Origin of the sequence: Sphingomonas sp. PvP056, from assembly GCF_040549155.1 — a bacterium.
Taxonomy (GTDB): Bacteria; Pseudomonadota; Alphaproteobacteria; order Sphingomonadales; family Sphingomonadaceae; genus Sphingomonas.
The window spans coordinates 226,798-284,468 of the sequence record NZ_JBEPST010000003.1; the positions used below are offsets into that span (position 1 = coordinate 226,798).

Annotated in this window: 50 protein-coding genes (2 of these 50 only partly in view); 20 read left to right on the forward strand and 30 right to left on the reverse strand. The window is 64.7% G+C overall.

The features are described 5' to 3' along the window. Positions 1-88, forward strand: the end of a protein-coding gene (locus ABIC17_RS08660; RefSeq protein WP_354280983.1) for a TonB-dependent siderophore receptor. Its footprint begins 2,078 nt before the window's first position; only the last 88 of its 2,166 coding nucleotides appear in the window; the start codon falls outside the window, past its left edge; it ends in the stop codon at positions 86-88. A 50-nt stretch (positions 89-138) separates the two neighbouring features. Here the strand turns inward: ABIC17_RS08660 and ABIC17_RS08665 are convergent, their stop codons facing one another. Continuing rightward, positions 139-3,690 carry a hydantoinase B/oxoprolinase family protein gene (locus tag ABIC17_RS08665; protein ID WP_354280985.1) on the reverse strand — a complete coding sequence of 1,184 codons (3,552 nt, stop codon included), beginning with the start codon at positions 3,688-3,690 and terminating at the stop codon, positions 139-141. Positions 3,691-3,811: 121 nt separating this feature from the next. Between ABIC17_RS08665 and ABIC17_RS08670 the strand changes: the two genes are divergently transcribed. From ABIC17_RS08670 to mazG, 4 genes are read left to right on the forward strand one after another with little or no spacing between them, the layout of a single operon-like run. After that, positions 3,812-4,471, forward strand: coding sequence for a DUF969 domain-containing protein (locus ABIC17_RS08670; RefSeq protein ID WP_354280987.1), 660 nt, complete (start codon positions 3,812-3,814; stop codon positions 4,469-4,471). Beyond that, complete coding sequence (locus ABIC17_RS08675; protein WP_354280989.1) at positions 4,468-5,376, forward strand: 5-oxoproline transporter, DUF979 family subunit; 909 nt, start codon at positions 4,468-4,470, stop codon at positions 5,374-5,376. The genes ABIC17_RS08670 and ABIC17_RS08675 overlap by 4 nt, the downstream gene beginning before the upstream one ends. Continuing rightward, positions 5,373-6,368 carry a DUF2891 domain-containing protein gene (locus ABIC17_RS08680; RefSeq protein ID WP_354280991.1) on the forward strand — a complete coding sequence of 332 codons (996 nt, stop codon included), beginning with the start codon at positions 5,373-5,375 and terminating at the stop codon, positions 6,366-6,368. The genes ABIC17_RS08675 and ABIC17_RS08680 overlap by 4 nt, the downstream gene beginning before the upstream one ends. Before the next feature lie 54 nt (positions 6,369-6,422). Then, positions 6,423-7,169 carry a nucleoside triphosphate pyrophosphohydrolase gene (gene mazG, locus ABIC17_RS08685; RefSeq protein ID WP_354280992.1) on the forward strand — a complete coding sequence of 249 codons (747 nt, stop codon included), beginning with the start codon at positions 6,423-6,425 and terminating at the stop codon, positions 7,167-7,169. A gap of 167 nt (positions 7,170-7,336) precedes the next feature. On the opposite strand, the gene hflX is transcribed toward mazG, so the two are convergent. From hflX to dusB, 7 genes are all read right to left on the reverse strand, one after another. Next, positions 7,337-8,629 (reverse strand): GTPase HflX, encoded by a 1,293-nt coding sequence (gene hflX, locus ABIC17_RS08690; RefSeq protein WP_354280994.1) that lies wholly within the window; start codon positions 8,627-8,629, stop codon positions 7,337-7,339. A gap of 9 nt (positions 8,630-8,638) precedes the next feature. Continuing rightward, positions 8,639-9,166 (reverse strand): RNA chaperone Hfq, encoded by a 528-nt coding sequence (gene hfq / locus ABIC17_RS08695; protein WP_354281654.1) that lies wholly within the window; start codon positions 9,164-9,166, stop codon positions 8,639-8,641. 66 nt (positions 9,167-9,232) lie between these two features. Next, a complete protein-coding gene (ntrX, locus tag ABIC17_RS08700; RefSeq protein ID WP_354280996.1) occupies positions 9,233-10,606 on the reverse strand; it encodes a nitrogen assimilation response regulator NtrX in 1,374 nt (457 codons plus the stop codon). Positions 10,607-10,609: 3 nt separating this feature from the next. After that, positions 10,610-12,847: a sensor histidine kinase NtrY-like gene (locus tag ABIC17_RS08705; protein ID WP_502958432.1), complete on the reverse strand. Its 2,238-nt coding sequence runs from the start codon at positions 12,845-12,847 to the stop codon at positions 10,610-10,612. A 96-nt stretch (positions 12,848-12,943) separates the two neighbouring features. After that, positions 12,944-14,371, reverse strand: a complete 1,428-nt coding sequence (ntrC, locus tag ABIC17_RS08710; protein ID WP_354281000.1) for a nitrogen regulation protein NR(I) — start codon at positions 14,369-14,371, stop codon at positions 12,944-12,946. Continuing rightward, a complete protein-coding gene (locus tag ABIC17_RS08715; RefSeq protein ID WP_354281655.1) occupies positions 14,368-15,459 on the reverse strand; it encodes a two-component system sensor histidine kinase NtrB in 1,092 nt (363 codons plus the stop codon). Before ABIC17_RS08715 ends, ntrC begins: the two co-directional genes overlap by 4 nt. Next, entirely contained in the window at positions 15,435-16,439 is a 1,005-nt protein-coding gene (gene dusB / locus ABIC17_RS08720) for a tRNA dihydrouridine synthase DusB (protein WP_354281002.1), read from the reverse strand. Before dusB ends, ABIC17_RS08715 begins: the two co-directional genes overlap by 25 nt. A gap of 114 nt (positions 16,440-16,553) precedes the next feature. Here dusB and ABIC17_RS08725 point away from each other — a divergent pair, with 114 nt between their 5' ends. From ABIC17_RS08725 to ABIC17_RS08735, 3 genes are read left to right on the forward strand one after another with little or no spacing between them, the layout of a single operon-like run. Beyond that, on the forward strand, positions 16,554-17,720 hold the full coding sequence (locus tag ABIC17_RS08725; RefSeq protein ID WP_354281004.1) for a bifunctional 2-C-methyl-D-erythritol 4-phosphate cytidylyltransferase/2-C-methyl-D-erythritol 2,4-cyclodiphosphate synthase: 1,167 nt from the start codon (positions 16,554-16,556) through the stop codon (positions 17,718-17,720). Further along, positions 17,717-18,250 (forward strand): hypothetical protein, encoded by a 534-nt coding sequence (locus ABIC17_RS08730; RefSeq protein WP_354281006.1) that lies wholly within the window; start codon positions 17,717-17,719, stop codon positions 18,248-18,250. Before ABIC17_RS08725 ends, ABIC17_RS08730 begins: the two co-directional genes overlap by 4 nt. 2 nt (positions 18,251-18,252) lie before the next feature. After that, positions 18,253-18,783, forward strand: a complete 531-nt coding sequence (locus tag ABIC17_RS08735; RefSeq protein ID WP_502958433.1) for a CinA family protein — start codon at positions 18,253-18,255, stop codon at positions 18,781-18,783. On the opposite strand, the gene ABIC17_RS08740 is transcribed toward ABIC17_RS08735, so the two are convergent. Continuing rightward, complete coding sequence (locus tag ABIC17_RS08740) at positions 18,714-19,202, reverse strand: type II toxin-antitoxin system RatA family toxin (RefSeq protein WP_354281010.1); 489 nt, start codon at positions 19,200-19,202, stop codon at positions 18,714-18,716. The two genes, ABIC17_RS08735 and ABIC17_RS08740, sit on opposite strands and share 70 nt — an antisense overlap. Position 19,203: 1 nt before the next feature. Next, positions 19,204-20,151, reverse strand: a complete 948-nt coding sequence (gene lipA, locus ABIC17_RS08745; RefSeq protein WP_354281012.1) for a lipoyl synthase — start codon at positions 20,149-20,151, stop codon at positions 19,204-19,206. Between the two features lie 65 nt (positions 20,152-20,216). On the opposite strand from lipA, the gene ABIC17_RS08750 reads away from it, so the two are divergent. Both ABIC17_RS08750 and ABIC17_RS08755 read left to right on the forward strand, forming a co-directional pair. Continuing rightward, on the forward strand, positions 20,217-20,846 hold the full coding sequence (locus tag ABIC17_RS08750) for a carbonic anhydrase (protein WP_354281014.1): 630 nt from the start codon (positions 20,217-20,219) through the stop codon (positions 20,844-20,846). Between the two features lie 91 nt (positions 20,847-20,937). Continuing rightward, on the forward strand, positions 20,938-21,390 hold the full coding sequence (locus ABIC17_RS08755; protein ID WP_354281016.1) for a hypothetical protein: 453 nt from the start codon (positions 20,938-20,940) through the stop codon (positions 21,388-21,390). Positions 21,391-21,606: 216 nt separating this feature from the next. Here the strand turns inward: ABIC17_RS08755 and ABIC17_RS08760 are convergent, their stop codons facing one another. Continuing rightward, positions 21,607-22,380, reverse strand: coding sequence for a polyphosphate kinase 2 family protein (locus tag ABIC17_RS08760; RefSeq protein WP_354281018.1), 774 nt, complete (start codon positions 22,378-22,380; stop codon positions 21,607-21,609). Positions 22,381-22,454: 74 nt separating this feature from the next. Next, positions 22,455-24,263 carry an aspartate--tRNA ligase gene (aspS, locus tag ABIC17_RS08765; protein WP_354281020.1) on the reverse strand — a complete coding sequence of 603 codons (1,809 nt, stop codon included), beginning with the start codon at positions 24,261-24,263 and terminating at the stop codon, positions 22,455-22,457. A 151-nt stretch (positions 24,264-24,414) separates the two neighbouring features. Between aspS and rnd the strand changes: the two genes are divergently transcribed. Further along, positions 24,415-25,590, forward strand: a complete 1,176-nt coding sequence (rnd, locus tag ABIC17_RS08770) for a ribonuclease D (RefSeq protein ID WP_354281022.1) — start codon at positions 24,415-24,417, stop codon at positions 25,588-25,590. Between the two features lie 7 nt (positions 25,591-25,597). On the opposite strand, the gene ABIC17_RS08775 is transcribed toward rnd, so the two are convergent. The 6 genes from ABIC17_RS08775 to ABIC17_RS08800 all read right to left on the reverse strand — a co-directional run bounded on the left by ABIC17_RS08775 (position 25,598) and on the right by ABIC17_RS08800 (position 34,118). After that, positions 25,598-27,112: a glycosyltransferase family 39 protein gene (locus ABIC17_RS08775; protein ID WP_354281024.1), complete on the reverse strand. Its 1,515-nt coding sequence runs from the start codon at positions 27,110-27,112 to the stop codon at positions 25,598-25,600. Positions 27,113-27,183: 71 nt separating this feature from the next. Continuing rightward, entirely contained in the window at positions 27,184-28,365 is a 1,182-nt protein-coding gene (locus tag ABIC17_RS08780; RefSeq protein ID WP_354281657.1) for a glycosyltransferase, read from the reverse strand. 107 nt (positions 28,366-28,472) lie between these two features. After that, positions 28,473-30,005, reverse strand: a complete 1,533-nt coding sequence (locus ABIC17_RS08785; protein ID WP_502958434.1) for a Ppx/GppA phosphatase family protein — start codon at positions 30,003-30,005, stop codon at positions 28,473-28,475. Positions 30,006-30,011: 6 nt separating this feature from the next. Beyond that, complete coding sequence (locus ABIC17_RS08790) at positions 30,012-32,189, reverse strand: RNA degradosome polyphosphate kinase (RefSeq protein WP_354281026.1); 2,178 nt, start codon at positions 32,187-32,189, stop codon at positions 30,012-30,014. Continuing rightward, a complete protein-coding gene (locus tag ABIC17_RS08795; protein WP_354281660.1) occupies positions 32,186-32,809 on the reverse strand; it encodes an HdaA/DnaA family protein in 624 nt (207 codons plus the stop codon). The genes ABIC17_RS08790 and ABIC17_RS08795 overlap by 4 nt, the downstream gene beginning before the upstream one ends. 43 nt (positions 32,810-32,852) lie before the next feature. Continuing rightward, a complete protein-coding gene (locus ABIC17_RS08800; RefSeq protein ID WP_354281027.1) occupies positions 32,853-34,118 on the reverse strand; it encodes a heavy-metal-associated domain-containing protein in 1,266 nt (421 codons plus the stop codon). A 62-nt stretch (positions 34,119-34,180) separates the two neighbouring features. Here ABIC17_RS08800 and purM point away from each other — a divergent pair, with 62 nt between their 5' ends. From purM to ABIC17_RS08820, 4 genes are all read left to right on the forward strand, one after another. Beyond that, a complete protein-coding gene (purM, locus tag ABIC17_RS08805) occupies positions 34,181-35,290 on the forward strand; it encodes a phosphoribosylformylglycinamidine cyclo-ligase (protein ID WP_354281029.1) in 1,110 nt (369 codons plus the stop codon). 144 nt (positions 35,291-35,434) lie between these two features. Next, positions 35,435-36,010, forward strand: a complete 576-nt coding sequence (gene purN / locus ABIC17_RS08810; protein ID WP_354281031.1) for a phosphoribosylglycinamide formyltransferase — start codon at positions 35,435-35,437, stop codon at positions 36,008-36,010. Beyond that, a complete protein-coding gene (locus ABIC17_RS08815) occupies positions 36,007-36,384 on the forward strand; it encodes an MmcQ/YjbR family DNA-binding protein (protein WP_354281032.1) in 378 nt (125 codons plus the stop codon). The genes purN and ABIC17_RS08815 overlap by 4 nt, the downstream gene beginning before the upstream one ends. Further along, positions 36,381-37,004 carry a hypothetical protein gene (locus ABIC17_RS08820; protein WP_354281034.1) on the forward strand — a complete coding sequence of 208 codons (624 nt, stop codon included), beginning with the start codon at positions 36,381-36,383 and terminating at the stop codon, positions 37,002-37,004. The genes ABIC17_RS08815 and ABIC17_RS08820 overlap by 4 nt, the downstream gene beginning before the upstream one ends. A 72-nt stretch (positions 37,005-37,076) precedes the next feature. Here ABIC17_RS08820 and ABIC17_RS08825 read toward each other — a convergent pair whose 3' ends face one another. The 9 genes from ABIC17_RS08825 to ABIC17_RS08865 form a co-directional block, all read right to left on the reverse strand. Next, positions 37,077-38,657, reverse strand: coding sequence for a long-chain fatty acid--CoA ligase (locus tag ABIC17_RS08825; protein ID WP_354281036.1), 1,581 nt, complete (start codon positions 38,655-38,657; stop codon positions 37,077-37,079). Between the two features lie 32 nt (positions 38,658-38,689). After that, a complete protein-coding gene (gene dnaE, locus ABIC17_RS08830; RefSeq protein WP_354281038.1) occupies positions 38,690-42,286 on the reverse strand; it encodes a DNA polymerase III subunit alpha in 3,597 nt (1,198 codons plus the stop codon). A gap of 147 nt (positions 42,287-42,433) precedes the next feature. Then, entirely contained in the window at positions 42,434-43,033 is a 600-nt protein-coding gene (locus ABIC17_RS08835; protein WP_354281039.1) for an FRG domain-containing protein, read from the reverse strand. A gap of 15 nt (positions 43,034-43,048) precedes the next feature. Beyond that, positions 43,049-43,552: a hypothetical protein gene (locus ABIC17_RS08840; RefSeq protein WP_354281041.1), complete on the reverse strand. Its 504-nt coding sequence runs from the start codon at positions 43,550-43,552 to the stop codon at positions 43,049-43,051. 11 nt (positions 43,553-43,563) lie between these two features. Beyond that, complete coding sequence (locus tag ABIC17_RS08845; protein ID WP_354281043.1) at positions 43,564-44,043, reverse strand: glutathione peroxidase; 480 nt, start codon at positions 44,041-44,043, stop codon at positions 43,564-43,566. Then, positions 44,040-44,738 carry a GNAT family N-acetyltransferase gene (locus ABIC17_RS08850; protein ID WP_354281044.1) on the reverse strand — a complete coding sequence of 233 codons (699 nt, stop codon included), beginning with the start codon at positions 44,736-44,738 and terminating at the stop codon, positions 44,040-44,042. The genes ABIC17_RS08845 and ABIC17_RS08850 overlap by 4 nt, the downstream gene beginning before the upstream one ends. Then, a complete protein-coding gene (locus ABIC17_RS08855; RefSeq protein WP_354281046.1) occupies positions 44,735-45,409 on the reverse strand; it encodes an ABC transporter ATP-binding protein in 675 nt (224 codons plus the stop codon). Before ABIC17_RS08855 ends, ABIC17_RS08850 begins: the two co-directional genes overlap by 4 nt. After that, positions 45,402-46,652, reverse strand: coding sequence for a lipoprotein-releasing ABC transporter permease subunit (locus ABIC17_RS08860; RefSeq protein WP_354281048.1), 1,251 nt, complete (start codon positions 46,650-46,652; stop codon positions 45,402-45,404). Before ABIC17_RS08860 ends, ABIC17_RS08855 begins: the two co-directional genes overlap by 8 nt. Before the next feature lie 590 nt (positions 46,653-47,242). Continuing rightward, positions 47,243-49,702, reverse strand: coding sequence for a TonB-dependent receptor (locus ABIC17_RS08865; protein WP_354281050.1), 2,460 nt, complete (start codon positions 49,700-49,702; stop codon positions 47,243-47,245). 260 nt (positions 49,703-49,962) lie between these two features. Here ABIC17_RS08865 and ABIC17_RS08870 point away from each other — a divergent pair, with 260 nt between their 5' ends. Beyond that, complete coding sequence (locus tag ABIC17_RS08870) at positions 49,963-50,433, forward strand: Hsp20 family protein (RefSeq protein ID WP_354281052.1); 471 nt, start codon at positions 49,963-49,965, stop codon at positions 50,431-50,433. A 41-nt stretch (positions 50,434-50,474) separates the two neighbouring features. Here the strand turns inward: ABIC17_RS08870 and ABIC17_RS08875 are convergent, their stop codons facing one another. The 3 genes from ABIC17_RS08875 to secG form a co-directional block, all read right to left on the reverse strand. Further along, a complete protein-coding gene (locus ABIC17_RS08875) occupies positions 50,475-53,258 on the reverse strand; it encodes a DUF3857 domain-containing protein (RefSeq protein WP_354281054.1) in 2,784 nt (927 codons plus the stop codon). A gap of 133 nt (positions 53,259-53,391) precedes the next feature. Next, positions 53,392-55,026: a CTP synthase gene (gene pyrG / locus ABIC17_RS08880; protein WP_354281056.1), complete on the reverse strand. Its 1,635-nt coding sequence runs from the start codon at positions 55,024-55,026 to the stop codon at positions 53,392-53,394. A gap of 109 nt (positions 55,027-55,135) precedes the next feature. Then, complete coding sequence (gene secG / locus ABIC17_RS08885) at positions 55,136-55,540, reverse strand: preprotein translocase subunit SecG (RefSeq protein WP_354281057.1); 405 nt, start codon at positions 55,538-55,540, stop codon at positions 55,136-55,138. A gap of 350 nt (positions 55,541-55,890) precedes the next feature. Here secG and ABIC17_RS08890 point away from each other — a divergent pair, with 350 nt between their 5' ends. From ABIC17_RS08890 to zwf, 4 genes are all read left to right on the forward strand, one after another. Then, a complete protein-coding gene (locus ABIC17_RS08890; protein ID WP_354281059.1) occupies positions 55,891-56,214 on the forward strand; it encodes a MarR family transcriptional regulator in 324 nt (107 codons plus the stop codon). Beyond that, positions 56,147-56,527 carry an SH3 domain-containing protein gene (locus tag ABIC17_RS08895; protein ID WP_354281061.1) on the forward strand — a complete coding sequence of 127 codons (381 nt, stop codon included), beginning with the start codon at positions 56,147-56,149 and terminating at the stop codon, positions 56,525-56,527. The genes ABIC17_RS08890 and ABIC17_RS08895 overlap by 68 nt, the downstream gene beginning before the upstream one ends. Next, positions 56,524-57,453, forward strand: coding sequence for an N-acetyl-gamma-glutamyl-phosphate reductase (gene argC / locus ABIC17_RS08900; protein WP_354281063.1), 930 nt, complete (start codon positions 56,524-56,526; stop codon positions 57,451-57,453). Before ABIC17_RS08895 ends, argC begins: the two co-directional genes overlap by 4 nt. Before the next feature lie 95 nt (positions 57,454-57,548). Next, a protein-coding gene (zwf, locus tag ABIC17_RS08905) for a glucose-6-phosphate dehydrogenase (protein WP_354281065.1) crosses the window boundary here: on the forward strand, positions 57,549-57,671 show its beginning. Its footprint extends 1,344 nt past the window's final position; 123 of the gene's 1,467 nt are visible here — the first part of the coding sequence; it begins with the start codon at positions 57,549-57,551; the stop codon falls past the right edge of the window.

The following is a 57,671-nucleotide window of genomic DNA, read 5'->3' on the forward strand; positions in this document are numbered from 1 at the left end:
GTACGTGACGACCTGCTATCTCGATTACGCCTGGTGCTGGTACGGCAACCGCCGCACGGTTCAGGGAACGATCGCGTATCGCTTTTGATGTGGCGGGCCGGGACTATCATAGTCCCGGCCCTGCCCAACCGAACCGGTCTAGCCGTCGGTTCGGCCGTAGCCGCCACCGCCCGGCGTCTCGATGACGAAGACATCGCCCGCGGCGAGCTCCGCAGTGGCGGCTGAGGGTAGCTGCTCCACGCTGCCGTCGTTCCGCTCGATGCTGTTGCGCCCCGGCGTGCCGTCTCCGCCCCCGGCCAGACCGAACGGCGCGACGACGCGGCGGTTTGACAGAATCGTCGCGGTCATCGGCGCCCGGAAGCGGAGCCGACGGATCGTCCCATCTCCGCCGGAGAACGCCCCTTCCCCGCCCGATCCCGCGCGGATCGCAAACCGTTCGACCAGCACCGGGAAGCGGTGTTCGAGCACTTCGGGATCGGTCATCCGGCTGTTGGTCATGTGGGTTTGCACGCCGCTCGTCCCGGCAAAGCCATTCCCTGCACCCGAACCGCCCGCGATCGTCTCGTAATATTGGCGGCTACCGTCGCCGAAGGTGAAGTTGTTCATCGTCCCCTGCGCGCCCGCCATCGCGCCAAAGGCCCCGAACAGTGCGTCGGTCACGACCTGGCTCGTCTCGACATTCCCCGCGACCACCGCGGCGGGCCACGCCGGGTTGAGCATCGATCCTTCGGGCAAGACGATCTCGAACGGCGCGAGGCATCCGTCGTTGAGCGGGATCGGTTCGTTCACCAGAACGCGAACGACGTACAGCAACGCCGCCCGCGCGATTGAGGCAGGTGCGTTGAAATTGTCGTCACGCTGCGGACTGGTACCCGTGAAATCGACGACTGCCCTCCGCGCGTCCTTGTCGATCGTCACAGAGACCGCAACTTCCGCTCCATTGTCCATCGCGTAGCGGAAGCTGCCGCCCTCGATCCTGGCCAGCAGACGGCGGACCATCTCCTCGGCATTGGCCTGGACGTGGCCCATATAGGCCAACACCACATCGAGCCCGTGGTCCGCCACCGCCGCCGCCAACGCATCGGCACCGCGCGCGCAGGCCGCGATCTGTGCGCGGATATCGCCGATATTCTGGTCCGCATTACGAACCGGCCAGTCCCCGGACGCGAGCAACGTGCGCAAAGCGGCTTCGCGCAATTGGCCGCCGTCGACCAGCAGGAAGTCGTCGATCAGCACGCCCTCCTGCTCGATCCGGCGGCTGTCGGCGGGCATCGATCCCGGCGTCGTCCCCCCGATGTCGGCCTGATGCCCCCGTGCGGCGACGAAGAACGACGGCGTATCGCTATCCGTGAACACCGGCATGATGACGGTCACGTCGGGCAGATGCGTACCGCCGTGATAGGGATCGTTGAGCGCATAGACGTCGCCCGGGCGCATCGTCCCTGCGCGGTTGGCAATGATCGTGCGGATGCTCTCGCCCATCGATCCCAGATGCACCGGAATATGCGGCGCATTGGCGATCAGATTGCCCGTCGCATCGAACAGCGCACAGCTGAAGTCGAGCCGTTCCTTGATGTTCACCGACCAAGCGGTCTGCTGCAATGCGACCCCCATCTGCTCGGCGATGCTCATGAACAGATTGGCGAAGAGCTCGAGCCGCACCGGATCGACTGCGGTCCCCGCAGCGACTTGCCGTTCGCGAGGCGCGACGCGGTCGAGCATGAGGTTGGCGTGCTGGTCGATCGTCGCGCGCCAGCCGGGGGCGAGGAAGCTCGTGCCCGACGCGTCCACGATGATTGCGGGACCCTCGACCGACCAGCCGACCGACAGCGTCGCCCGGTTGAACAGTTTCGCGGCGACGTTTTTGCCATCGACATGCAACCGGACGTCCTCGCCGACGGGCTCGCCGTGTCCCGCCTCGAACCGCACCGCCGCCGCACTCGAAGGCGCGATCGCCTCAACCTCGGCGGCATCGATGATAAGCGGCGTGGCCGGATCAACGAACCCGAACCGCGTTCCATGAGCGCGACCGAACCGTTCACCCAGTGTCGCGAAAGGCGCCGCCTCCAGCGTCAGCGTGGTGTCCGCACCGGCATAGCGGATGCGCAACCGCCGCTCGACCCGATCGACCGCAACGCCCTGTTCGCTCAGCGCGCGACGGGCGTCATCGTCCAGCCGGTCGAGGATTGGAACGACTTCGCTTTCACGGTCGACCGGCACCGCGACGGTGGCCTCGCGCACGACGCGGTGCGCCGCCATCCCCATGCCGAACGCGGACAATACGCCTGCGAGCGGATGGATCATCACCCGGTCGATCCCGAGGATATCCGCGATCGCGCAGGCATGTTGCCCCCCCGCCCCGCCAAAGCTCGCCAGCGCATAGCGCGCCAGGTCGTGCCCGCGCGCGACCGAGATCGTGCGGATCGCGCTCGCCATCGCGTCATTGGCAATCGCGATGAACCCGGCCGCGAGCGCCTCCGGGGTGGACCCGACTTCCGCCGCCAGTTCGGCAAACAACGCCTTCACGCGGTTGAGGTCGATCGACTGATTGCCTTCGGGCCCGAACAGCGCCGGAAAATGCGAAGGCTGCAACCGCCCGAGCAACAGGTTGCAATCCGTAATCGTCAGCGGACCCCCGCGACGGTAACAGGCCGGCCCGGGATCAGCTCCGGCGGACTCGGGGCCGACGCGCAGCCGCATTCCATCGAACCGGCAAATCGATCCGCCCCCCGCCGCGACCGTCTCGATCTGCAGCATCGGTGCTCGCACGCGCAGGCCGCCCACGATCGCCTCGCCGGTCCGCTCCAACGCACCCGCATGATGCGAAACATCCGTCGACGTGCCGCCCATGTCGAACCCGATCACGCGGTCGATCCCGGCGAGCCGCGCGGTTTCCGCCATCCCGACGATCCCGCCAGCAGGCCCCGACAGGATCGCATCCTTGCCGCGAAACACGCTCGCATCGGCAAGCCCGCCATTCGATTGCATGAACAAAAGTTCGGTATCGCCCAGCGCCGCCGACACGCGCTGGACATAGCGATCGAGCACGGGTGACAGATACGCATCGACCACGCTCGTCTCGCCGCGCCCGACCAGCTTGATCAGCGGGGTGACGTCATGGCTGATCGATACGTGCGGGAAACCGACCTGCCGCGCGATCTCGGCGAGCCGATCCTCATGGTCGGGATAGGCATAGCCATGCATCAGCACGATCGCGACCGACCGAAGGCCCGCATCGAACGCGCCGGTCAGCGCATCGCGTGCCTGTTGTTCGTCGAGCGGGCATTCTACCGCGCCGTCGGCGGTGACGCGCTCGTTGATCTCGATGACCGCAGTATAGGCCTGTTCCGGAAGCACGATCCGCTTGGCGAAGATGTCGGGCCGCGCCTGATACCCGATCCGCAACGCATCCCCAAAGCCCCGCGTGATCGCGAGCAGCGTGGGCTCGCCGGTACGTTCCAGCAGCGCGTTGGTGGCGACCGTCGTGCCCATCCGCACGGATACCACATCGGCCAGCGTCGCGCCTTCCGCAGCGACCATCCGCCGGATCCCCTCGACCACCGCATCGGCATAACGCGGATCATGCGACAGCAGCTTTGCCGTGCGCACCGCCCCGTCCGGCAAGCGCGCCACCACGTCGGTAAAGGTGCCGCCGCGATCGATCCAGAAGTGCCAGCCGGTCTGTGTCATGCGCGTTCCTTGGCGAACATTCGCCCGTATTGCAAAGCGTCCGCCCCGCTTCCCCTGCGGCCGAAACGACCCTAGGTTCATCGCCATGCACACGAACACAGGCGGCGGGGCGTCGAACTAGATGCTGGTACTCGCCGGGATAGCCGTCATCGCGCTGGGGTTCCTGCTGCGGTTCAATCCGTTGCTGGTGGTGGCTGCGTCTGCCATGGTAACCGGGCTGGCGGCGGGGCTCGACCCGCTCAAGATCCTCGCGGTGTTCGGCAAGGCGTTCAACGAAAACCGCTTCGTCAGCGTGGTCTATATCGTCCTGCCGGTGATCGGGCTGCTCGAACGCCACGGCCTGCAACGCCGCGCGGCGGCGCTGGTCCAGCGGATGCGCGGTGCGACGCCGGGACGCCTGCTGATCGGCTATCTGCTGTTCCGCCAGGTCACCGCCGCGCTCGGGCTCAACTCGATCGCCGGGCAACCGCAGACCGTCCGCCCGCTCGTGGCACCGATGGTCGAGGCCGCCGCCGAGGTCGAAGCGCCGGGCGCGCATGACCCGGAGAAGCTCCGCGCCCTGTCCGCCGCGACCGACAATATCGGGCTGTTCTTCGGGGAGGACATCTTCATCGCGATCGGGTCGATCCTGCTGATGAAAGGCGTGCTGCAAGGCTATGGCATCATGGTCGAGCCGTTCCAACTTTCGGTCTGGGCGATCCCTACCGCGATCGCCGCGCTGGTCGTTCACGGCACCCGCCTGATGCTGCTGGATGCCCGCGTGAAGCGGCGCCGCGCATGATCGGGCTCGGCTTCGTCTATGCGGTGGCAGGTGCGATGTTCCTTGCCTTCGCGGTTCTGGGTGCGCGCGACGGGCGCTGGTTCAATGCCGCCTTTCATCTGCTGCTCGCGGTCAGCCTGCTGCTGGGCGACCGGCTCGGCGACATCGGCAACGGCCTATTGGTGATCGCGCTGATCGTGGTGGCCGCGAGCGGACGGATGCGGTCGCGTCGTACCGACGACATCGTCGAGCCCCGTCCGCGCGGCTCCTGGCTGTTCGCGCCCGCGCTGATCATCCCCGCCACCGCATTGGCAGGGACATTGGCGTTCAAGTTTGTCCCGACGATCGTCGATCCCAAACAGGGCACGCTCGTCGCGCTGACGCTCGGCGTCCTGCTGGCGCTGCTTGCCTGTTACGCATGGCTCCGCCCCGCCCCGACTGCGCCGTTCCGGGAGGGATTGCGGCTGATGGACGATATTGGCTGGGCGGCGGTGCTGCCGCAAATGCTGGCGAGTCTCGGTGCAGTGTTCGCGGTGTCCGGCGTCGGCGACGTCGTCGGCTCCCTTGCCGGACAGGCGATCCCGCACGGCAGCGTGATCGGCGCGGTGATCGCCTACGGCCTTGGCATGGCGCTGTTCACGATGGTGATGGGCAACGCCTTCGCGGCCTTCCCGGTGATGGCAGCAGCGATCGGTCTGCCGTTGCTGGTCAGGGTCTACGGCGCGGACCCTGCCCCCGTTGCAGCGATCGGGATGCTCGCAGGGTTCTGCGGCACGTTGATGACGCCGATGGCGGCGAACTTCAATCTCGTCCCCGCGGCCCTGCTCGACCTCAAGGACCGAAGCGGCGTGATCAAGGCGCAGATCCCCACCGCGTTGCCGCTGCTCCTATTCAACATCCTGCTCCTCTGGCTGGTGATCCGATGACAATTCTCGATACCGACCTCGCCAGCCGCTTCGCGCGGTTGACGTTGAGCCACCTTGGCCAGGAATATCCGCACAAGCTCGATCACGTGCTGGACGGTCCGGCCGACGCCGCGACGCCGTCCGCGCTCCACCCGATCTTCCACGGCAGCTTCGACTGGCACAGTTGCGTTCACGGCTGGTGGCAGGTGCTGCGGCTCGCGCGCACCTTTCCGGACATGGCCGCCGCGAGCGAGGTGCGGGCACGCGCCGACGCAATGCTGACCCCCGCAAATGTCGCGGTCGAACGCGCCTATCTCGACCGACCGAGCAGCGGCGGTTTCGAACGCCCGTATGGATGGGCCTGGACGCTCGCGTTGCATGACGAGGCCGTTCGGCACGATGCCCCCTGGGGTGCGGCCCTCGAACCGCTTGCGCGGGCCTTTGCCGCGAGGTTCACGGCCTTCCTGCCCAAGCTGACCTACCCGATCCGCACCGGCACGCATTTCAACACAGCGTTCGCGCTGACGCTCGCACGGGACTGGGCGACGACACACGACCCCGGGCTCGCCAAGGTGATCGCCGACCGGGCACGCGACTGGTTCGGGGAAGACAGGGGATGCCAGGCCTGGGAACCCGGCGGGGACGAGTTCCTCTCCTCCGCGCTGATGGAAGCCGCGTTGATGAGCCGGGTCCTGTCGTCGGCGGACTTCACGACATGGTTCGGCGCGTTCCTCCCCGATGTCGCCAGTCGCTCGCCCGCGACACTGTTCACGCCAGCCCATGTCTCCGACCGCAGCGACGGCAAGATCGCGCATCTCGACGGGCTCAATCTTAGCCGAGCATGGTGCTGGAAGATCATCGCGACGGCGCTGGGGCCGGAACATCCGGTCGACGCGATCGCTCGCGAAACAGCGGCAGTGCACATCGCCGCAAGCTTGCCGCATATTGCGGACGACTACATGGGGACGCACTGGCTCGCGACCTTCGCCTTGCTCGCGCTCGACGGAGATTGAACGCGGATTACGCGTGGCGATACGACCGCCTGTGACGGAAGAAGGACATATCCGATGATCGAACGGCTGGTGGAGATCATGGTACGGCTGCGCGACCCCGAAACCGGTTGCGCATGGGACGTCGCGCAGGATTTCGCGACGATCGCGCCGTACACGATCGAGGAGGCCTATGAGGTTGCGGACGCCATAGCACGACAGGACATGCCCGATCTGAAAGACGAACTGGGCGACTTGCTGCTACAGGTGGTCTTCCATGCGCGAATTGCCGAGGAAGCAGGACATTTCGCACTGCCCGACGTCGTCGCCGCGATCAGCGACAAGATGGAGCGCCGCCATCCGCATATCTTCGGTGACCAGACCGAGGGTGGCCATCACCTCTGGGAGCAGATCAAGGCTGCCGAGCGTGCGGACAAGGGCGCTGGTGGTGCGCTGGACGGGGTCGCCGTCGGGCTCCCCGCGTTATTGCGCGCAGGCAAGCTCCAGAAGCGCGCCGCGCGGACCGGCTTCGACTGGCCAGATGCGGGCGGAGCGCGCGCGAAGGTCTTCGAGGAGATTGCCGAGGTCGAGGAGGCAACCTCCGACGATCACCGGGAAGAGGAGATCGGCGACCTGCTGTTCTCCGTCGTCAATTGGGCGCGCAAGCTGGGGGTCGAACCGGAGGCTGCGCTGCGTCGGGCGAACGAGAAATTCGAAAGCCGGTTCAAGGCGATGGAAGCAGAAGCTGGCGACGGGTTCGAGGACCTGGATCTGGAAGGAATGGAACGGCTTTGGCAGCGCGCGAAGACGGCCTCAAAGAGTTAGCCCACCCCTCACAAGCGATTCCCCTGCCAAAGCGCTTCCCCGGCGAAGGCCGGGGCCCAGTAGCGAAGGTCGAGGTAACGTAGCGCAGCGCCTTCCACTCCCGCCTGCGCTACTGGGCCCCGGCCTTCGCCGGGGAAGCAATTTCTTGTCGGGATGCTCCCGCAAGATCACTCCCCGCGCTGGCAGAACCGCTCGTAATCCCGCTCCGCCATGCGCACTTCGTACACCGCGGTGTCGCCGTCGATCTCCTGACTCGAAACCTCGCCGTGCGCGTGCAGCCATGCCGCCGCCGCGCCATCCGCCGCATCGAGCGTGATGACATAGCGCCGATGCGTAACCGTCAGCAACGCAGCAACCGTATCGAGCAAGCCCGCAACCCCGTCCCCGGTAAGCGCAGACAAAGCCACGACATCCTCGCGCCGCTCGGCTTCGCCCAACATTTCGGTCCGCTCGTCTTCGTCGAGCAAGTCGAGCTTGTTCCACGCCTCGATCCGCGGGACCGACGCATCGACCCCGATGTCGCGCAGCACCGCTTCGACATCGTCCTTCTGCGCGATGCTGTCGGGATGCGCGATGTCGCGGACGTGGATCAGCAGATCCGCCGATACCACTTCCTCGAGCGTCGCCTTGAACGCCGCGACGAGCTGCGTCGGCAGTTCGGAGACGAACCCGACCGTGTCGGACAGGATCGCCTTGTCGATCCCGGGCAGCGCGATCTGGCGCAGCGTCGGGTCGAGCGTCGCGAACAGCAGATCCTCCGCCATCACGTCCGCGCCCGTCATGCGGTTGAACAGCGTCGACTTGCCCGCATTGGTATAGCCGACCAGCGCGATCACCGGCCACGGCGCACGTTGGCGCCGGTCGCGATGCAACCCGCGGGTCCGCGAGACCTGCTCCAGTTCCTTCTTCAACCGCGCCATCCGGTCGCGGATCAAGCGGCGATCCGCTTCGATCTGGGTTTCGCCCGGACCACCGAGGAAGCCGAAGCCGCCACGCTGGCGTTCCAAGTGAGTCCAGCTCCGCACGAGCCGCCCGGCCTGATAATCAAGATGCGCAAGTTCGACCTGCAACCGCCCCTCGGCGGTCGCGGCACGCTCGCCGAAGATCTCGAGGATCAGCCCGGTCCGGTCGATCACCTTGGCCGACAGCGCCTTTTCGAGATTGCGCTGCTGTACCGGCGTCAGGCTCGCGTCGAACACGACGAGCTCCGCCTCCGCCATCTGCACGGTCGCGGCGAGCGACTCGAGCTGCCCCTTGCCGATCAGCGTCGAGGGTTGCAACGCGCGGACCTTGACCGCGACCCGGTCGACCACTTCGACGTGGATCGCCATCGCCAGCCCGGCGGTCTCCGCCAGCCGGGCGTCCGCATCACGCGAGGATGCCCCCGTATCGGGGTACACGACAACGGCCTTGGCACCCCGCGCGACGTCGTCCCGGTCGCGTTCAAATCCTGTGGTCAAAAACGGTCCTCAATCTTCGTCGGAACCCGCTGTTTCATCAGCGAGGTTCAAGGGATGCGCCGGCTGGATCGTCGACACCGCGTGCTTGTAGACAAGCTGCGCCATGCCATCGCGCTGGAGCATCATGCAGAACAGGTCGAACGCCGCGATCTGCCCCTGGAGCATCACGCCGTTGACCAGGAACATGGTCACATTGTCCTCGGACTTCCGCACCGCGTTGAGGAAGATCTCCTGCAAAAGCGGCTGCTTGCGCTGTGCCTCGCCGATCGCATTGACGATCGCGTCGATGTCGATCGTATTCGCGGGCATGATCGTCGAGATCGCATGTTTGTAGATCAGCTGCGACTGGCCGTCGCGGCGCAACAGCACCGAGAAATTGTCGAACCAGGTCACGATTCCCTGCAGCTTCACGCCTTTGACCAGGAACATCGTGATCGGGGTCTTGGTGCGGCGAAGCGCATTCAGGAAGAGGTCTTGCAGCGAAGTTTGTTTGTCGGCCATCGGTCGATCCTTTGTTCTTGGCGGGTTTTTCCGCAGCGCGCCGGTGCCCGGCGTCGGATAGTCACGTCTCGCTAATTTAGGGATGCGGTCGGCGTTCGTCCACTAGTCCTCGCGAACTTCGGTGATGCCGAGCAGCTTGAGTTTGCGGTGCAAAGCGGACCGCTCCATCCCGATGAAGTTCGCGGTGCGCGAGATATTGCCCGAGAACCGGCGGATCTGCACCCGCAGATACTCCCGCTCGAAGCTCTCGCGTGCCTCGCGCAGGGGGGCACCCATGATCGCAGTCGCCCCGCTCCCCATCTCGCCCGGATCGCCCAAAATATCGGGCGGCAGCATGTCGACGTCGATCCGCGCGAGCCGGTCGCCCGGTGCCATGATGATCGTCCGCTCGACGATGTTGCGCAACTGGCGGACGTTGCCGGGCCATTCGTACGATTGCAGCGCGACCATCGCGTCGGGCGCGACCTGCGGTGTCGCGACGCGGCGCTCGGACGCATAATGCGCCATGAAATGATCGATCAGCACGGGAATGTCCTCACGCCGTTCGGACAGGCCGGGGATCGCGACGGGGACGACGTTAAGCCGGTAATAAAGGTCCTCGCGGAAGCGCCCCTGTTCGATCTCGTGCGTCAGGTCGCGCGCGGTCGCCGAGACGACGCGGACGTCGACCTTCACCACGCGCTGCCCGCCGACGCGGTTGAACGCCTGCTCGGTAAGTACGCGCAGGATCCGCCCCTGCGTCGCCATCGGCATATCCGCGATCTCGTCGAGGAACAGCGTCCCGCCATGCGCCTGTTCCAGCAGCCCCGAGCGGACCAATTGCCCGCCCTCCTCGACGCCGAACAGTTCTTCCTCGCCGCGCTCGGGTGTCATCCGCGCGGCGCTGACCACGACGAACGGCGCGGTCGCACGCTGGCTCCAGCCGTGGAGCAATCGCGCGGCGACTTCCTTGCCGACGCCCGCCCCGCCCATGATCAGCACGCGGCTGCCGGTCGACGCGACACGCTTCAAGGTCGCGCGCACACCGTTGATCGCGGTCGAGCTGCCGGTGAGGTCGTTGTCGCGCCCGACGCTCGCACGCAGGCTTGCGACTTCCGCGCGCAATCGCTCGGTCTCGGTCGCGCGCGCGACCATCAACAGCAGGCGTTCTGCCTCGAACGGCTTCTCGATGAAGTCGGCCGCCCCGCGCCGGATCGCGGCGACCGCGGTATCGAGATTGCCGTGCCCCGAAATCATCAGCACCGGGATCGACGGATCGCGCCGCTTGATCTCGTCGAGCAGTTCGAGCCCGTCGAGCCGTGACCCGTGCAGCCACACGTCGAGCAGCACCAGCGACGGTCGCCGCACCGAAATTGCCTCGAGCGCGGAATCGCTGTCCCCGGCGACGCGCGCGTCATAGCCTTCGTCCTCGAGGACCCCGGCGACCAGGTCACGAATGTCGCGTTCGTCATCGACGACTAGAATATCGAGAGGCATGGTTCAGGTCCGGTTCTGTGCGAGGACTGGCGCGGCAGGCGCGCTGTTGGACATAGCGGCGGGGTCTTCACCGCCATCGAGCTTGGCAAGCTGTTCGGTATCGAAGCACAGCACGACGATCGTCCCGCCGCCGGGTCGGTCGGCGAAGCTGATCGTGCCGCAATGTTCCTCGACGATCTTCTTGACGATCGCGAGCCCCAGCCCGGTGCCACGCGCGCGCGTCGTGACATAGGGCTCGACGATCCGGTCACGCGCCGCTGGCAAACCGACGCCGGTATCCGCGACCGTCAGCATGATCTTGCCGTCGCTTGGCTCGATCGTCATCACGATCCGCGCTTCGTGCGCACCGGGATTGGCTTCGACCGCCTCGACCGCATTCTTGACGATGTTGGTCAGCGCCTGACTGATCTGGCGGCGATCGCATATCAGGATCGGCGTGAGTTCGGGCGCGTCCAGGGTGAACGCGATGCCGGGATGCGCGACCTCATGAAGGAACAGCGTCTGCCGCGCGAGCTCGACCAGCGATTCCTCGCGGAAGACAGGTTTCGGCATGCGCGCAAACGACGAAAACTCGTCTACCATGCGGCGCAAATCGCCTACTTGCCGCACAATTGTGTCTGTCAAACGTGCGAAAGTGGTGTCTTCCGGGTCGATTTGTTTCCCGTACCGCCGCTGCAGCCGCTCGGCAGCGAGCTGGATCGGAGTCAGCGGGTTCTTGATCTCATGCGCAATCCGGCGCGCAACGTCGGACCAGGCGGCGCGCCGCTGATCGAGCAATTGCCCGGTGATATCGTCAAATGTCAGGATCGGCCCTTCGGCGGCGCGCGTGATCTTGACAGCAAGCGTCCGCATCTCATTGCCCTGCCCCAATTCCACGATCGCATCGCGATCGTCGCGTTCGATCAGCGCCGCAAGTTCGGGCGAGACGCGGCTCAGTGGCTTTCCAACCGGCGTGTCGTCGGCACTGTCGAGCAGCGACATCGCGGATCGGTTGATCAGGCGGACAACACCGTCGGGAGAGATCGAGATCACCCCAGCCGTCACGCCCGACATCACCGCCTCGATCAGCGCACGACGGCTTTCGAGCGCACCCGTCTGCGCCTGTAGCCGTTCGGTCATCTGATTGAACGCCGTGCCAAGCGTACCGAGTTCGTCCTGCACCTTGGTTTCGGGAACGCGGGCAGTCAGATCGCCTGTCGCCACCTTGTGCGCCGCCGCCACGAGTTCGCCGACGGGTCGGACCAGCCTGTCCGCGACCTCCAGTGCGATCCACACCGCAATGGCGATGATGAATAAGGACATCGCGAGCAAGGCCGCGTTGAATTTAAGCTGCAACGATCGGGATTTGGCAATCAGGTCGCGGTAGCTCGACAGCACGGCGATGCTGCGTTTGGATTGCACCTCCATAACGTGAAGGTCGGAGATCGCCACCGTCAGCAGGAAGACGTTGGTCGTCCCCGGCACCAGCGTGACCGTTTCGATCCGGTCGCCCTTGACGGTCGTGACGCTCGGCGCGCCCGCGCGAAGCCGGTTAAGTTCGGCCTGCGAGACTTCCTTGCGGAAATCGAGGTTGTCCGGGTTCACCTGAACGATTTCGCGCGACTCACCCTTGGGCTCGGCAATGAACAGGAAGCCGTCGGATAGGCCGCGCAGGTAGATCTGGTTAAAGAAATATTTGGGAAATTCAGGCGAACGCAACTTGATCTGCAGATCGTCGGAAATGTCCGCCGCGGCGATCACCGCCTGGTCCTGCCAGCGCCGCAGCATCTGATCATAGGACGTCCGCGCAACCCCGGTCGCATTCTCGATCATGCTACGGGCCTGATCCGAATACCAGAATTGCACGCCATATTGGAACAACAGCGAGGCGAACACGACGACGAACAGCGTCGGCACCGCTGCAATCACCGAGAACAAGCCCACAAGCTGCCCGTGCAGGCGCGCCCGCCCGCCGATCGGCAGCCGCGCCGCTCGGCGCGCTGCGCTTCGCCGACCCAGCAGCACGAGCAACGCACCCGCGGGCAACAGGTTGGCGACCAGCAGTAGCGCGATGAGTGGCGGACTCAGCAGCGCGTGAGACGAGGCACCGTCGGTAATGACGAAATAGGTCGCGATCGCAATCGCGATAGCAGCACTCAGGACGAGGAATTCGATCGCCGGGACGAGGCGTAGCGGCGAGCGACCGACAGGCTCGGGCTGGTCGTCTCCAGAACGTGTCAAAGGGGGCGTACTGCCTTCCATCGTGACATTGCTACAACGCTATTGTGGCGGAGAGAACACACAATCTTCCTCGATCCATCCGATTGTCCGCCCCGCCCCCCGCAGGTTGCTCGGCGATCAAGGCTCGATTCCGAGCACATCCAAACGCTTGCGCAGCGTGTTTCGGTTGATGCCCAATGCCTTGGCAGCACGCAACTGGTTGTTGCCATGCCGCATCAGCAACGCTTTGATCAACGGGCGTTCGACCTCGGCGATGATTCGGTCGTACAACGTCCCATCGTCGAGCGCATTGGGTTCCTCCGTTGCCATACGCGCGATGCGGGCATGAATGGCGGCTTCGATCCCTGTATCGCCTACCGTGCGTTGCGGGACCACGTCGCCAAGCATCCCACGAACCTCGGCCCCGTCGATCCGCTCGTCGCGCGCCAAAACCGACATGCGCCGCATCATGTTTTCGAGCTCGCGAACGTTGCCCGGCCAGTCGTACGCTTCCAGTACGGCCACGGCATCCGCTGCTAACTGTTTGCGCGGCAATCCATCTTCAACGGCACGATCGAGAAAGTGACGCGCCAGCAGAGCGATGTCCTGACGTCGTGCGCGCAACGCCGGCAGCGTAACAGGCACGACGTTGAGCCGGTAGAACAGGTCTTCGCGGAACTGACCGGTCCCGACCAGTTGCGCCAGATCGCGGTTGGTCGCGGCGACGATCCGCACGTCCGCGCGGATCGTTCGCGCACCACCGACCGTGGTAAATTCTCCCGACTGCAGCACCCGAAGCAACCGCGTCTGCGCTTCCATCGGCATGTCGCCGATTTCGTCGAGGAACAGCGTTCCCCCCGCGGCCTGCTCGAACCGCCCGGCCGAGCGCGCTTGGGCACCCGTGAAGGCTCCGCGCTCGTGCCCGAACAATTCCGCCTCAATCAGCTCGCGCGGGATCGCCGCCATGTTGAGCGCCAGGAACGGTGAACGTCGGCGCGGCCCCAGGTCATGAATGGCGCGCGCGACCAGTTCCTTACCCGTCCCCGACTCGCCCGAAACCAGCACGGTCAAATCGTTAGACACCACCCGCGCGATGATCCGGTACACGTCCTGCATCGCTGGCGAACGCCCGATCAGCGGAAGCGTCTTGTCCTCCGCCTCGGTAGGTTCGAGCATACCGCCCGAGCCGCGCGCCAACGCGCTCTGCACGCTCTGCGACAGCGCATCGAGGTCGAACGGCTTGGGCAGATAATCGAACGCCCCCACCTCGTTCGACCGGACCGCGGTGGTCAGCGTGTTCTGCGCCGACAGGACGATCGCGGGAAGCCCCGGATGCGCCGCTACGATCCGTTCGACCAGATCCAGGCCGTTCCCGTCTGGCAGCACCACGTCCGTGACGAGAACATCCGGCGGGCTTGCCGCAAGTTGCATTTCGGCTTCCGCGACCGTCGCCACGGTGACGACGCGGTGGCCGTCCCGCTTGAGCGCCTGCCCGACGACCGTCCGGATCGCCGCATCATCATCGACGACGAGGATCTTGCCGGTCCGCATTCCCGCCTGCGTCATTGCGGTGCGCGCGGGAGCATGATGCGAAGTACGGTCATCGGTGGCGTTCCTTCACGCGCATATTGGACAATCCCGCCCATGTCCCGCACCAGCTTGTCGACCAGTGCTAGCCCCAACCCCTGCCCCTCGGGTTTGCCCGAGATGAACGGGTCGAACAGATGGTCCGCGATGTCCGGCGGCGCTCCCGGCCCGTTGTCGATCACACAGATCTCGATGGGCAAAGGTTGGCGCGGGCGACCGGCGGCAGGCGCGATCGCCATGCCGTGGCGATAGGCGGTGGCGAGCGTAATCCTTGCATCTTCCTGCCCTTGCATCGCCTCGCTCGCATTCTTGAGCAAGTTGAGCACGACCTGAAGCAGCGAATCGCGGTCGAGCAATGCGGGGGGCAACGAGGGATCGAACCGCTCCTCGATCTTCACATTCTGTGCGAACCCCGCCAGCGCGACGCGGCGTGCATGGTCGAGCAGCGGATAGACGTTCTCGGGCACCAGATTGCGCGGGCGCGTGTCGGTAAAGTCCTGCATCCGGTCGATCAGCGCCGCGACGCGGTCGACTTCGGTGGTGATCAGCGTGGTCAGTTCGCCCGCACTTTTGCCCTTGGACAGCAGTTGGGCGGCGCCGCGAATGCCGGACAGCGGGTTCTTGATCTCATGCGCCAGCATCGCTGCCGCTCCGATCGCGGCGCGCGCGGCAGCGGCACGGTCCGCGCTATGCCCGAGCCGGCGCGATGCAGCGGCATGATGCAGCGTGATCGTCCGCCAGCCCGGGTGATCGACAACCAGCGTCTCGACATAATCGACCCGGACGCTGCCGCCGCGAACCAGCGCGATCTCGGCATCGAACGCCGACAGTCCATGATTGTCGCGCGGATTCAACGCTCCGGGGTCCTGCATCACGGTCGCTAGCGGCTGTCCCAGCATCGCGCGCTCGGACAGGTTGAGCATCGTCTCGCACTCGGCGTTGGCATGGACGATCCGCGACTCGGGATCGACCACCAGCACTGCCACCGGCAATGCCGCAAACAGGTCGGCGAAGTCCGGCCCCGATCCCGCCCCCGGTTCGGTCACGCGGCTGCGCGAGTGCGCCAGGGGGCATAGAATTCGGCGAGCATCGCCTGCACCACCTTGGGGTCGGGGATCTGGTTGACCTTATTGCGGAATTCCGCCGATCCATGCAGCCCGCGCGTGTACCAACCGATGTGCTTGCGCGCCATATTGACCCCGGTCTCGCTACCGTAATGCGTTAGCATCGCATCGTAATGCTCTGCAATAACGGTATATTGTTCGTCGATCGAGGGGTCGTCACGGCGCCGTCCGTGCGCGAACCACTCGACCACCTGACCGAGCAGCCACGGGCGGCCATACGCCCCCCGCCCGATCATCACGCCGTCCGCCCCCGACTGTTCGAGCGCCGCCTCGGCATCCTCGATCGAGCAGATGTCGCCGTTTGCGATCACCGGGATCGACACCGCATCCTTGACCGAACGGATGAAGCCCCAGTCGGCGTTGCCCTTGTACATTTGGTTGCGCGTGCGCCCGTGGACCGTGACCATCTTGCACCCCAGGTCCTGCGCGATCTTGGCGAGCTCGGGTGCGTTGAGGCTAGAATGGTCCCAGCCCATCCGCATCTTGAGCGTGACGGGCACGGTGACGGCATCGACCACGCCCTTGATGATCGCCGCGGCATTATCCAGGTCGCGCATCAGCGCCGACCCCGCGTCGCCGTTCGTCACCTTGCGCACCGGGCAGCCCATGTTGATGTCGACGATCGCCGCGCCGCGATCCTCGCTCAGCTTGGCCGCCTCGCCCATCTCATACGGCGTGCAGCCGACGAGCTGCATCGACACCGGATCCTCGATCGGATGCCATGCAGCCTTCTGAATCGATTGGCGCGTCTCGCGGATCGCGGCCTGGCTCGCGACCATCTCGGTGACGTTCAGCCCCGACCCGTAGCGCCGCACCAGCGTACGGAACGGCATGTCGGTCACGCCGGTCATCGGCGCGAGGATGACCGGGGACGCGATCGTCACGGGGCCGATCTGCAAGGGGGGAAGCGAACGCGGGGTCACGGGAGCCTAATCTGTTGGGGAGCGGCGAATGCCTGAAAAACAGGCAATCCATAGCCGGAACGCGCCCATGCGGCAAGGCTGGCGGGACGGCGCGGCATCGGCTAATCGCCCGGCATGTCATCGAACAAGACCGCCGCCATTATCGTCGCCGCCGGGACCGGCGCGCGCTCGGGAAGCGCCGTACCCAAGCAATATGCGCCGCTCGGCGGACGCGCGGTTCTCGCGCACAGCTACGAGGCGCTCCGCCGCCATCCCGCGATCGACCGTGTCGTGGTGGTGATCGGCGCAGGGCAGGAAGCCGCGCTGAAGGACGCGATCGGCGATGTCGAACATGTCACCGGCGGCGCGACCCGACGACGCTCGGTGCTGGCCGGGCTCGAGGCGCTGGGCGGAGACGTCGAGCACGTCCTGATCCACGACGCCGCCCGCCCCTTCCTCAGCGCCGCGGTCATCGACTCGCTGCTCACCGCGCTCGACACCCGCGACGGTGCCGTGCCGGCGCTACCGCTTGCGGACACGCTCGCGCGGGACACGGCCCTCAGCGGGACCCTGCTAGGCGGCACGGTGTCGCGCGACGGGTTGCACCGTATCCAGACCCCGCAAGCCTTCCGCTACCCCGTCGTGCTCGCCGCGCACCGCAGCTGGCGCGGCGACGAACCCACCGACGATGCCCAGATGGTCCGCGCCGCCGGCGGGGCCGTGGCGCTGGTCCCAGGAGATCCCATGCTCGAGAAGATTACCCACCCCGCCGATTTCGCCGCCGCCGATGCGCGCCTCGAAGCGACGCTGCGCACCCGCATGGCGACCGGCTTCGACGTCCACCGGCTCGAAGTCGGCGAGGAACTGTGGCTCGGCGGGGTGCTGATCCCGCACGACAAGGGGTTGTCTGGCCACAGCGACGCGGACGTCGCGCTGCACGCGATCACCGACGCACTGCTCGGCACGATTGCAGCGGGCGACATCGGTACGCACTTCCCGCCGAGCGACCCGCAATGGCGTGGTGCCGATTCGGCGCAGTTCCTGCAACATGCCGCCAGCCTGATCACCGATCGCGGCGGCATCATCGATTTCATCGACCTCACGCTGATCTGCGAGGAACCCAAGGTCGGCCCGCACCGCGTGGCGATGCGCGACCGGATCGCCGACCTGTTGCGGCTCAAGCCCGGACAGGTCAGTATCAAGGCGACCACCACCGAACGCCTTGGCTTCACCGGACGCGGCGAGGGGATCGCCGCACAGGCCGCGGCAACGGTACGAGTTCCGGAGGAACTGTCGGCATGATGAAACGCGCGATCGCGGCGACCTGGCTGGCGCTCACTGCCACGGCCAGCATGGCGGCACAGCCACAGACCGGCGCATGCCTGACGTCGTCCGAGGTATCCGATCTGGCGCAGGTCATCCTGCCCGAGGCGATCGGTGCTGCGGGCGTCGCCTGTGCATCGGTCCTTCCGCCAAGCGCCACGATCCGCCAGACCGGCAGCACGATGCTGTCCCGCTACCGCAGCGAGGCCGACCGTGCCTGGCCGCAGGCGAAGCGAATCATCGGCAAAGTCGGTGGCGTGGACGACGTGGCGATGCTCGATTCCGAACTTGTCCGCCCGATCCTCACGACGATGCTCGTCGCGCAGGTGACCAAGACGATCAACGTCCGCGACTGCGGCTCGATCGAGCGGATCGTCACGTCGCTCGCGCCGCTGCCGCCGCGCAACACCGCAGACGTCGTGGCGCAGATGCTGTTGCTGACGATTCAGGCCAAAACGCGCCGGGGCGAGAAAATCGACCTGCCCGTCTGCTTCGAGACCGCAAAATGACGATGGACACCATCCTCCCCCCCGAACTGGTCGACGCTGCACGCAAGGTGGTCGAGGCGAACCTCGCCGCAGGTCGTCGCGTCGCGCTGGCCGAAAGCTGCACCGGCGGGCTCGTTGCCGCGGCGCTGACCGAAATTCCCGGATCGTCCGAAATGTTCGAATGCGGCTTCGTGACCTATTCGAACGACGCGAAGAACGGGATGCTGCGGGTCAGCAGCGACGTGATCGAAACGTTCGGGGCGGTATCGGTCGCGACTGCGTGGAGCATGGCGCAGGGCGCGCTGGATCGCAGCGGCGCCGATGTCGCGGTCGCGATCACGGGCGTCGCCGGGCCCGGTGGCGGATCGGAAAAGAAGCCCGTCGGCACCGTCGTCTTCGCGCGGGCCGAACGGGGTGCGGATCCGGGCCATGTCGTCGCCGATCGGAAGGATTTTGGCGATCTCGGTCGGGGTGGTGTCCGGCTTCAGGCGGCGCTTTGCGCGCTCGAACTGTTGTTGCCGCCGACCGCAGCCGAGGGCGCTGAGGAACCGTAAAGAACCTTGGCGCGATCCTCGAACGCGCCGATCATCTTGCGCAGTGCGGTGCCGAACACCTGCCCCGCGAGCATCTCGAACACCCGGTTCTTGAAAGCGAAGTCGACCGTGAAGTCGACCGCGCACCCGCTCGGTTCGGGGCGAAACACCCAGTCGTTGCGAAGATACTTGAGCGGCCCGTCGAGATAATCGACGTGGATGTGCCCGGGGCGCTCCATCTCGACCTTCGAGGTAAAGGTCTCGCGCAATCCCTTGAACCCGACGATCATGTCCGCGACCAGTTGCGTCTCGCTGCGCGAACGCACGCGGATCTGCGATACCCACGGCAGGAATTCGGCATAGCGCCCGACGTCGGCGACCATGTCGAACATCTGCTCGGGCGTGTACGGCAAATGCCGCGTTTCGGAATGGCGCGGCATATCAGGCGCGCGCCAGCTTCAGCTCCCGCGCGGCGCGCAGTCGGGCAAAGTCGTCACCCGCATGATAGCTCGACCGAGTCAGCGGCGAGCTCGCGACGAGCAGGAAGCCCTTTGCGCGCGCGATCGCAGCGAATGCGTCGAACGTTTGCGGCTTGACGAAATCCATCACCTTGGTGTGGCGCGGGGTCGGCTGGAGATACTGCCCCATCGTCAGGAAATCGATGTCGGCGGAGCGCATGTCATCCATCACCTGATGCACTTCCAGCCGTTCCTCGCCCAGACCGAGCATCACGCCCGACTTGGTGAAGATCGACGGATCGTGCCGCTTGACGCTCTCCAGCAACCGCAGCGACGCATAGTAACGCGCGCCCGGGCGGATCGTCGGATAGAGCCGCGGCACCGTTTCGAGGTTGTGGTTGTAGACGTCGGGCCGCGCCGCAACGATCGACTCGACCGCGGCCTGCGTCTTGTTGCGGAAATCGGGGGTCAGGATCTCGATCGTCGTGTTTGGCGTCGTGCGACGGAGCGCCTCGATCACCTTGACGAACTGCGAAGCGCCACCGTCCGGTAGATCGTCGCGATCGACCGACGTGATGACGATATGCTCCAGCCCCAGTTCGGCCGCCGCGTCCGCGGTGTGCTGCGGTTCGAGCGCATCGACCGCGCGCGGCATCCCCGTCTTGACGTTGCAAAAGGCGCACGCCCGCGTGCACGTGTCGCCGAGGATCATCACCGTCGCGTGCTTCTTGGTCCAGCACTCACCGATGTTGGGGCACGCCGCTTCCTCGCACACGGTGGCAAGGTTGAGGCGACGCATCAGCGCCTTGGTCTCGGCAAAGGCAGTGCCGCCCGGAGCCTTGACGCGGATCCAGTCGGGTTTGCGTTCACGCGGAGGCCGCGCGGGTGAATCGATGCCGGGCTGCGCTGCGAGCGGGGTGATCTCGTTCATAATGGCCAGATAGCGATTGCGGTGCCAGCTTGCCACCCCCTGCATGTTTCAGATAAATATGCCGGATGGCTAACTTCTCAGAACTCGTCGGCGGGTATCACCGCTTCCGTGAAACCGACTGGGCGGAACAGCGCGATCGCTGGTCCCAACTGTCCAAGGGGCAAAGCCCCAGGGTGATGGTGATCGCCTGCTCTGACAGCCGGGTCGATCCCGCCCAGGTCTTCGACACATCGCCCGGCGAAATCTTCGTCGTGCGTAACGTCGCCAACCTCGTCCCCCCGTTTGAAACCGACGGATCGCGCCACGGCGTGTCCGCAGCGCTCGAATTCGCGGTGACGCAGCTCAAGGTGTCCGAGATCGTCGTGATGGGCCACCAATCGTGCGGCGGCGTGCACGCGTCGCTGACCGACGCGTTCAGCGGCAAGGAGCCCGGTGAAGGCGGGTTCATCGCGCATTGGGTCGACATTCTCAGCGAGGCACGCGACCGAATCACTGCGGAACACGGCACCGGCCCGGACGCCATTCACGCGATGGAGCTGGAGACCGTCCGGGTCAGCATCGCCAACCTGCGGACATTCCCATTCGTCCAGGAGGCGGAAGCCGCAGGGACGCTTAATCTGCGCGGTGCGTATTTCGCGATCGCCGATGGCGTACTGCACGTAATGGATGATGACGGAGCGTTCGACGCCGCCTGAAACTGGGCCTGAAACTGGCGGGCGTGGGGGTGGCGTTTTGCGCGACCCCCACCCCGTTGCTTGTGGGGTGTTCCGGTCGTAGCCTCAGGCTATGAGACCGAACACCCTGCGCGCCTTGCGGCGCTACCATAATTACCTCGGGCTGTTCTTCGCGCCGATGATCCTGCTGTTCGCGATCAGCGGCGCATTGCAGACCTTCCGGTTGCAGGAAGCCAAAGGCTATGGCGGCCCGCCGCCGAATTGGATCGTCTGGCTGGCCAGTGTCCACAAGGACCAGGTGCCGCCGCGCGAGGCGCGTGCGGAGCGGCCGAAGGCGGTTAGGCCGTCGGTTGTCGGCGAGAAGCCTCAAGCGCGGCCGGCTCGCGACGCGAAGCGCCCCTCGCCGCTGCCGTTGAAAATCTTCGTCGTGCTGCTTTCTATCGCCTTGGCGGTATCGACCGTGCTCGGCGTGATGATCGCCTTGTCGATCAAGGGATCGCGGCGTGTATCGCTGGCTCTATTGGCGCTGGGGACGGTGGTGCCGATCGTGTTGTTGTGGATCTGAGAGGGCGACCGGCAGGCCCGCAGTAAGGCGATTCACCGCGCTTCCCCTTCTTATGCCTATGCACTTCCCCGGCGAAGGCCGGGGCCCAGGTGAGGAGCAGAAGTTGTTTTGGCGGTGCGCGTAGTTGCCTTCGTCCTCGCTACTGGGCCCCGGCCTTCGCCGGGGAAGCGCAGAGTTTGGAAACTGACTGACGCCGCCGTCCGCTCCAAACCGCCGCTAAATCCCCAAAGCCGTGCGCGCGACCTTCTCGATCTCCGGATCCAGTTCAGGCGGTGTCATGTCGACATTCGCTTCCAGCGCCTCGGCAATGGCGGTGAGCGCCGCAATCCGCCCGGCCTTCTTGTTGTTGCCGTCTATGATCGTCCACGGCGCTGCCTTGGTATCGGTGCGCTTGAACATGTCGTGCATCGCATCGAGATACGCGTCGCGCTTATCCCGGTTACGATAATCGTCGATCCCGGTTTTCCAGCGTTTCCACGGCGACTCCAGCCGGTCTTGCAGCCGCTCGTCCTGTTCGGCCTGAGTCACATGGACGAACAGCTTGACGATCGTGGTCCCCGAATCGACCTGCTGCCGCTCGAACGCGTTGATCTCGTCGAACCCGCGTTTCCATTCATGCTTGCTGGCATACCCCTCGACGCGCTCGACCAGCACGCGCCCGTACCAGCTGCGATCGAACACCGCGATGTCGCCGCACGCGGGCAGCTTCTTCCAGAAGCGCCACAGGAAATGATGGTCGAGCTCGTCCTGCGTCGGCGCCTTGATCGGCCAGACCTCGAAATTGCGCGGATCCCATTCGGCACAGAGCCGCTTGATGATCCCGCCCTTGCCCGCGGCGTCCCAGCCCTCGAACAGCACGATCGCGCGCTTCTTGTGGACGATATGCGCGACCTGGACATGCGCGAGTCGCTCCTGCAGCGCGTCCAGATCGTCGCCGTAGTCGCCGTGATATTTCTTCCCGGCTTCATAGTCCGCAAGGTGCAGCGTCATCGGGTCTCGGCCTCCTTCATGGGGCGGCGGGGGTGCCACGATCATAATACTCGCCGCACCCCGGTTCGATCCCCTCAGCCCGCGGCTTCGGCTGCCTTCGCGCCGTCGCCGACGACCTTGAGGTTGAGTTCCTTGAGCTGCTTGGGCGTCGCGAAGTTGGGCGCGCCCATCATCAGATCCTCGGCCTTCTGCGTCATCGGGAAGGTGATGACCTCTCGGATGTTGGGCTCGTCCGCGAGCAGCATCACGATCCGGTCGACCCCCGGTGCGGACCCGCCGTGCGGCGGGGCGCCGCACTTGAACGCGTTGATCATGCCCGCGAAGTTCGTGTCAACGTCGTCCTGCGTGTAACCGGCGATCTCGAACGCCTTGTACATGATCTCGGGCTTGTGGTTCCGGATCGCACCCGACGACAGCTCGATCCCGTTGCAGACGATGTCATACTGGAAAGCGAGGATATCGAGCGGGTCCATCGTCTCCAATGCCTCCATCTCGCCCTGCGGCATCGAGAAGGGGTTGTGGCTGAAGTCGACCTTCTTCGCGTCCTCGTCATATTCGAACATCGGGAAATCGACGATCCAGCAGAATTCGAATTTCTTGTCGTCGATCAGGCCAAGCTGATCGGCAACGCGAGTGCGCGCGAGGCCCGCCAACTTGGCCGCCGACGCTTCCTTGCCCGCCGAGAAGAAGATGCCGTCGTTCGGGCCAAGCCCAAGCGCCTCGGCGATCGCCTTCATCCCGTCCTGGCCGTGGTTGTTGGCGATCGGTCCGCCGAACACGCCGTCCTTTTGCGTCGCATAACCAAGGCCGGGGAAGCCCTCGCTCTGCGCCCAGCTGTTCATCTCGTCGAAGAACTTGCGGCTCTTCTCATGCGTATTGGGGGCGGCCAGCGCGCGGACGACGTCACCGCCCTCGACCATCGAAGCAAACCGCCCGAAGCCCGAGCCGCGGAAATGCTCGGACACGTCGGTGATGACGATCGGGTTGCGCAAATCGGGCTTGTCGTTGCCGTACTTCAGCATCGATTCGCGGTACGGGATCCGCTTGAACGGCAGCGGCGAGACGGTGCGTCCCTTGCCCTGCCAGTCGGCGAACTGCTCGAACACGCCGTGCAACACCGGCTCAATCGCCGCGAACACGTCGTCCTGCGTCACGAAGCTCATTTCGAAATCGAGCTGGTAGAATTCACCCGGCGACCGGTCGGCGCGCGCATCCTCGTCACGGAAGCACGGCGCGATCTGGAAGTAACGGTCGAACCCGGCGACCATCAGCAGCTGCTTGAACATCTGCGGCGCCTGCGGGAGCGCGTAGAACTTGCCCGGATGCACCCGGCTCGGCACCAGATAATCGCGCGCGCCCTCAGGGCTCGAGGCGGTCAGGATCGGCGTCTGGAATTCGGTGAACCCCTGGTCGATCATCCGCTTGCGCAAAGACGCGATCACGTTCGACCGCAGCAGGATGTTGGCGTGCAACCGCTCGCGCCGCAGGTCGAGGAAGCGGTAGCGCAGGCGGATATCCTCGGGATATTCGTTCTCGCCGAACACCGGCATCGGCAGTTCGTGCGCCGACGACTGCACCGTCACTTCGCGCGCGCGCAGCTCGATCTCGCCCGAGGGCAGCCCCGCATTCACCGTCTCGGCCGAACGCGCGACGACGTCGCCCACGACCGTCACGACCGACTCGGGCCGCGCCTTGTCGAGCATGGCGTGCGTCGGGCTGTCGCTGTCGGTGACGATCTGCGTGATCCCGTAATGGTCGCGCAGATCGACGAACAGCAGATTGCCGTGGTCGCGCTTGCGGTGAACCCAGCCCGACAGCTTGACCGAGGTGCCGACGTCGGCGGCGCGCAGCTGGGCGCAGGTGTGCGTGCGATAAGCGTGCATCGTTCTTCTTCTCATGTGCGCCACCCCGGCACAGGCCGGGGCCGCTGCGGACCGGGCGCAACGCCCGCTCCACAAGGGTGAAATGGATGGCTTGCGCTTCCCTCCCCCACCCACCTTTGTCAAGGCGCACCACCGTCGCTATGGGGGGGTGATGCATATCCATCCGCTCATCACCGACACCGCCACGCTCGCCAATCTCTGCACCCGACTCGCCGAAGCCGACTTCGTTTGCATCGATACCGAATTCATGCGCGAGAATACCTTCTGGCCCGAGCTGTGCCTGATCCAGATCGCCGACACCAACGAAGCCGCCGCGATCGACCCGATGGCACCGGGGCTGGATCTGGCGCCGCTGCTGCAACTGATGGTCAACAACGACGATGTGCTGAAGGTCTTCCACGCAGGCGGGCAGGACCTCGAGATCATCTACAACCTCACCGGCAAGACCCCCTATCCGCTGTTCGACACGCAGGTCGCGGCGATGGCGCTCGGCCAGGGCGAGCAGATCGGCTATTCCAACCTTGTCGATGCATGGCTTGGCCTGACGATCGACAAGGGTGCGCGCTTCACCGACTGGAGCCGCCGCCCGCTCGACGCGCGCCAGATCGAATATGCGATCGGCGATGTCACGCATCTTGCCGAAATCTTCCCCAGGATGCTCGACCGCCTCCGCAAGACCGGACGCGGTGCGTGGCTCGATCAGGAAATGGAGCGGATCGGCGACCCCAAGAATTACGCCAACGACCCCGAAGAAGCGTGGAAGCGCATCCGCATCCCAAGCCGCAAGCCCGATGTCCTGGGTCGCCTCAAGGCGCTCGCGCGGTGGCGCGAGATCGAGGCACGCGCGAAGGATCTGCCGCGCGGCCGGATCGTCAAGGACGAGACGATCGCCGACCTCGCAGGCCACGCGCCGCGCAAGCAGGCCGATCTCGCCAAGGTCCGCGGCCTTTCCGCGACCTGGGCACAGAATGACATCGGCGCGCGCCTGATGACCGCAATCGAACATGCCGAACCGATGTCGGCGGACGAGATGCCCGTGCGCGACGATCGCAAGCCCGGTCTCGGCAAGGATGGCGCACTGGTCGCCGATCTCCTCAAGCTGCTGCTCAAGATTCGCTCGAAGGAAATCGACGTCGCCGCCCGCCTGCTCGCGCGGACAGACGATCTCGATGCACTGGCGGCAGGCCAGCGCGAAGGATTGTCGATCCTCCAGGGCTGGCGCTTCGACCAGTTCGGCCGGGATGCGCTCGATCTGGTCGAGGGACGGCTCGCCTTTGCGGTCGTCGGCGGCAAGCTCAAGATGACGCGCACCGAAGACGTCACCTGAACCGCGGTTACCGGGGCAATGGCCCCGGACATGCGGGATAAAGAACCTTGTCGCGGACGCACGCGATCCGTTCGAGGTTGGCCACCAGCGGGGGACCGAACGGCCCAAGGAAGAAGTCCGCACTGTCCTCGACGTTGTTCAACAGCCCGACCGCACGCAGATCGCGCAACGGTTGTTCGTCGTACCGCTGGATGAGGTAGAGGTTGGCCGTCGGAGCGAGCGCAAGGCGGCCATTCCCTACTGCCGGAATCTTCGGGGCATAGCCCTTGGCCCAGGCATTGTTGGTCTGCCCGGACAAAGCCAGGATTGGCACACGGCAGTGGTCACGCCGATCGGCAAACCTGCAGGCCTCATCCGCGATCACCGCGCCGCCTTCGCCGCTGACGACGATCACGCCCCGCGGATCGTTCAACACCTGCACGATCGCGCTCTCCCAATCCTCGATAGTAAAGTCCGCGCGCGTGGCCGCGAGGTTGGCGACCCCAAGAGCCGTCAAAACGCTCGCCAGAATCAGGAACGCGCGTGACCCACGAAGCGTGCTGACCCCTGCGCAGGCCAGCGTGACCGGAAGAATGGCAATCCATACCAAAGTCCTTTCGACCAGCACCGGCTGCTTCAGACTGAATACGAAGAACAGCCCCAATGCCCCGATCCAGCAGACCGTCGCCAGTTGCGTGGCCTTCTGCCGGAACGTCCTGACGATCCCGAAAAGCGCCGCGGCGAGCAACAATGTGGCGCTGACCGCTTGAATGCCCCAGGGGTCCCGCGCCAGCAGGGTGCTGGCCCAATACAGCTTCAGTGATCCCCGGATCCCCGCGTAATGCAGCCAGGACAGGTTCGGATTAGGAACCTGCATCTGCTGGTACACGATGTAGAGCGCCCAGAACGCACCGGCGACGATCGCCAGGTCCGCCATCGCCAGCCGCAGCCAGTCACGCCCGACAAACGGAACGAACCGCCGGTCGACGATCATCACCGCGAGCGTTGCGATCGGCACCCACAGGAACCCCGTGCCGTGCAGATAGATCGCGGCGATCGCACCGCCGACATATCCGATCCACGACGTGATCCGCTCACGCTCGCCCCGATCAGCTGAGGTCACGATCCGCATCAGGCTGAAGAACGAGATCGTCAGCGCGAGCGCAAGAAAACTGTATCCCCGGACTTGGTGGGCGTAAGCAATCTGTTGGGCCGAAACCGCGAGTAGCACCGCCCCGACCCCGGCGGCGCGTTCGCCGTAATGCCGGGCCATCCCGAAATAGGCGACCGCGATCGTCAACAGGCTCGCCACGATCGTCGGGACGCGCAGGATCACCCGGTCCATCGGACCGACCAGGTCCATCCATCCCCGCAAGATCGAATAGAATAACGGCGGATTGGTCTCGCGCACCATCCAGTCGCTCCACAGTCGCGCGTACGGCTGGTGCGCAAAAAACAACGACGCATATTCGTCGAACCACAACGGATAATCGGCGAGCGCAAACCGCAGGACCGCGGCGAACACCATGATTCCCGTGAACACCGCAAATCCGTGACGCGAGCCGAGCCCCTGAGAAGGCAATGGGGATCGGCCCGACCCCGCCGAAGCGGGGATCAACGCCGCTTCCGCCACGTAAAGATCGACGACATCGAGTAATTCCAGACGGTCGTAACCGCGATCCCGGCGAGCGCGGACAAGATGAGGTAGTTGTGCCGCTGGTACAGCCACCGCGCAATGCCGACGTTGGCGAACAGCCCGACCCCGCAGACAATGTTGAACGTCAGCCAACCCCACCACAAGCGAGGCCCCTTCAGGCGCTGATCGCTATAGGTCAGGATGTTGTTGAGGAAGAAGTTGCTCGACGTCGCCACCAGCGTGGCCACGCCCTGCGCAATCGCGAACCAGCGCGTTTCATGCGGGGTGCCCAACGTCGCCAGCAACGTTTGCAGGACGATCGTCAACACCGCGAAGTGGACGACGACCCCCGATCCCCCGACCAGCGCGAAGCTGACGAACCGGATCGGGATGACATGCCCGAACGCCTTGTCGAGCAAGAGCTGCAGATATTCCCACAGCACCAGCCCATCGAGCTTGCTTTCGCCGTGCTGGCGCGTGCGGAAGGTGAAGGGCACTTCGGCAACGCGCATCGGCGTCGGCGACGATGCCGCAATGTCGAGCAGGATCTTGAAGCCGACCGAGGACAGGCCGGGCAAGGAGCCCATGAAGGCCTCACGCGTCAGCATGAAGAACCCGCTCATCGGATCGCCGATCGCGGTCTTGGTCAACTTGTTCGCCAGCGTCGTTGCGAACTGGCTCATCGCGATGCGGCGCTTGTTCCAGTCCCCCATGCCGCCGCCCTCGACGTAGCGGCTGCCGACGACGAGATCGACGTCGCCACGGCGGATGCGCGCGAGCATGTCGAGCAGGATCGTCTCGTCATGCTGCATGTCACCGTCCATCACCGCGACATAGGGCGCGGACGTCGCCAGGATGCCCTCGACACAAGCGGATGCAAGGCCACGCCGATCGAAGCGATGGACGACGCGGACGCGCGGATCCTGCAACGCCAGCGCCCTTGCGCGGTCTGCAGTGCCGTCGGGTGAATTGTCGTCGACGAAGACGACTTCCCAGCGCGTATCGCCCAAGGCGTTGCGGAGGGCTTCGACCAGCAACGGCACGTTGCGGGATTCGTTGAACGTCGGAACGACGATCGCAAGTTCTGCGGGCAACCGTGCTGCCAGACCGGCGTCTTCGACGCTATTGCGCACCGATTGACCGAGCGGATTGTCTGACATTTGCATCTTGGATTTCCCCTGGCGGACATTACTCGTCAACCGGGGCTCGTCGTTAACCAACTCTCTACTGCAAAACAATGCAGGTAATCGAGACCCTTGTCCCGATATTACTCACCTTGCGGCTTACCCACGGTGCCCTTGCGCCCCAGTGCGTTAGCCAATGCCGTATGCCGGCGTTCCACTGTTTCGCTATACAGCGGACGATCTTCGTCGGCGAGAAACAGCGTCAGGAGACTCCCATCGTCCTGCAACCGAGTCCGTTGCAGCGGACCTGCAAGCCCCCCGCTCATCCGTTGCCCCAGCCGCATCGCCAGTCCCCACAACACAGCGCGCTTCAGGTCCGCAACGGGTGCGAGCATTGCAAGCGGTGCGGGCGTATCGAGTCCGCCACCGAGGCTCGTGAACAACGCCTGCGCCATCAACGCCCGCCCGCGCGCATCGACCGCGACCCAATTGCCGTGCAACGCGATCTCGACGCCACGCTCCGCCCGGAACTCGGGATTCGCGCGCCAGCCGACGTCGGCAAGCAGGCATGCCGCCAGCCGAAGCCGCACCATGTCCGGTGCATCGCGCTGAAACAACGGTGCGATCCAGCTATCGAGCAGATCGCCATGTTCCGGGAAGCGCCCATGGCGCTGGCCTTCGTCACGTGCGGCAACGATCAGCGGGTCCTGCCCCCGCACTGCAGGATCCAGCGCACCGAACAGCAAGCCCTCCCGCAGCCCGAAGGCGGACACCACGGTGGTCTCGGTACCCAGGTGTTTGAGCAGGACCGCCAGCAACGCCCCCGCATCTCCCAGCGTCGCCGCCCGGCTCGACGACAGTCCGGGCACGGCGCGGAGCCACGCTTTGTTGACGTGGCTGATCGTGCGACCGAGCCGGTCGATCGCGGTTCGGGTCATCGCATATTGGTGAATGACCGGCAGCGGGTAGCTGTTGATATGCATATCGAGCCGCGCCAGCGCGCGCCACGACCCGCCGACCAGGTACAGCGGCAGACCGGTCCCCTTGCCCAGCCAGCCGGAACTCCGCAGTGCCTGTTCGACGACGCGTTGCAATGCGCCCGGCCCCTTGTTGCGGATCGCCGCGATCCGCAACACGCCGAGCGGAAACGACACGCGATCGCGGACTTCACCGCCGGAAACGCGGATCAGTTCCAGGCTGCCCCCGCCCAGATCGCCGACGATCCCGTCGGCATCCGGGATTGCGGACAACACGCCATATCCAGCGCCCGACGCTTCCTGTTCTCCCGAAAGCAACTCGACTTCGAGGCCAAGGTCTCGTGCCGTTGCAAGAAGTTCCGTTCCATTGCTCGCATCACGTACCGCCGCGGTGGCGACCGTGCGTAACCGCGTGACTTCCATCTCGCGCGCGACCGCTGCGAACCGTGCCAGCGCAACCGACCCCGTTGCGAGCGCCTCGCGCGCGATCGCGCCCGTCTCGGCAAGTCCGCGACCGAGCCCGGCCATCACCTTCTCGTTGAACAACGTCGCGGGCAGCCGCTCCGGGCCCTGATAGACCACCAAGCGGATCGAGTTCGACCCGATGTCGATGATCGCCATTCGGTCCGCGCCGTTCGCCGGGGGCGGCGGGACCGGGGGACCAACGGGCTTGGGCTTGCGAAAGAGGGTCGTGGCCACGTCCTGTTACCGCCTGCGCCGCAGGGACAATTTGGGCACCGACCCGCTCGACGCGAGCGCCGCACCGCGCCCGGACAGCGACGGGTTGGTCATGAAATAGCGGTGGAGGTTGAACGGGCGTTCCCCCGGCACAACGCGGACATAGCTACCATCAGACTGTAATTCCCAGCTTTGTTCGTCGTCGATCAGGTTGGCGACCATCACCTGACCCAGGATCTGGTCGTGCACCGTACGGTTTTCGATCGGCAGCATATATTCGATCCGGCGGTCGAAATTACGCTGCATCCAGTCGGCCGACGTGATGAACAGGCACGCATCGGGGTTGGGCAGGTCCTGCCCGTTGCCGAACGCCCAGATTCGGCTGTGCTCGAGGAAGCGCCCGACCACCGACTTGACGCGAATGTTGTCGGAAAGCCCCGGCACACCGGGACGCAAACAGCAGATTCCGCGTATTATCAGGTCAATCTGGACGCCAGCATTGCTCGCTTCGTACAGTTTCTCGATGGTTTCGGGGTCAACCACCGAGTTCATCTTGGCCCAGATCGCCGCAGGCTTGCCCGCGCGGGCATTGGCGATCTCGGCGTCGATCAGCCCCATCAACCTTGGTCGCATGTCGCGCGGGGACAGGCTGATCAGCGCCATATTCTCCGGTTCGACATAGCCGGTGACGTAATTGAACATCTGGGCGGCATCGCGACCCATCTTAGGATCGGCCGTGAAGAAGCTGAGATCAGTATATATTTTCGCGGTGATCGGATGGTAGTTGCCGGTGCCGAAATGGCAGTATGTGCGATATTGACCATTTTCGCGCCGGACCACCATCGACACCTTGGCGTGCGTTTTCCAGTCGATGAAGCCGTAAACGACCTGCACCCCGGCGCGCTCCAGCGCGGACGCCCACAGCAGGTTCTGCTCCTCGTCGAAGCGTGCCTTGAGTTCGACCACCGCCGTGACCGACTTCCCCGCCTCCGCCGCGGCGATCAGCGCGTTGATAACGGCGGACTGTTTGCCCGCGCGGTAGAGCGTCTGCTTGATCGCCACGACATCCGGGTCCGCTGCGGCCTGCTTCAGGAACGCCAGAACGACGTCGAACGTCTCATACGGGTGATGAACGACGATATCCTTGGCGCTGATCGCCGCAAAGCAATCGCCGCCATATTCCCGGATCCGTTCGGGGAAGCGCGGAGAAAAGGGTGGAAACTTGAGATCGGGGCGGTCTTCGTCGACGATCGCCTCCAGGTCGCCGACGCCAAGAAACGCCCCGCTTTCGGTCACGAAGCAATCCGGCCCGCCGAGTTCGTCACGCAACACCGCACCAAGCCGCTCGGGCATCCCGCTTTCAAGTTCGAGCCGGATCACACGCCCGCGCCGCCGTCGTTTGATGGCATTGGCGAAGTAACGGACCAGATCCTCCGCCTCTTCCTCGATCTCTATGTCGCTGTCGCGCAGAACGCGGAATTCAGCCGCACCAAGGACGCGATACCCGGGGAAGATCAGCGGCGCGAACCGCTTCACCAGCGACTCGACCGCCACATACCGCGCCGAACTGCCCGGCAACCGCAGGAAACGCGGCATCGGGGCGGGCAGCAGGACCAGCTCCCGGATCGGCTGATCGTCCGCGATTCGGACCAGATCGAACATCACCGCCAGCCCCTTATTGAGGATGAACGGGAATGGATGCGCCGGGTCCAGCGCCTGCGGCGTCAGGATCGGGAAGATCTGCTCGCGAAACTGCGTTTCCAGCCAGGCTAGTTCCTCGGCGGTCAGCGCTTCGTCGATCGTCCGCGAACTGAGTACGCCAATCCCCGTCTCAGCCAGCAACCGTCGCAGTTCGCGCCAGACAGTGCGTTGGCTTTCGATCAGCGCGTCGGCTTCTGCGACGATAGCAGTAAGCTGCTGCCCGGAGGTAAGCCCGTCGCTCGATCGACGACCGACGTCCTGCATCTGCTGGCCCTTCAGCCCGGCGACGCGGACCATGAAGAACTCGTCGAGGTTCGACCCCGAAATCGACAGGAACCGCAACCGCTCGAGCAGGGGATGCGCCTCGTTGGTCGCTTCCTCCAGCACGCGCCGGTTGAAGGCGAGCCAAGAGAGTTCGCGATTGAAATAGCGATCGCTACCGTCGGTCCCGGCAAAGGGATCGTCGTCGCGATCAAGGCTCGCGATATGGGCGGGTCTCGTCATGAATGCTCTGCCGGATCTGGAACGTGGCTGACGATCAGCCCCGCTTCTTGCAATGTTGCCCGCGCGAACGGGATCGACAAGCGCTTGCGCCGCTCTAGCACGACCTGATCAAGCAGGTCGACCGCACGGAGCAACGCGACATGCGTGCGTTCTACCCGCGCGACCAGCCACTGGATGAGGTCAGGTCGCGCGTCCAGCCCGCGTCGCAGAAACTGGCGTTCGAACAGCGCCGCCATCAGTTGCTCGTCCGGGTCGCCGATCCGTAATGTCGGGCTCGCGATCAGCCGCGAACGCAAGTCGGGAAGTTTGATCTCCCATTCAGGCGGCGGCGAATCCGCGACCACCACGACCGGCCGGCGTTCTTCCTGCGCACGGTTCCACGCGTGGAAGATTGCTGCTTCGTTCTGCCGCTCGGCGTCGTCGATCAGACCGCCACCCGTCTTGGCAGCGAAGATGCGCGCAATCAGACTGCGCCCGGACTTGCGCGGGCCGGTCACGACCACCGCCATGACGGGCCAAGTGCTCCAATGTTCAAGCTGCTGGACAGCCCGTGCATTCGAGGGGCCTATCAGAAATTCGTCATCACGCGGATCGGCCGGCCAATCGAGCGGCAGCGCCATCTGCGCGGACAGGGTCATGAGTGAAGGGTCCGACATCGCCGCATCAGCCGGCGGGATTATCGGCGGAAGCGGCTGGCGCACCGGGCGTTGCGGTCGCGTTGCGGCGAATGCGGAGCGTCGTGCCGCTACCTACGACGGTCCAGCCACGCGCTTCCAGCGCGGCGTGCAACACCGCAGGGTCTGCATCGAATTGCACCCGCAGGACCGAAACGCCGCCAAGCGCGAGGCTCGTGGTAATCGCGGAGCGCACCCCGGGAACTCCTTGCAGCGCGGATTCGGTCGCGGTCACAGAAGCAGCGCTCGGCGTATCGGCCTGCACCGTGATGACAGTTCCGGCCGTCGCACCCACAGCGCCAGCAGCGCCGTCAAGTCCCGGCAAGGCCAGGTCGGTCGGCGTTGCGAGCGGAGTCGGGGTTGCAACGGGCGCAACATAGGACAGGCCTGAGTCTCCCATCAACGCGCCGTTGCGGAGCGCAGACTGATACGCATCGTCGATGCGCTTCACCCCGGCATCAAGCAGCACCGGCAGCGCATCGCCATTGTCGACGCGCAGCGTAAACTGCGCGATCAGCCGATTGTCCGGTCCGTGTCGCGCCTCGAATGTCCCGACGATCGGCCCGCCGGGCCATTCCCGCCGCAGCAAGACGGTCGGGATCAGCACGTCGGTCGCGCCATATTGGTCAAGCACCACGCGCCACCATCCGCGCCCGCGCCGCTCGGTCTGACCGAGGTTGAGGAGCAACGGATCGGTACCGGTACCCGTTGGCCGGATATAGTCGATCAGACTGTTGCCGGTTCGGTAGCGCAGCCACGCCTCCTGCCACGCGGTTTTCTGCTCGAAGCCCACCGCCGCGCCACCGCTGATCTCGATCGGGATCGTCAGCATCGGCTGCGACCGGGTTGCCTCCGCTGCGACCCCCAGGATCGATCCCGCCCGCGCACGACTGAACAACACCCCCAGTTTCGCGACATAGCGGTTCGGCCCGATCTGTTCGTTCTCGACCACGATCCCGGAAACCATGCTGTCGAGTGTCCCGTCGGACAGCAACGCCCCACCACCGCCGAGACGGCGCGACAGGATTTGCCATCCCTTGCGCTGTGCCAGGCGCCAACCAGCATACCGTGCCTGATCGGCGGACTTGCCCGTCACGTCGACCGCGACTCCGCTGACCTCGTAGCTGCCCGACCCGTCCGCCGACGCTACACCTTGGCTCGGATTGTCGACCTGGGCGATCACCAGACCACCGGTCGCCGCCATGCCCAGCACGACTGCAAGACCCAAGGGCCGGAAAAAGCGGTGGTTCGACATGTTGGCGCCCTTTTGGCGAAGGAGGCGTGGAAATCCAAGCGCGATATGGCTAGGCGGACACGATGAGCGAAAACGAACAGGACAACGCGTCCTACACTTATGCCCAGGCGGGCGTCTCGATTGCAGCTGGCAATGCGCTGGTTCGTGCCATTGGCCCGATGGCCAAGGCCACCCGGCGTGCCGGTGCCGATGCAGACCTTGGTGGGTTCGGCGGGTTCTTTGACTTGAAGGCCGCTGGCTTCGTTGATCCGCTGCTGGTCGCCGCGAACGATGGCGTCGGTACCAAGCTCAAGCTTGCGATCGACCAGAACGCACATGACGGCGTCGGGATCGACCTCGTCGCGATGTGCGCCAACGATCTGATCGTGCAGGGGGCGGAGCCGCTGTTCTTCCTCGATTACTATGCGACCGCCAAGATCGATCCCGCCGTGGCCGAACGCGTCATCGCGTCGATCGCCGAGGGGTGTCTGCAGGCCGGGTGCGCACTGATCGGTGGCGAAACCGCCGAGATGCCGGGAATGTATGCCCCCGGCGACTACGACCTTGCGGGCTTCTGCGTCGGCGCAGTCGAACGCGACCGGGTCCTGACCGGACGGGATATCGCGGCAGGCGACGTGATGCTCGGGCTCGCTTCTTCGGGGGTCCATTCGAACGGCTTTTCGCTGGTCCGTCGGCTCGCGGCGGACAAGGGCTGGAAGCTCGACCGTCCTGCGCTGTTCGACAATGAAGTTCGCCTGATCGACGCGTTGATGGCGCCGACCCGGATCTACGTGAAGTCGCTCCTGCCGCTGCTTGCGGACCGGAAGATCAAGGGACTCGCGCACATCACCGGCGGCGGGCTGCTCGAGAACATCCCGCGCGTGCTGCCGGAAGGCGTTCATGCGCGGGTCGATGCAGACGCGTGGGAACAGCCGCGGCTGATGGCGTTCCTCCAGGCGCAGGGCAATATCGAGCCCGAGGAAATGGCGCGGACGTTCAACTGCGGAGTCGGAATGGCGGTCATCGTGGCGGCAGCGGACGTTTCTGCCGTGACGGCGGCGCTCGAAGCGGCCGGCGAGACGGTATTGTCGATCGGCACGCTCGAAGCCGGGCCACGCGGTTGCACCGTGTCGGGCTCGACCGAGACGTGGGGCGGAAAGGCCGACTGGACCGCCACGCACAATCATGGGTGAGCGAACACCCTCCTGCCTCCCATTTGGCTACTTCCCCGGCGAAGGCCGGGGCCCAGTAGCGAAAAGCATTTCGGCGGCCGCAACGCTTGGCTACTACGGTCCGCGTATTTGGGCCCCGGCCTGCGCAGGGTATGAGTGGCCTGAATGACAGCGCCAAAACGAAAGGTCGCGATCCTGCTTTCGGGTCGCGGTTCCAACATGATCGCGCTCGTCGAAGCTGCCCGCGAACCCGCGTGCCCGTACGAGGTCGTGCTCGTTGCCTCCGACAAGCCCGAAGCACCGGGCATTGCCTGGGCAGCGGCCCAGGGGATCGCGACCTGGACCCTGTCCCCCAAGGGCATCGGCAAACCCGCCTATGAAGCCGCACTCGATGCGGCCCTTCGCCACGCGCAGGCCGAGACGATCGCGCTCGCAGGCTATATGCGGCTCGTATCCGATACCTTCGTCGCTGCATGGCGCGGACGAATCATCAACATTCACCCCTCGCTGCTCCCCAAGTACAAGGGTCTTGATACGCACGCTCGCGCGATCGCGGCTGGGGACGCCGTCGCCGGCTGCTCGGTCCATGTCGTCACCGAGGAACTCGACGGCGGCGAAGTGCTCGGCCAGGCCGAAGTCGCCGTTCTGCCGGGCGATACGCCCGACACGTTGGCGGCGCGCGTTCTGGCGGTTGAGCATCGCCTTTATGCCCGCACTCTGGCAGAGTTTGTCGCACGATGAGTCCTGATCCCGCGCCCCTGCTCGACCGCGTCCGCGCGCTCTGCCTCGCCCTCCCCGCAACACTTGAACGCGAATCGCATGGTTCGCCTGGCTTTTTGATAGAGGGCGGCAAGTTCTTCGCCTACTTCTGGCATAACCATCATGACGACGGCGAAACCGTGGTCATCGTCAAGACAACCGGCGCGGACGAACAGGCGCAACTGATCGAGCTCGACCCCGCCTGCTATTACAAGCCGCCCTATCTCGGCGCGTCGGGCTGGATCGCCTTGCGTTTGGACGCGCCTGCGATCGATTGGGACCGTGTCGGCGACCGAATCGCGATCAGTTGGGAACTCGCCGCGCCGCGCCATGCGCTCGAGGCGGGCGGCAGATGAGCATACCACCCAAACCGGACGCCCCCGCAACCCGCGCCGAGAAAGCCGAAGCCGCCGCCATTCGTCGGCGTTGGGTGTCACTGGCCGAAGTCGTCAGTGTCGCCGGCGTGGCGATTGCGGCGCTGGGTCTATGGTTGACCTGGTCTGATCGCCGCAGCGAACAAACCGAAAAGCAGGCGCAGTCGATCACGCAGAACCGCGTAGCCGCGCGCTACGCGATCAAGGCAAGCGCCGTCCGCAATGGCGACCTCGTTCTCGACAAGGACGAGCGGCATCCGCTCGGCGATCTGACCGTGACCTTCCCTGCCGCGCTCGGGGTCGGGGAACAGATTTCACCGACACAGACGATCAGCCGCAGTTGGTACGAACGCGCATTGCTCAAGGCGACGGACGGCGGGGCGGACAGCGAGACTGGCAAACTCCCGGTCTTACTGACCGTACAATATTGGAATGACGATAAACTGCACACCACCAGCGGCCTGTACGACATCGTGTGGCAGACCAAGGGACGCCCGTTGCTGGGTCGCGAATTGAAAATCGAAGCGTTGCGTCTGCGAAGCCCGTTGGCAACGAAGGCGGCGCTCGAAAAGGCGTGGTCCGTCGATCAGCCGGTACGCTAGGGCGGATCGACGTAAGCGCGAAATTTCTTCCCCTTCCGCGCTGACGCCGGCAACCTCTCGAACCTTTAAAAACTACGCCGCAAGCACGTGATCGCGATACTCCGCCCGAAGCGCGGTCTTGAGCAGCTTGCCGGTGGCAGTATGCGGCAAGGACTCGACGAACAGGATTTCGTCGGGAAGCCACCACTTCGCGACATGCTCCGCCAGATGCGCCGCGATCTGTTCCGCGGTCACGCTGCTGGACGCCTTCCGCACCACGAGCAGCAAGGGCCGCTCGTCCCATTTCGGATGATACACGCCGATCGCCGCGGCTTCGGCGACGCCCGGACACCCGATCGCTGCATTCTCCAGTTCGACCGAGGAAATCCATTCGCCGCCCGACTTTATCACGTCCTTTGCACGATCCGTGATCTGCATCGTGCCATCGGTGTGCAACATCGCGACATCGCCGGTATCGAACCACTGGTCGGCATCGACCGCGTCCGCATCCGCCTTGAAATAGCGCTTCACCACCCAAGGTCCGCGCACCTGCAAGCGCCCCGAACTGACGCCGTCACGCGGCAGCACGACATCCGCGTCATCAACCACCCGCAGCTCGATGCCGAACGGAATCTGCCCCTGCTTGCACGCATGGTCGAGCTGCGCGTCGCGGGTCATCGTGTCCCAGTGCGGCGGGTAGCAGCCCGCGGTGCCGATCGGCGACGTTTCGGTCATGCCCCACAAATGCTTGACCGTCGCGCCCATCCCCATGATGCGGTCGATCATCGCGCGCGGTGCTGCCGATCCGCCGATCGTCACCTGGCGGAGATGCTGCGGCGCTTCGCCGGTCGCGTCGATATGCTGGAACAGCGCGAGCCAGACGGTCGGAACGCCCGCTGAATGCGTGACCCGCTCCTCGTTCATCAGCCTACACAGCACTGCGGGATCGTTGACCGCCGAGTAGACAATCTTCGCCCCCGCCAGCGCGGTCGCGAACGGCAGGCCCCAAGAGGCGGCGTGGAACATCGGCACCACCGGCAGCACCACCGAGGTCGATGACAGGTCGAACACCCAGGGTGCGACTTCGGCCATTGCGTGGATCACGGTCGACCGATGCTCGTACAGCACGCCCTTCGGGTTTCCGGTCGTTCCGCTGGTATAGCACAGCATGCAGGGGTCGCGTTCGGGCCCCTCGACCCATTGGTATGCGCCGTCCTCGTCTGCTAAAAGGGTGTCGAATGCGCCGTCATCCATGCACACATAGTGTTCGATCGAGGCCCATTGCGCCTTTAAACGGTCGACAATCGGCTGGAATTGCCGGTCGTAGAACAGCACGCGGTCTTCGGCATGGTTGGCGATGAAGACGAGTTGCTCGTCGAACAACCGGGGGTTGATGGTGTGCACCACGCCACCCATGCCAATCACGCCGTACCACGCGACCAGATGGTGCGCATGGTTCATCGCCAGCGTCGCAACCCGATCCCCAAGCTTTATCGCAAGCCTTTCAAGCGCTTGCGCCAGTTTACGCGCATCGCGTGCGATACTTGACCAGTCGGTCCGCGTCTCGCTGCCGTCCGCCCAATAGGACACGATCTCGCGTGCGCCATGCTCGCGCGCGGCGTGATCGAGCAGCCGCGGCACGCGCAATTCGAAATCCTGCATTCCGCCAAGCATCGTCTCTCCCCATGCTTACGATGGGGCGACCGTCACCCCACCAGAGCCAGCCGCGCTTCGGCGGTCTTGAGCTCCACGTTGCCGACATCCTGCAAGGCTTCGATCCGCTCGGCAAGCTCGCCGTCGAGCAAAAAGTCGCGGCCGAGCAGGACGCGCGCGTGCCCGCCATCCGCAACCGGCACCGTCGCCCAGATTTCGCCGCGCGCACCGCGCACGTGCTGGAGCAGGTCCGCGAGCGCCGCCATGCCGGCGGGACTCGCCACGCTCAGTTCGAGCGCGAAGCGCGCGCTGTTGGCGAGTTGCTCGAACGGCTGGATCCGCTTGATCGAGACGCGCGGGGTTTCCTCGCCCGGACGGCGGTCGAGTTCAACCGTCAGCAGCCCGCAGCCGTTGTTGCGCGCGGCTTCCTCCAGGTCTGCCGCGACACCGTCGTCGAAGCAGGTGGCGATGAACTGGCCCGAGGGATCTGAACAGGTTGCCATCAGATACCGCTTGCCCCGCGCCGAGGTGCGCCAGCGCGCGTCCTCGACTAAAGCGGCCATCGTTGCACCTGCGCGCGTCCCGTCGTCGGGGATAGATAGCTCACCCAGCGCAGCGAAGCTGCGGGCGCCGTGCATCTTGGCGAGGTGGCCGTGGCGGTCGACGGGGTGGGCGGAGAGGTAGAAGCCGAATGCATCCTTCTCCTGGTCCATCCGCTGCGCGACCGACCAGTGCGCCGAGCGGGGGAGCTTGATCGGGGGTTCGGCGGCGTCGGCGGTGCCGAACAGGCCGCCCTGCCCGCTGACCTTCTGGTCGTGGATCCGCGCGGCCGTCGCTAAAATCGTTTCCGCACAAGCATGTAGCCCGGCGCGGTTCTCGTCCAGGCAGTCGAACGCGCCCGCCGAGGCGAGCGTCTCGACCTGGCGCTTGTTCATCAGGCGGGGGTCGACGCGGCGCGCGAGATCGTCGATCGAGGTGAACTTGCCGTTCGCCTCGCGCTCGGCCACGAGCTTCTCCATCGCGCCCTCCCCGACCGATTTCAGCGCGGCCAAAGCGTAGCGGACGCCGAGGCCGTCGCCGGTGTCTTCAACCGTGAACTCGGCCTCGCTGCGGTTGATGTCGGGCGGCAGCAACGCGACGTCGAGACGGCGCATATCGTCCACGAAAATGCTCAGTTTGTCCGTGAGCGTCATGTCGAAACACATTGATGCGGCGTAGAATTCGTGCGGATGATGCGCCTTCAGCCACGCCGTCTGGTACGACAGCAACGCATAGGCCGCGGCGTGCGACTTGTTGAAGCCGTAGCCCGCGAACTTGTCGATCAAGTCGAACAGTTCGTTGGCTTTTGCCTTGTCGATCCCGTTGATCGCCTTGCAGCCCTCGACGAAGCCGGCGCGCTGCGCGTCCATCTCGGCCTTGACCTTCTTGCCCATCGCGCGGCGCAAGAGATCCGCCTGCCCCAGCGAATAGCCCGCGAGGATCTGCGCGGCCTGCATAACCTGTTCCTGGTACACGAAAATCCCGTAGGTCTCCGACAGGATCCCCTCGAGCAGCGCGTGCGGATAGACGATCGGCTCCAACCCGTTCTTGCGCTTGCCGAACATCGGGATGTTGTCCATCGGGCCCGGGCGATACAGCGAGACGAGCGCGATGATGTCGCCGAAATTTGACGGCCGAACTGCAGACAAAGTGCGCCGCATTCCCTCCGATTCTAGCTGGAATACGCCAACTGTGTCACCCTTTTGCAGCAGTTTATAGACGCCTTCGTCATCCCATTCGAGCGCATCGAGATCGAGCACGACCCCGCGCTCGGCGAGCAGGTCGATCGCCTTCTTCAAAACCGACAACGTCTTCAGCCCGAGGAAGTCGAACTTCACCAGCCCCGCGCCCTCGACATATTTCATGTCGAACTGCGTGACCGGCATGTCCGAGCGCGGGTCGCGGTACAAAGGCACCAGCTCGGCGAGCGGACGATCGCCGATCACCACGCCCGCCGCGTGAGTCGAGCTGTGGCGCGGGAGCCCTTCGAGCTTCATCGCGAGATCGAGCAGATGGCGGACGTTGCCGTCCTGCTTATACTCGCTGTGGAGCTCGGACACGCCGTCGATCGCGCGGCGGAGCGTCCACGGGTCAGCGGGGAGATTGGGGACGAGCTTTGCCAGCCGGTCGATCTGGCCATAGCCCATCTGGAGCACGCGCCCGGTGTCCTTCAACACCGCGCGTGCCTTCAGTTTCCCGAAGGTGATGATCTGCGCGACCTGATCCCGGCCGTATTTCTGCTGGACGTAACGGATTACCTCGCCGCGACGGGTTTCGCAGAAATCGATATCGAAATCGGGCATCGACACGCGTTCCGGGTTGAGGAAGCGTTCGAACAGCAGCCCCAATTTCATCGGATCGAGATCGGTGATCGTCAGCGCCCAGGCGACGACCGAGCCCGCGCCCGAACCACGGCCCGGACCGACGGGGATGTCGTGATCCTTCGCCCATTTGATGAAGTCTGCGACGATCAGGAAGTAGCCGGGGAACCCCATCTGGATGATGACGTCGAGCTCGAATTCGAGGCGCTCGCGGTAGGGGGTGCGCCAGTCTGTATCTCCCCTCCCGCTTGCGGGAGGGGTCGGGGGAGGGCTTGAGCTTTCGGCGGGGGCTGCACCGGCGGCAAGCCCCTCCCCTAGCCCCTCCCGCAAGCGGGAGGGGGATAAGGCGGACAACGCCGCAATCCGGTCCAGCCGCCGTTCCAGTCCAGCACGCGCATCCACGCGCAGCTTCTCGGCCTCCGCCTCGCGGTCGCCCGCCAGGCTCGGCAGGATCGGCTTGCGCTTGGGCGCGGCCACGCCGCAGCGTTGCGCGACGATCATCGTGTTGGCGATCGCCTCGGGGAGATCGGCGAACAGCGCCTTCATTTCCTTGGCGGGCTTCATCCACGCATCGGGCGAGCTGCGCGGGCGGTCGTCGCTTGCGACATAGGTCGAGTTGGCGATGCACAGCATCGCGTCATGCGCCTCGCTGAAATCCTCTTCCGCGAAACAGCACGGGTTGGTCGCGACCAGCGGCAGGTTCCGGTCATAGGCGAGGTCGATCAGCGCGCTCTCGGCCTTGCCCTCGATCTCGCACGAGCGGCGGGTGAGCTCGATATACAGCCGGTCGGGGAACAGCGCCTGCAACCGGTCGGCATAAGCGAACGCGCGGTCCGGCTGGTCCTCCGCGAACAGCCGCGCGAGCCCGCCCTCGCGCCCCGCGGTGAGCGCGATCAGCCCGTCCGAACACGCCGCCAGCGCGTCGAAATCGACATGCGCGGCAAGTTCGAGCGGACGATCGAGATGCGCGCGCGAGACAAGCTTGCACAGATTGTCATAGCCCGTCTTGTCCTGCGCATAGAGCGCGATCCAGTCGATCACCGGGGTCGCGGTCTCGGGCATGTCGGGGCGGCACAGCCCGAGCATCGTCCCGATCACCGGCTGGACCCCCGCGGCCATCGCCGCGTCGGAAAAGGCCATCGCGGCGTAGAGCCCGTTGCGATCGGTCAGCGCGGCGGCGGGAAAACCGAGCTGCTGCGCGTGTTTGGCAATCGCCTTGGGCTCGATCGCGCCGTCGAGCATGGTGTAGGACGAGAAGATACGGAGGGGCACGAAGCCAGCATGAGACATGGGGGGCTTATGCGCCGTGGGGGCGATTCTGGAAAGCTGGGGTGTGGGGAATTTTGGGGGGATGCGGTAATAACCGTAAGCAAACGATATTCTGTTAAAATAAGAACCGTGGAAACTTATTCAAATATAGACATAACTGAACTTTTATTAAAACAACCTATCGCGCATGTCTCGGCATATTCCATCTAGCCCGGGAAATAACGAGCCGTATGTAATACCCATTAGTTCTAGCTCCCGCATTATTTGCGGCCTGCTGTCGGCGGGTAAATCGCATACTGTCAAATACTGATCATTATCATCCTTCTCTCGCCGTCGAATTAACTCCTCCACGTCAGCAACATTGGTCACCGTGGAAATCGCCTGTTGTGGAGTATGACGTGGATTTGAGGCACCCATACTTTCTATCACAACGAGCTGGTCCGGTGCACAATCGACAATCAAGTTATCTCGTCCGTAGCGCTTATTCCATGCCATTTGATCGAAGATAAAAATACGTGGTGCACTGCCATCGTTATCCGCGTCTTTGAAGGCAAAGTAAGCTGCAACAAATGGAGACATCGACCAATCCAACAGAGGTGTAGGATAGCCGTGATGCTGCATTATACTCCATATCGCAGAATTATGATGCATGTTCCCGATCTGGAGTGGGTATGTTAGTCGCTCAGCAACAGCACCAAAAAGTCGAGATACATCGTCCGATATCCATAAACCTATATCGCTTCTCCAACTCCGGTGAAAAGACGTCACTAGCTTACTTGGTTTTCATTGTCCGCGGAATATATAATTACGAGGCTTTTGGTTTACTGACCATTGTCGGAATTGTTCCCACGATCTTATATCTACCCGCGGAACTAGAATGGAACTAGACTTGGTATCGGACTTCTTCAGCGTAATCGACCCGCCACGTCCATCCTGAGATGACCAAACAATTTCTAGTTCATCGTTCACGACGGAGAACTTTGCATTAATTTGCTCAGGTAGAGATTGTCCGTATCTTTCGACAACAGATTTGTCGGTCTCCAAACGCTCTGAATAGGTCATGGCCCCGCCGCTGGGGTATAGATATATCGTTGTTAACTCGGCCCTGAAGGGAGCCTCTTTGGGCAATTGCAAATTAAACTGTAAGCCTGGAAGATCCGATCCCGGATAAAAGACGTAGGCACGACCCGTGCAGCCTTGCTCGCGATCTTCTAGATCAACTCTAACGGTAAATGCGAGGTCTTCGGAACTTCTGAAGCTCCATTGACCAGCCAAATCATTGACCATGGAAGCGCCCCTTATAGTAACCGAGCAATATCCGCCTCAATCGCCTCAGGCTTGGTCGTCGGCGCATAGCGCTCCACCACCTGCCCGCCCCGATCCACCAGGAACTTGGTGAAGTTCCACTTGATCCCCCCGGTGCCGAGGAACCCCGGCGCCTGTTTCTTGAGCGCGGTGAACAGCGGGTCGGCATTCGCGCCGTTGACGTCGACCTTGGCGAACATCGGGAAGGTGACGTCGTAGGTCAGCGAGCAGAAATTGCGGATCTCCTCGGCGTCGCCGGGTTCCTGTGCGCCGAACTGGTTGCACGGGAAGCCGAGCACCGCGAAGCCCTTGTCGGCGAAGCGGCGCTGGAGCGCCTCCAGCCCGGCATATTGCGGGGTGAAGCCGCATTTGGACGCGGTGTTGACGATCAGCAGCACCTTGCCGGCATAGGCCGACAAATCGACCGGCTGGCCGTCCGCGCCCGTCACGATGTGGTCGGTGATCGCGTTCATGCCGTCTTCCCTTCGTTGCGCGCGAGCAGGAAGCGCAGGTTGCGCTCGACCCCCGCCCATTCGCTCGCGATGATCGAATAGACCACGAGATCGCGGATCCGGCCATCCATCAGTTGATGATTGCGCAACACCCCGTCGCGCTTCGCGCCGAGCCGCTCGATCGCCTTTTGCGAGGCCTTGTTGAACCAGTCGGTGCGGATCTGGACCGCGTTGCAGTCCATCACCTCGAACGCGTGTTTGAGCAGGAGCAGCTTCGCCTCGGTATTGACCCCGCTGCGCTGGACCGACTTTGCGTAGAAGGTGCCGCCGATCTCGAGCCGACGGTGCGCGGCGTTCATCCGCATGTAGCGGGTGAGGCCGACGATGCGGGGGGCTTGCCCACCCTCCGTTCGGGCTGACGGGAGTCGAAGTCCCTGCGCTGTGCCTGGCCCTTCGACTTCGCTCAGGGCGAACGGCGGGGGTGTGGGCTCGGGCACGCACACCGTGAACGGCATCGCACGACCATAGTCGCGTTCCCTGAACAGCGCCGCCATGAACGCGTCCGGGTCGGTCAGCGTCGAGACGTTGGTGAAGAACAGCTCGCTGATCTTCCCGTCCGCCGCCGCCGCGACGATGCCGTCGCGGTCCTCGAGGACCGTCGGGCGGAGGATGACATGCTGGCCGACCAGCGTCGGCGGGTCGGTCCAGGCTGTCATGCAAGCCGTCCTTCGTGGAGCCGGACGATGCGGTCCATCTTGGCCGCGATCCGTTCGTTGTGGGTGGCGACCAGCGCCGCCGAGCCTTCGCCGCGCACCAGCCGCAGGAACTCCGCCAGCACGATGTCGGCGGTGCCCTCGTCGAGGTTGCCGGTCGGTTCGTCCGCGAGCACCAAGGCGGGCCGGTTGGCGAGTGCGCGCGCGACCGCGACGCGCTGCTGCTCGCCGCCCGAAAGCTGGTTGGGGCGGTGCGTCAGGCGATGCCCGAGCCCGAGCGCGGTGAGCAGCGCCGCGGCGCGCGCGTCCGCCTCGGCGCGCGGGCGGTCCTGGATCATCTGGGGGAGGACGACATTCTCGGTCGCGTTGAAATCGGGGAGGAGATGGTGGAACTGATAGACGAAGCCCAATTGGTCGCGCCGCACCCGAGTCCGCCCGTCGGCGTTGAGCCGCGCGGCTTCCTCGCCCGCGATCCGGATCGACCCGCCGAACCCGCCCTCGAGCAGCCCGACCGCCTGGAGCATCGTCGACTTGCCCGACCCCGAGGGGCCGAGCAGCGCGACGATCTCGCCCGCGCCGACGGTGAGGTCGACGCTGCGGAGCACTTCGATCGTCTCGCCGCCTTGCGCGAAGCTGCGCGACAGGCCGGTGACGACCAATACCGGTTCATTCATAGCGCAGGACCTGGACTGGATCGGTGCTCGCCGCCTTGAGCGCGGGGTAGAGCGTTGCGAGGAAGCTGAACACGAGCGCCATGAGCGCGATGGCGGTGACCTCGACCGGATCGGTCTTGGACGGAAGTTCGCTCAGGAAGCGGACTGAGGGGTCCCACAGATTCTGCCCGGTCGCCCATTGCACCGCGTTGACGACATCCTGACGGAACCACAGGAAGATGAAGCCGAGGATCAGCCCCGCGATGACGCCCAATCCGCCGATCGTCGTGCCGACGACCATGAAGATGCGGATCATCGCCCCCCTGCTCGCCCCCATCGTCCGCAGGATCGCGATGTCGCGCGTCTTGGCGCGGACCAGCATGATCAGCGAGGACAGGATGTTGAAGACGGCGACGAGGATGATGATCGACAGCACCGTGAACATCGCGACCCGCTCGACGCCCAATGCCTCGAACAGCTGCGCGTTCATCTGACGCCAGTCCTGCACGACGCCGCTGCGCCCGATCTTGTCGACCAGGGGCGCGAGGATCGGGCCGATGTTGTCGGGGTTGTTGGTCTGGAGCTCGACGATGTTGACCGAGTCCCCGAACATCAAGAGCGTCTGTGCGTCCTCGAGCGGCATGATGACATAGGCCTTGTCGAAGTCGTACACGCCGATCGTGAACACCGCGCCGACGGTGTAGTTGACGATCCGGGGGACGGTGCCGAACGGGGTCGACTGGCCTTGCGGGCTGATCAGCGAAATCTGGCTGCCGACCACCGCGCCGAGCGAGTCCGCGAGCCCCGACCCGATCGCGATCGTGCCGCTCCCGGGCTTCAGACTGTTGAGCGACCCCATCACGACCTTGCTGCCGATCGTCTTGTTCGTGCGAATGTCCGCCCCGCGCATGCCGCGGAGCAATATGCCTTCGACCCGGCCGTTATAGGTGGTCATCAACGGCTGCTCGATCAGCGGGGTCGCGCTGGTGACGCCCGGGGTCGTCTCGGCGAGCCCGACGACGCGGCGCCAGTCGGGCATCTGGCCGCCATAGCCCTGCACGACCGCATGGCCGTTCAATCCGACGATCTTGTCGAACAACTCGGCGCGGAAGCCGTTCATCACGCTCATCACGATCACCAGCGCGGCGACGCCGAGCATCACCGCGACCAGGCTGATGCCCGCAACGAGGAAGATGAACGCCTCGCCCTTGCCCGGGAGCAAATAGCGCCGGGCGATCATGCGTTCGTATCGGGAAAGGATCATAGTGTTCGGTCTGCCCGCCCCCGGGGGTGCTGAAGTGGCTTGCTCTAGGCGGCACGTGCGGGGCTGGCAACTGTTGCTACGTGTTGCGCAATCGCCACAGCGTAGCCGCAATCGGTTCGCCGCGGCCACATTCCCGGTGACAAGCCCCCGTAACAAACCTAACGCTTTTGTCACTGACACACAGGCAACGGCCGTGGTTCGGGGATGCTTTCAGCGCCGCCTCAAAGGGCTGGCTGCGAAGGCGAATTGGGGGCTGACGAGCGATCGTCACGCAGGCGCCCGGGTCGGCAACGGCCCGGGCGTTTGCATGTCCGGGCGAAAGCGCGCCCGCGCGCCGGTCCACGCAGTGGATCGCCCGGACCGGACGGCGGGCGCACAGCGACCCGTCCGACGGCGGCTTTGCCGACCGGCGTTTCTTCCTGCTTCTTCGGGTTCGCGCTCTCGCGGGGGGTGTCTCTGCTGTACTTCCCCACCCCAACCCCTCCCCTGAAGGGGAGGGGCTAGAGAAGAGCGTTCCCCTAGAAAGCCCCTCCCCTTCAGGGGAGGGGTTGGGGTGGGCTGAGCCTCGCAGAGACCCCCGCCCCCGAACTTCAGAACGACTTGCTGAGCGTCACCCCATAAGTCCGCGGGTCGCCCGGTTGCCCGACGACCAGTCCGGTGCTCCCCGATTGCGTCGCCAGCACTTCGTAATAGTTCTGGTCGAACGCGTTGCGGACCCAGCCGAACAGGTTGAAATCGTCGCGCGCCTTGAACCCCAGACGGAAGTTGCTCAGCGCATAGCCGTTGATGTCGGTGTACGCCGAGCGCGACGGGTTGGACGAGAATTTCGAGCGATAGCTGCCGTCATAACCGACATAGACCTGCCCCGCGACGCGGCCGATCTGCACCGGAACGTCATATTCCGCGCCGTACGAGAAAGCCCATTTCGACACGCCCGGAAGCCATTGCCCCGAGACGTTGCAGCTCGCCGGGCTCAGACCGGATACGCCGGGGGCAGCCGGGGTCTGCCCCGCCGCCACGGTCGTCCCGCCCGACAGCTCGGGCGGGCACGGCGCATCGACGAACCGGACGTAGCGCGCATCGGTGAACGCGCCATTGGCATAGACGTTGAGCCGCGACGTCGGGCGGAACGCCGAGTCCACCTCGATCCCGCGCGTCCGCACCTTGCCCGCATTCGCCAGATACCCACGCAGCACGCCGAGCTGACCATTGGTGACGGTCGCCTGGTAATCCTCGATCTCGGTCCAGAAGCCCGCGATGTTGACGGTCGCGCGACGATCGAGGAACTGCGTCTTCAGCCCCAGTTCGAAGTGATTGACCTTCTCGGGCTTGACCGTCGCCGCCGACAGGATCGGATTGTTCGCACCATCGAGCGGCAGGCCCGACAGATTGATCCCGCCCGATTTATAGCTGCGCGCATATGTCGCATAGGCGTGGATGTCGCGGGTCACCGTATAAGCGGCGGTGATGTCCCCCGACACGTTCCACTTGTCGAACCGCGGCGTATAGGTCTGTGGTGCCAGCACGCCGCGCTGGTCGGCGTTGAGCGTCGTGCTGCCCGTTCCCGTCGTGACGACAGAGACATACGACCCGTTCTTCTTGTCGTAATTCACCCGCAGCCCCGGCGCGATCGAAAAGGCATCGCTCACGTGCCATGTCGCCTTGCCGAACGCCGCGACGCTGGTGTTGGTGAAGCCGATCGTGTTGCGCGCGGTCAGACCGTTCAGGATCGCAGGGTTGCACGCGTTCGTCGTCGGCGTCGCGCACCCGCTGGCCCCGGGTCGCACACTGGCACCGGGATTGAGCAGGAACCGGCTCGCGGCCGACCCCTGGATCTGAAGCCCTTGGGTATCAATCGTCTGGTAGAAGTAGAATGCCCCGAGCACATAGTCGATCTTGCGATTGCCGTTCGAGGCAATCCGCAGTTCCTGGCTATATTGTTCCTGTTGCGACGGATTGTTCGACGCACTGGTGACGGGCAGACCGATGAAGTCGCGATCGTTCGACGGATCCCAGTCCCAGAACCGCCAGGCCGAGACCGAGGTCAGCGTCGCCGCGCCAAGATCCAGGTTGGCAACCAGCGATGCCCCGCCAAGCGACTGTTTGGCACGGAGCGGTGTATCCACGTCGGTCACGCGATCGAACGCATTGGTCGATGGCACCGCATAGCCCTGCGCTGCCGCCAGCGCCGCATATTGCCGGTTGAGCGGCCGCTGGGTCGCGCCGGTGCGGACATAATATTGGACGCAGCACTGCGGGTTCTGGCGTGCGTAATCGCCGTACAGCGTCAGATCGAGCGTATCGGTCGGCTTCCACAGCAATTGGCCACGGAAGCCGGTGTTGTCCTGGCTGTTCAGATATTTATCGTTGCGCACATTGTAGATCGTACCCCGCCGCGACGTGATCGAGGTCGACAGCCGGATCGCAAGCTTGTCATCGATCAGCGGACCGGACACCGACGCCTTGCCCTGAAAGAAGTCGTAATTGCCCCCCGACACCTCAACGCGCGCTTCGGGCGAGAAACTCGGCTTGCGCGTCGTGATGTTGATCGCGCCGGCGGTCGTGTTCTTGCCGTACAGCGTCCCCTGCGGCCCGCGCAGCACCTCGATCCGCTCGGTGTCGGTGAAGTCGAACGTCGCCGAGGCGATCCGGCTGTAATAGACTTGATCGACGTAGATGCCGACGCCCTGTTCGATCCCGTCGTTGGTCAGCCCAAACGGTGCGCCGAGCCCGCGGATGTTCGCCGCCGAATTGCGCGGGTTGGTCGAATAGAATTGCAAGCTGGGCTGTAGCTGCGTCAGTCGATTGACGTTGTACGTGCCCGTTTCAGCCAGCGCGGTGCCACCAATGACCGACATGGCGATCGGAACCGATTGGATCGTCTCGGACCGCCGCCGCGCGGTCACGACGATATCCCCGCCGCCTTGCTGTGCCGTGCCGAGACGCCCTTCGGACTGGTCCGTCGCCGCGGGTGCGACCGGTTCGCTCGGGGGAAGCTGGGCGGCAGTCGCGGCTTGCACGAGCAGGACGAGCGGAAGGTGCGCAAACATAATGATCCCCTTTTCGGGTTTTCCCGAGACGGGGCATAATGCCTATCATTCGAGGGGACTTTCACGCCGTATTGTTCTTTGGACGGCGAAAGGCTGGCTTTAGCCGGTTTGAAAATCGCTCGACGCCCCTCTTGAACCGGTTTTGCGCAAACCCAAATCTACGGCGTGCGGTGCCGTAATGGGCCGCACCGGGCCAGGTCGCACAGCAGTGGACCGGGCTTGCATACCAACGATGTACCTCGCTTTTGAAGGAGACCATCATGCGTCAGTTCGATCTAACCCCATACCGCCGCTCGACCGTCGGCTTCGACCGTCTGTTCGACATGCTCGAGGCCAACTCGCGGCAATCGAGCGCGGATAATTATCCGCCGTTCAACCTTGAGCGGCTCGATACCGACCGGTACCGCATCACGATCGCCGTCGCCGGCTTCGGGCGCGATGACATCGAGATCACCGCGCAGCAGAACCTGTTGCAAGTTCGCGGACGCAAGGACGACAAGGACAGTGCATCCGCGTCGTTCCTCCATCTTGGCATCGCCAACCGCAGCTTCGAGCGTCGCTTCGAACTCGCCGATTTCGTGCGGGTCGAGGACGCGCGGCTGAATGACGGCCTGCTCGTGATCGACCTGGTCCGCGAAGTCCCCGAGGCGATGAAGCCCAAGACGATCGCGATCAAGACCGGCGCGCCGCTGGTTGCGGTCGAGCAAACGGATGACGCCCAGGCGGCCTAATCCGTGTCGGCACCCGGGCGACCGCCCGGGTGCCGTTGCGATCACTTCGCTACGATGCCGTAGCGCGCATAGTGACGGTCAATCCCGGGCTCGGTCTTCCGGGCGGTCCTGAGTTCCGTTGCCGCTTCCGCCGTTCGGTCGAGCCGTTGCAGCACGATCCCGCGCATGAAGCGGCTCGCGGACTGGTTGGGTGCCGCGGCCAGAACGGCATCAAGGTCCGCCAGCGCCTCGTCATACCGCCCGAGCCTGAACCAGACCATCGCCCGACTGTCCAGCGCCGCAGTCGTGTCCGTGCTGAGTTCGATCGACGCCGTGCAGTCCTTGAGCGCAGTGCCGATCATGACGTTCCGCGTGCCCTTGGTCCAGCATCGGGCGTTCATCAGATCGGGGGAGCCGGGCTTCTCCGTGATCAGCGCGTCGAATTGTTTGATCGCTTCGGCGGGGTCGCCATATTCGCCGACCAAACCCGCCTTTGCGGTCCGGAATGTCGACCGCAAATTGCCCCCCAGCGCGATGCGCTGATCCATCAGCGCGATCCCGCTCGCCAGATCGCCCTGCTCCGCCTTGTACGAAGCAATCGCCGAAATCGCCTGTTCGGACGACGGGTCGAGCGCACGCGCGGCTTCGGCATCACTCAGCGCGGCGGGGATGTCGCCGATCCCGTACCGGATGGCGGAGCGTTTGAGATACAGATCGACCGAGGGCGCGATCGCGATCGCTTTCGTCAGGTCGGCTACCGCCCCCGTGCGATTGGCGACACCGGCACGGAACGAGGCGCGACTGGTGTAGCCGGCAACCTCCTCCGGATCATCCGCGATCGCCTTGGCGAAGATCGTGTCGATCGCCGCGATCTGCGACGATCCCGCAGGATCCTTGCCGTCGAGGTCCCACCGTCGTGCGGTCGCCGCAGGCGCGACGAGCCGCGGCGCGCGGGATTTGGCGGTCGTCACGGCGTCGCGTTCTTGCGGAAGGCGGGGAACGGGGATCTCGGCCCCCGTGCTGTCGATCCGCTCGTCCATCGTCAGGACGGCACCGTCCAGCTTCATCGTGCGCGTCACGCCATAGCCGCCGACTTCCCCCTTCATCTCGGGGTCGCCCTCCAGCGTGAAGCCGCGTCCCTGGTCGGGCAGATGCAGGCGCAACCGGAACCGCATGCCGTACGGATCGGGGGTCATCACCGGGATCGTCCCCCAGCTCACCTTGCTGCGATCTGGATCGAAACTGATGCTGTCGAGCGCGCGTGCCAGACTGCGCTTGAGCCGTCGGTCCTCGGTGGTCCACGGCGTCGTGACGACGCCCCGCGCACGGAGCGTGACGTCGCCGAACACCGGATCCGGCGTGATCGACGTGTCGACGAACTGCCCCTCGCCGAGAAACCCGTTGAAATACTGCGCAACCGCTTCGCGTTGCTGTTTTGCGTCCAACTGGCTTTTCGCCAGCGTCATGGCCGTGGCCGCCGGACCGTGCACTACCGCCACGACCGTGACGACGCTGGGGAGATCGACGCTCGCGGATTCATCGACGTCGATGCTGAGATCGGTAACGGGCCGGGCGTTGGCGTGGGTCTCGATCGGCATCAGTGCCGCGCCCGCCGCCCGCACCGGCAAGACGTAGCGAAGCGCCGGCGTGTCGTGGATGTCGGCAAGTCGCGCCCCACTGCCGGTGCCGTCCAGCCACAGCGCCTGCCCGTCGATGGTCGCGCGAACCAGGACGTGGTTGAACGCGATCGCGCTGGGCAACCGTTCCGGCAACAGGTCGCCCAGGCCGACGTTGGCGAGGACCGGTTCCGCCTCGATCTTCATGGCGTGCAACAAGGTGAGAAGCAGCAAGGTCTTCGCCTTGCAATCACCGTAGCGGACAGTCCAGGTCCGTGCTGCCGCCTGCGGCACGTAATTGCCGCCGTCCATCCCGACCGCCAGATATCGGATCTTCTGCTGGACCAGCTCGAGCGCGAGCGCAGCGCGGCCGATACTGGTCTGATCCGCCCGCATGATCCGCGCGACCTCGACCGCAATCGGATCGGTCGGATCACCAAGGGCAGTCGTTGCGTATAACGGGGCCATGACCTGCGAGACGTCCGCCCAGTCCTTGAACGTGGCGAGTTCGAACAGCGGCGGATGGCGGTAGCGGACCGGCGAATCACCGGGCATGTCGGGCTGTTTCGGCAACGGCAGCGGGAGCGTCACTTCGCTATAGGCTCCGTTTCGGACCGGTGCCGGTACGGTCCCGGTGGCGAGCAGCTTCCACTTCGGCGGCGTTGCCGTTGGCCACGAAAACCGTACCTGCCCGAATGCAAGCCGCATCGGCGCAGCCAGGACCGGCATCAACGTCTGGACGCGTCCGCCGAGCGCCGCATCTGTCGCGGTCGTGGATCCGCGCAGCCGCAGCACATCGCCGACCTGCAGCCCCTCGACCGCGATCGTCGCACTGAGAATGCCGGTCAGTTCGCGCTGTTCGAGCCCCTGCTCGCGGCGCAACACCGTGAACTTCTGCCCCTTGGCGAGGAGATCGATCCGCGCGCCATCCCGCTGGATCGAGAGTTCGTGGACGATGAGATCCCCCTTGTCGGGCATCCACGGCAAGGTGATCGACGTCGCCTGCGCGAGCATCTCGGGTGTCGTGATCCGGGTCGCACTGTCGAAATAAGCCCACAACCGTCCGTTCTCGGCCCGCTGCTGCAGGTCGAGAATGAGCGTCGGCGGCGTGTCTGGGCCAAGCTTGCCGGGATCGGGCAGCGGCGCCACGGCCACCCAGGCGGGCGACGGCTGATACAGCGGCACGTCGTTCGCTTGGACAAGCGCCGGCGACGCCAAAGCTACGGCCACACCACTGGCCCAAAGTACTGAACGCAAACGCCCCCCCTTTTATAGTCCCCGCCCGAGACCTATTGGGGCTCGGCCGAAGACGCCAGAGGGTCCGCCACCTTTTATTTCATATTGGTGCCCGACAGCGGGCGGATCAAACCAAACGCGACTGACGTACCGCCGCTGCAATGAAGCTCGCGAACAGCGGGTGCGGATCGAACGGCTTGCTCTTGAGCTCGGGGTGGAACTGCACGCCGACGAACCACGGATGATCCGGCCGCTCGACGATTTCCGGAAGCATTCCGTCGGGCGACATGCCGCTGAACACCAGCCCGCCCTGCTCGAGCCGCTCGCGATACGCGGTATTGACCTCGTAGCGATGGCGATGGCGTTCCGAGATATCGCTGCCGCCATAGATCGTCGATACGACGGAATTGCCGTCGAGCTTCGCGGGATAGGCCCCGAGCCGCATCGTCCCACCGAGATCACCGCCAGCTTCGCGCTTCTCGAGACCGCCTGCGTTCATCCATTCGGTGATCATGCCGACGACGGGTTCGTCGGTCGGGCCGAATTCGGTCGAACTGGCGTCAGCGATCCCTGCGAGATCGCGCGCGCCTTCGACGCAGGCCATCTGCATGCCGAAGCAAATGCCGAAATAGGGGATATCGCGTTCCCGCGCGAAGCGGACGCTGGCGATCTTGCCCTCCGCGCCACGCTCGCCGAATGCACCGGGAACTAGGATCGCGTGCATTGGCTCGAGCCGTGCAGCAATGTCGGCGTCATTCGCCTCGAACAATTCGGCGTCGATCCACTCGACGTTGACCTTGACCTTGTTCGCGATGCCGCCGTGGACGAGCGCTTCGTTGAGCGACTTGTACGCATCCTGTAGGCCGACGTATTTGCCGACCACGCCGATCGTGACTTCGCCCTCAGGGTTGGTCAGCCGGTCCATGATATTGGTCCAGCGCGACAGGTCGGGCGCGCTACCGGGCATGATGCCGAACGCGTTCAGGACCGCGTCGTCGAGCCCCTCGTTGTGATACTGGACCGGGACCGCGTAGATGCTCTTCGCATCGAGCGCGGGGATGACCGCGGACTTGGGAACGTTGCAGAACAAGGCGATCTTGGCGCGGTCGCTCTCGGGGAGCGGTTGCTCGCAGCGACACACCAGCACGTCGGGCTGCACACCAAGGGCGGCAAGCTCGCGGACCGAATGCTGGGTCGGCTTGGTCTTCAACTCACCCGCAGCGGCGATATAGGGTACGAGCGTCACGTGGATGCTGACCGAGTTGCCGCGACCGAGATCGTTGCGCAGCTGTCGGATCGCCTCGATGAACGGCAGCGACTCGATGTCCCCCACCGTCCCGCCAATCTCGCACAGCACGAAATCGAGATCGTCCGTCTCGGCCTGCGCGAACTCCTTGATCGCGTCGGTGACGTGCGGAATGACCTGCACCGTCGCGCCGAGATAATCCCCACGGCGTTCGCGGGCGATGATCTGCTGATAGATCCGGCCCGACGTGATGTTGTCGCTCTGCCGCGAGGGTACGCCGGTAAAGCGCTCGTAATGGCCGAGATCGAGATCGGTCTCCGCGCCATCATCGGTCACATAGACTTCGCCGTGCTGATACGGCGACATCGTGCCCGGATCGACGTTGAGATAAGGATCAAACTTGCGGATCCGCACGCGATAGCCACGGGCCTGGAGCAATGCCGCGAGGCTCGCTGCCATAAGACCCTTGCCGAGCGAGGAGACCACGCCGCCGGTGATGAAAATGAACCGCGCCATGGGAGCAAAGGCCTAGCGTCATCCAGGGTGGCGCGACAAGCGCGCGACTCCGGGAAAGTTGAAAGGAGATGCGAAGTCGGCCCGTATAAACGTCGGGCCGGCTTGCGGCTTATGGTGCGGTCGGTGCCGCACCATTGGCGGGAACCGCCGTGTTACCGGTCGGCTCGATCGCGCTGCGCGCGCCGCTTGCGAACGGATTGTTAGGGTCGGTCTGAACCGGCGGCGCGATCGGTGCCGGGGCCGTTGCTGCGCCGGTTGCGAGCGTCGGATCGACCTTGGCGACGCGGTTTTGCGCTGCCAGCACCGCGAGCAGAATGCTGAGCGCGATGAACACCGCCCCCAGCGTCGACGTCGCGCGCGTCAGAAAGTCCGCAGCACCGCGTGCCGACATCAGCCCCGACGGCGATCCGCCCATGCCCAGACCGCCACCTTCGGACTTCTGCACCAGAATGACCGACACCAGCGCCGCAGCGACGCAGAAATGGACGACGAGGAGAAACTGGAACAGAAACATGTTGCGGGCTGATCCTTGACCACCAGGTGGCGGGTGTATTGGGCGAGTGTGTTGGACGACTGCGTTGGGGGGCACATAGGCGAGGACGCCGATCCGATCAACCACGGCGGACGGGATGCCGGTGACACCCGCATTCTGGCGAAAGCGCCGCACGCCGATCGCCATAAGGCTGCGCCCGTTAACCGTGATCCCGTCGGCGTCAGATCGGCGACATTTCGCCATCGAACTGAAACCTAGCGCTTGGCAAGGCGTTTGGATGATCTGGAATGTCCCCGATTGGCGGGGGTTGCCGAGTAATTTGCGGGTGTTTGGCCGTGGCAGTTCAAAGCGATAACTCTCTTGGTGAGTGGATGCAGGCGCTCGTCGATTATGTGCGGTCGGGCGAACCCGACCTGACCAATCGGCAAATGGCCCTGTTGCTCGTGGTTTACCTGAAACCGGGACCGCATACGGTCCGTGGTTTGGCCGGGATGCTCAATGTCTCCAAGCCCGTGGTGACACGCGCCTTGAACAGACTTGGCACCCTGGGCTATCTGCGCCGTCAACGCGACGATAACGACAAGCGTAATATCTTCGTCGCACGTACCTCCGAAGGGGCAGGGTTTCTTGAAGATTTCGGCCAGTTCATCGGCGGCGGCACACCGCAACCCGTCGCCCGCCGCGCTACCGCGTAAGAGTTTTGCCCTGCTTGGCCAGTCGGTTGCGCTGGATCCGCTGCGCTTTGCGGTGCGGTGCGATCTTGCCGACATCCGTCTGGCCGACCGTGTGTTCGCGCCGCATTATGCCGCGGCCGTCTCCCGCGTACTGATCACGCAGACGGACTTGCGACAGGCGCCTGAAGCCGATTCGGCCGTCGTGGCGGAACTGCCACGCGGCACGGTCTTCGAAGTTTTCGAGTTCGTCGCCGGTCGGGCGTGGGGCCGTGCCCCTGCGCTCGATCGCGTTGGCTATCTCGACACACGCGCGCTATCGTGGCCGACGACATGAGCGTGAGCGTTTTCATCGATGGGGCCGCGGGAACGACGGGCCTTGAAATCCGCGAGCGCCTCGCCGGACGGGACGATGTTGTCCTGGTGACGCTGGATGCAGCGGTTCGCAAGGACCCTGAAGCACGACGCGCAGCACTCAACGACAGCGATTTCGTCATTCTGTGTTTACCGGACGACGCGGCGCGCGAAGCCGTCGCGTTGATCGCCAACGACCGGACGCGCGTGATCGATGCGTCGACAGCGCATCGTACCGCGGACGGCTGGAGTTACGGCTTTCCCGAACTCGAACGCAGCCAGACCGCGCTGATCGCCGAATCGAAGCGCGTTACCAATCCCGGATGCTATCCGACCGGCTTCCTCGCGCTGGTCCGCCCGCTGGTCCGCGCCGGACTGGTTCCGGTCGACTGGCCCATCTCGGTCAATGCCGTGTCGGGCTATTCGGGCGGCGGCAAGTCGATGATCGCCGAATATGAGGGGCCCAACCCGCCCCCGGCGGCGCGCGCTTATGCCCTCGGGCTGGCGCACAAGCATGTGCCCGAGATGCAGAAGCACGCGCGCCTCGAACATCCGCCAATCTTCATGCCGTCCGTGGCGAATACCTATCGCGGGATGATCGTCGAAGTCCCGTTGCCGCTCGCCATGTTCAAGCGTCGTCCGTCGCTCCAGGCGTGCGAGGCGGCGCTGCGCGAGGCCTATGGCACCGACAGCCTGATCCGGGTCGCCGACGGCGATGCGTCGGTCGTGCAGATCGAGGATGACGCCGGCACCGATCGGCTGACGCTTCGGGTATGCGGCAATGCGGAGGCCGGGCAGGTCCGGCTGATCGCGACGCTCGACAATCTCGGCAAGGGTGCTGCGGGTGCCGCGGTGCAGAATCTGAACGTGATGGCCGGGTTCGATCCGCTCGCCGGATTGATCCGCTGATACGATCCGAACCCGAATTGTTTTCCGGTTTCATCTTGGCGGGACGGACTTCGCGGCTTAGGTGACCCCCTTCCCCCCAAGGAGGTTCAAGTCGCATGGCACCCCGCAAGCCCGTCGGTAAACTCCTTTTGTTCGGCGCCACCGGCGACCTTGCACAACGCATGCTGCTGCCGTCGCTATACGGCCTTCATGCCGATGGCCTGTTGCCCGACGGCCTG

What these genes read in the sequence shown, in the direction of transcription:
- purM (WP_354281029.1), top strand. Translation starts at nt 34,181, where the DNA reads ATGAGCGAAAACGAACAGGACAACGCGTCCTACACTTATGCCCAGGCG.
- ABIC17_RS08825 (WP_354281036.1), bottom strand. Translation starts at nt 38,657, where the DNA reads ATGCTTGGCGGAATGCAGGATTTCGAATTGCGCGTGCCGCGGCTGCTC.
- lipA (WP_354281012.1), bottom strand. Translation starts at nt 20,151, where the DNA reads ATGAACGAGATCACCCCGCTCGCAGCGCAGCCCGGCATCGATTCACCC.
- ABIC17_RS08820 (WP_354281034.1), top strand. Translation starts at nt 36,381, where the DNA reads ATGAGCATACCACCCAAACCGGACGCCCCCGCAACCCGCGCCGAGAAA.
- secG (WP_354281057.1), bottom strand. Translation starts at nt 55,540, where the DNA reads ATGTTTCTGTTCCAGTTTCTCCTCGTCGTCCATTTCTGCGTCGCTGCG.
- ABIC17_RS08730 (WP_354281006.1), top strand. Translation starts at nt 17,717, where the DNA reads ATGATGAAACGCGCGATCGCGGCGACCTGGCTGGCGCTCACTGCCACG.
- ntrX (WP_354280996.1), bottom strand. Translation starts at nt 10,606, where the DNA reads ATGCCTCTCGATATTCTAGTCGTCGATGACGAACGCGACATTCGTGAC.
- ABIC17_RS08795 (WP_354281660.1), bottom strand. Translation starts at nt 32,809, where the DNA reads ATGGCGCTGCCGCTCGATTGGCCGGCCGATCCGCGTGATGACGAATTT.
- ABIC17_RS08675 (WP_354280989.1), top strand. Translation starts at nt 4,468, where the DNA reads ATGATCGGGCTCGGCTTCGTCTATGCGGTGGCAGGTGCGATGTTCCTT.
- ABIC17_RS08750 (WP_354281014.1), top strand. Translation starts at nt 20,217, where the DNA reads ATGGCTAACTTCTCAGAACTCGTCGGCGGGTATCACCGCTTCCGTGAA.
- mazG (WP_354280992.1), top strand. Translation starts at nt 6,423, where the DNA reads ATGATCGAACGGCTGGTGGAGATCATGGTACGGCTGCGCGACCCCGAA.
- ABIC17_RS08800 (WP_354281027.1), bottom strand. Translation starts at nt 34,118, where the DNA reads ATGTCGAACCACCGCTTTTTCCGGCCCTTGGGTCTTGCAGTCGTGCTG.
- ABIC17_RS08815 (WP_354281032.1), top strand. Translation starts at nt 36,007, where the DNA reads ATGAGTCCTGATCCCGCGCCCCTGCTCGACCGCGTCCGCGCGCTCTGC.
- ABIC17_RS08760 (WP_354281018.1), bottom strand. Translation starts at nt 22,380, where the DNA reads ATGACGCTGCACCTTGCGGACTATGAAGCCGGGAAGAAATATCACGGC.
- ABIC17_RS08850 (WP_354281044.1), bottom strand. Translation starts at nt 44,738, where the DNA reads ATGACAGCCTGGACCGACCCGCCGACGCTGGTCGGCCAGCATGTCATC.
- dnaE (WP_354281038.1), bottom strand. Translation starts at nt 42,286, where the DNA reads ATGTCTCATGCTGGCTTCGTGCCCCTCCGTATCTTCTCGTCCTACACC.
- ABIC17_RS08780 (WP_354281657.1), bottom strand. Translation starts at nt 28,365, where the DNA reads ATGTCAGACAATCCGCTCGGTCAATCGGTGCGCAATAGCGTCGAAGAC.
- ABIC17_RS08865 (WP_354281050.1), bottom strand. Translation starts at nt 49,702, where the DNA reads ATGTTTGCGCACCTTCCGCTCGTCCTGCTCGTGCAAGCCGCGACTGCC.
- ntrC (WP_354281000.1), bottom strand. Translation starts at nt 14,371, where the DNA reads ATGACGCAGGCGGGAATGCGGACCGGCAAGATCCTCGTCGTCGATGAT.
- ABIC17_RS08840 (WP_354281041.1), bottom strand. Translation starts at nt 43,552, where the DNA reads ATGGTCAATGATTTGGCTGGTCAATGGAGCTTCAGAAGTTCCGAAGAC.
- ABIC17_RS08740 (WP_354281010.1), bottom strand. Translation starts at nt 19,202, where the DNA reads ATGCCGCGCCATTCCGAAACGCGGCATTTGCCGTACACGCCCGAGCAG.
- ABIC17_RS08860 (WP_354281048.1), bottom strand. Translation starts at nt 46,652, where the DNA reads ATGATCCTTTCCCGATACGAACGCATGATCGCCCGGCGCTATTTGCTC.
- aspS (WP_354281020.1), bottom strand. Translation starts at nt 24,263, where the DNA reads ATGCACGCTTATCGCACGCACACCTGCGCCCAGCTGCGCGCCGCCGAC.
- ABIC17_RS08845 (WP_354281043.1), bottom strand. Translation starts at nt 44,043, where the DNA reads ATGAACGCGATCACCGACCACATCGTGACGGGCGCGGACGGCCAGCCG.
- pyrG (WP_354281056.1), bottom strand. Translation starts at nt 55,026, where the DNA reads ATGGCGCGGTTCATTTTCATCACCGGCGGCGTGGTCTCCTCGCTCGGC.
- ABIC17_RS08670 (WP_354280987.1), top strand. Translation starts at nt 3,812, where the DNA reads ATGCTGGTACTCGCCGGGATAGCCGTCATCGCGCTGGGGTTCCTGCTG.
- argC (WP_354281063.1), top strand. Translation starts at nt 56,524, where the DNA reads ATGAGCGTGAGCGTTTTCATCGATGGGGCCGCGGGAACGACGGGCCTT.
- ABIC17_RS08735 (WP_502958433.1), top strand. Translation starts at nt 18,253, where the DNA reads ATGGACACCATCCTCCCCCCCGAACTGGTCGACGCTGCACGCAAGGTG.
- ABIC17_RS08725 (WP_354281004.1), top strand. Translation starts at nt 16,554, where the DNA reads ATGTCATCGAACAAGACCGCCGCCATTATCGTCGCCGCCGGGACCGGC.
- ABIC17_RS08790 (WP_354281026.1), bottom strand. Translation starts at nt 32,189, where the DNA reads ATGACGAGACCCGCCCATATCGCGAGCCTTGATCGCGACGACGATCCC.
- ABIC17_RS08870 (WP_354281052.1), top strand. Translation starts at nt 49,963, where the DNA reads ATGCGTCAGTTCGATCTAACCCCATACCGCCGCTCGACCGTCGGCTTC.
- rnd (WP_354281022.1), top strand. Translation starts at nt 24,415, where the DNA reads ATGCATATCCATCCGCTCATCACCGACACCGCCACGCTCGCCAATCTC.
- ABIC17_RS08755 (WP_354281016.1), top strand. Translation starts at nt 20,938, where the DNA reads ATGAGACCGAACACCCTGCGCGCCTTGCGGCGCTACCATAATTACCTC.
- ABIC17_RS08855 (WP_354281046.1), bottom strand. Translation starts at nt 45,409, where the DNA reads ATGAATGAACCGGTATTGGTCGTCACCGGCCTGTCGCGCAGCTTCGCG.
- ABIC17_RS08665 (WP_354280985.1), bottom strand. Translation starts at nt 3,690, where the DNA reads ATGACACAGACCGGCTGGCACTTCTGGATCGATCGCGGCGGCACCTTT.
- ABIC17_RS08680 (WP_354280991.1), top strand. Translation starts at nt 5,373, where the DNA reads ATGACAATTCTCGATACCGACCTCGCCAGCCGCTTCGCGCGGTTGACG.
- ABIC17_RS08890 (WP_354281059.1), top strand. Translation starts at nt 55,891, where the DNA reads ATGCAGGCGCTCGTCGATTATGTGCGGTCGGGCGAACCCGACCTGACC.
- ABIC17_RS08705 (WP_502958432.1), bottom strand. Translation starts at nt 12,847, where the DNA reads ATGGAAGGCAGTACGCCCCCTTTGACACGTTCTGGAGACGACCAGCCC.
- purN (WP_354281031.1), top strand. Translation starts at nt 35,435, where the DNA reads ATGACAGCGCCAAAACGAAAGGTCGCGATCCTGCTTTCGGGTCGCGGT.